The organism is Micromonospora sp. NPDC018662 (genome assembly GCF_044391475.1).
Lineage (GTDB): Bacteria > Actinomycetota > Actinomycetes > Mycobacteriales > Micromonosporaceae > Micromonospora.
Genome location: NZ_JBISAC010000001.1, coordinates 1017689 through 1074212 on the forward strand (window position 1 = coordinate 1017689; position 56524 = coordinate 1074212).

Below are 56524 nucleotides of genomic sequence, written 5' to 3' on the forward strand. Positions count from 1 at the left end.
GCGGTCAGCGCGCCGATCTGGATCTCACCGGAGTCGACCCGGGACGCGCCGAACCAGAGCACCGCGACGCTGGAGACGTTGAGCACCAGCATCACGATCGGGAAGATCAGCGCCTGGAGCCGGCCGATCCGCAGCGCGGTCGCGGTCAGTTCGGTGTTGGCCACCCGGAAGCGGTCGGTCTCGTACGGCTCGCGGACGAAGGCCCGAACCACCCGGATGCCGGTGATCTGCTCGCGCAGCACCCGGTTGACGGTGTCGATCCGGGTCTGCATGAGCCGGAAGCCGGGCACCATCCGACGGATGATCAGGCCCAGCGCGACGGCCAGCACCGGCACGCAGACCAGCATCAGCCAGGAGAGCCCGACGTCCTCGCGCAGCGCCATCACCACGCCGCCGATGCTCATGATCGGTGCGGCCACCAGCATGGTGCAGCTCAGCAGCACCAGCATCTGCACCTGCTGGACGTCGTTGGTGTTGCGGGTGATCAGCGACGGCGCGCCGAACCGGGCGACCTCGCGGGCGGAGAAGCGGTTGACGTGGCCGAAGATGGCGCCCCGGACGTCCCGCCCGAAGCCCATCGCGGTGCGGGCGCCGAGGTATACGGCGGCGATCGAGCAGGCGATCTGAAGCAGGCTGACCACCAGCATCCACCCGCCGGTACGCAGGATCTGGTCGGTGTCGCCGCGGGCGACGCCCCGGTCGATGATGTCGGCGTTCAGGCTGGGCAGGTAGAGCGAGGCCATCGTGCCGACGAACTGGAACGCCACCACGGCGGCCAGTAGTCGTCGGTAGGGGCGCAGGTGGGTTTGGAGCAGGCGGATCAGCACGGATGTCTCCCCGTTGGCGACTCGGTGTCGGACTCGCTGTCCCGGTTCAACCGACGGAGGTCCCCGTCGGACATGCCGGTGATGATTTCGGTCAGGAATTCGCGTATGATCGCGCGCTTGGCCGGGTCGGCGTCGACCGACGTCAGCGGGCGGTCGCTCTGGATCATGTCGATGATGGTGCGGGCGTGCTCGTGCCCCTTGTCGGTGAGCGTGAGCCGGACGGTGCGCCGGTCCTCGGGGCCGCGCCGCCGGCTGACGAAGCCGTCCCGCTCCAGCGTGTCCACGATGCCGGTGAGCGTCGCCGGTCGGACGAAGCACAGCTCGGCCATCTCCCGATGGGTGGCCTCGCCGGAGCGCAGCAGGATCATCAGCACGCGCATGCCGGCGGAGGTGAGGCCGTGGTGCTCGGCCAGGTAGCGCCCCCAGTGCTGCTCGACGACGTGGCCGGCGATGGAGACGAGCCGGCCGAGCGGCGCGTGCTGCAACGCGTCGGGGAAGCGGACGAGCGGTCCCATGTTCACGGCCGTCAGATTAGCGCCCGAATCATCAGGGCCCAAACTAATTACTGAGAATCACCTCAGCCGCGATCGGCGTCACCGCGCCGGGTCGTCGGCGGCTCGTCCGGCGCGGTGGCCACGTAGTCGCGCATCACGTCCGCGACCTCGCGCAGGAACGCGGCGGTGGCCTCGGCCTGCTCCGGGGTGAGCCGGGCGACCGCCCGGTCCACGCCGACCAGCATCGGGCGCAGCGCCTCCAGCACCTCGCCGACCGCGTGTTCGGTCACCTGGAGGCTCAGCCGTCGGCGGTCGTGCGGGTGCGGGGCGCGGGCGATGTGGCCGGCCCGCACCAGCCGGTCGACGAGCGTGGTGGCGGACGCGGACCGGATGCCGAGCCGGTTGCCCAGCTCGACCGGGCCCAGCGGCTCGGGGCTGGAGATCAGGTGGTCGATGGCGGCGGCGTCGGTCGCGCCGATGCCGAGGCGGCGGGCCAGCGCGGCCCGGGTGTCCCCGGCGACCCGCAGCATCTCGCGCAGGGCGCGGGCCGCTTCACTGCGCGGCGGCGGGCCGGTGGGCCCGGCCGGCCCGGTCTCCCCGGTTGACGGCACCCCCTCCATGGGTTAAAGGTAGCATCTCAGGTAGCTAGAAAATCTAGCTAAAAGGGGAGGGGTGTCATGCGCACCGACGGGCGCGGACGCTGGTTCGGACTGCTCGCCATCAGCCTCGGCGTGGCGATGATCATCGTGGACGCCACCATCGTGAACGTCGCGGTGCCGCAGATCATCCGGGACCTGGACATCACCTCCACCGACGCGCAGTGGGTCCAGGAGGCGTACACCCTGGTCTTCGCGTCGTTGCTGCTGGTCGCCGGCCGCTTCGCCGACCGGTCCGGACGGCGGCGGATGTTCGTCACCGGGGTGAGCGTCTTCGTGGTGGCCAGCGTGCTGGCCGCGTTCGCCGGCTCCGGCGAGGCGCTGATCGGCGCCCGGGTGCTCCAGGGCATCGGCGGCGCGATGATGCTGCCCACCTCGCTCTCCCTGCTCAACGCGAACTTCACCGGCCGGGAACGGGGCATCGCGTTCGCGGTCTGGGGCTCCACCATCGGTGGCGCGGCGGCGCTCGGGCCGCTGCTCGGCGGCTGGCTCACCACCACCTACTCCTGGCGGTGGGCGTTCGGCATCAACGTCCCGGTCAGTCTCGCCGTGATCGTGGGCACCCTGCTGCTGGTCGCCGAGTCCCGCGACGACCGCGCCGAACGCGGCGTCGACCTGCTCGGCGCACTGCTCTCCGTGGTCGGCATGACCGGTGTGGTGTTCGCGCTCATCGAGGGCCGCACCTACGGCTGGTGGGAGCGGGAACGGCCGTTCAGCCTGTTCGGCCTGGACTGGACCGCCTCGATCTCGCCGGTGCCGGTGGCGGCGCTGGCCGGACTGGCCGCGCTCGGCGTCTTCCTGGCCCAGCAGATCCGCCGCAACCGGGCCGGCCGGCCCGCGCTGCTCGACCTGTCGCTGTTCGGCATCGGCTCGTTCCGGAACGGCATCCTGGCCGCCGCGATCGTCAGCCTGGGCGAGTTCGGCCTGCTCTTCGCGCTGCCGCTGTGGTTCCAGAACGTGCTCGGCTACAGCGCCTTCCGCACCGGCCTGGCGTTGCTGCCGCTCGCCGTCGGCAGCTTCCTCGCCAGCGGCATCGGCGCGCCGCTCACCCAGCGCTGGGGCGCGGCCCGGGTGGTGCAGCTCGGCGTCGCCGCCGAACTGGTCGGCGTCGCCGGACTCGGCTTCGTGGTCGCGCCGGACACCCGCTGGTGGGCCCCGGTGGCGTTCCTGTTCGTCTACGGCGTCGGCGTCGGCCTGGCCACCGCGCAACTCACCGGCGTCTCGCTGGCCGAGGTGCCGGTCCGGCGCAGCGGGCAGGGTTCCGGCCTGCAGAGCACCGCCCGGCAGGTCGGCTCGGCGCTCGGCATCGCGGTGCTCGGCACCGTGCTCTTCGCCGGCCTCGGCGGGCTGCTCGGCGACCGGCTGGCCGACCAGCCCGGCCTCGACCCGGCCGGCCGGGACCAGGTGGTGACCGCCGTCAAGGAGAGCGCCGGCGCGGCGATCAGCGGGCTGGCGGCGGATCCGCGTACCGCGCCGGTCGCCGAGGAGGCGAAGGCGGCGTTCTCCGACGCCACCCGCTACGCGGCCTTCACCGCGGCCGGGTTCCTGCTGGTCGGCCTGCTCGCCTGCCTGCGCCTGCCGCGCGTACGAGCCGACGCGCCCCCCGCCGCCGCCGAACCCGCCCGGGTGTAAGGAGGGGCCCCCGCTTAACGCATTCCGCATAGGCGGGGGCCCCGCTTAACACCTGACGCTCACCAGCTCGTCGGCAGCGGCATGCCCTCGGTGTAGCCGGCGGTGCTCTGCACGCCGACCAACGCCCGCTCGTGGAACTCGTCCAGGCTGCGCGCGCCCGCGTAGGTGAACGCGCTGCGCACCCCGGAGACGATCTCGTCGATCAGGTCCTCCACGCCGGGTCGGGTCGGGTCGAGGTACATCCGGGCCGAGGAGATGCCCTCCTCGAAGATCGCCTTCCGGGCCCGGTCGAACGTGCTGTCCTCGGCGGTCCGGGCGCTCACCGCCCGGGACGAGGCCATGCCGAAGCTCTCCTTGTAGCGCCGGCCGTCGGCGTCGGTGTAGAGGTCGCCCGGGGACTCGTAGGTGCCGGCGAACCAGGAACCGATCATCACGTTCGAGGCCCCGGCGGCCAGCGCCAGCGCCACGTCCCGCGGGTGGCGGACGCCACCGTCGGCCCAGACGTGCCGGCCCAGCGAGCGGGCCGCCGCCGCGCAGTCGAGCACCGCGGAGAACTGGGGTCGGCCCACCCCGGTCATCATCCGGGTGGTGCACATCGCGCCCGGCCCGACGCCGACCTTCACGATGTCGGCGCCGGCCTCGACGAGGTCGCGTACCCCGTCGGCGGTGACCACGTTGCCGGCCGCGACCGGGACGCCCGGGTCGAGCTTGCGGACCGCCCGCAGCGCCTGCATCATCCGCTCCTGATGGCCGTGCGCGGTGTCCACGACCAGGGTGTCCACCCCGGCCTCCAGCAGCGCGGCGGCCTTGCCGGTGACGTCGCCGTTGATGCCCACCGCCGCCGCGACGCGCAGCTTGCCCCGGTCGTCGACCGCCGGCGTGTAGAGCGTCGCGCGCAGCGCGCCCGCGCGGGTCAGCACGCCGACCAGGCGGCCGTCGGCGTCCACCACCGGGGCGAGCCGCCGCCGGCCCGCGGAGAGCCGCTCGAATCCGGTACGCGGGTCCGCGTCCGCCGGCACGGTGTGCAGCTCGGTCGACATCACGTGCCGGAGCTGGGCGAAGCGGTCCACCCCCACGGTGTCCGCCTCGGTCACCACGCCGACCGGCCGGCCCTCGGTGTCGACCACGATCACCGCGCCGTGCGAGCGCTTCGGCAGCAGGTGGATGGCGTCGCCGACGGTGTCGGTCGGCCCGAGCGTGATCGCCGTGTCGTGCACCAGGTGCCGCTGCTTGACCCAGCCGACCACGTTGGCGACGACCTCGATCGGGATGTCCTGCGGAATCACCGCGACCGCGCCACGCCGGGCGACCGTCTCGGCCATCCGCCGGCCGGCGACCGCGGTCATGTTCGACACCACCAGCGGGACGGTGGTGCCGGTGCCGTCGCCGGAGGACAGGTCGACGTCGAGCCGGGAGCCCACCTCCGAACGGTTGGGCGCCATGAAGACGTCGTTGTAGGTCAGGTCGTGCGCGGGGACCGCGCCATGAAGGAACCGCACCCGGCCATCATTCCTGCTCCGGAGGTTCCCCGCCCCCGCCGGTGGCCGAGACCACCCGTCGCGCGAGGTGTTAACAAGGGGCCCCGCCTCTACCGGAGGCGTTAAGCGGGGGCCCCGCCTTACCCCTCGATGGTGCAGATGGGGGCGCCGGCGGTGATCACCGCGCCCACCTCGGCCGCCAAGCCGCTCACCGTGCCGGCCTTGTGCGCGTGCAGCGGCTGCTCCATCTTCATCGCCTCCAGCACCACGACCAGGTCACCCTCGGCGACCGTGTCGCCGTCGGCCACGGCGATCTTCACGATGGTGCCCTGCATCGGGGAGGCGAGCGTGTCCCCGCTGACCGCGGCGCCCGCCTTGCCCCCGCCACCCCGGCGGGCCGGCTTGCGGGCGGCGGGCGCGGCGGTCGGCGTACCCGCGCCGAGGCCGGCGGGGAGGACGACCTCCAGCCGCTTGCCGCCCACCTCGACCACGACGGTCTCGCGCTCGGCCGGGCCCTCGGCGGCGCCGGCGGTGGCCGTGAACGCCGGGACGGTGTTGTCCCAGCCGGTCTCGATCCACCGGGTGTGCACGGTGAACGGTTCGGCGGTGAACGCCGGGTCGCGGACCACCAGACGGTGGAACGGCAGCGCGGTGGCCATGCCGTCGACCACCATCTCGTCCAGCGCGCGGCGGGCCCGTTCCAGCGCCTCGGTACGCGTCTCGCCGACGATGATCACCTTGGCCAGCAGCGAGTCGAAGTTGCCGCCGATCACGTCGCCGGCCGAGATGCCGGTGTCCACCCGGACGCCGGGGCCGCTGGGCAGCCGCAGCGCGGTGACGGTGCCCGGCGCGGGCAGGAAGTTGCGGCCCGGGTCCTCGCCGTTGATGCGGAACTCGATGGCGTGCCCGCGCGGCGTCGGGTCCTCGGTGAGGCGCAGCTTCTCGCCGTCGGCGATGCGGAACTGCTCGCGCACCAGGTCGATGCCGGCGGTCTCCTCGGTCACCGGGTGCTCGACCTGGAGCCGGGTGTTGACCTCCAGGAAGGAGATGGTGCCGTCCGCGCCGACCAGGTATTCCACCGTGCCGGCACCGTGGTAGCCGGCCTCCCGGCAGATCGCCTTGGCGCTGTCGTGGATCTGGGCGCGCTGGGCGTCGGTGAGGAACGGCGCGGGCGCCTCCTCGACCAGCTTCTGGTGGCGGCGCTGGAGCGAGCAGTCGCGGGTGCCGACGACGATCACGTTGCCGTGCTGGTCGGCCAGCACCTGGGCCTCGACGTGGCGGGGCTGGTCCAGGTAGCGCTCGACGAAGCACTCGCCCCGGCCGAACGCGGCGACCGCCTCGCGGGTGGCCGACTCGAACAGGTGCGGGATCTCCTCCAGCGTGCGGGCCACCTTGAGGCCCCGGCCGCCGCCGCCGAACGCCGCCTTGATCGCGACCGGCAGCCCGTGCTCGGTGGCGAACGCGGTCACCTCGTCGGCGCCGGCCACCGGGTCGGGCGTGCCGGGCACCAGCGGCGCGCCGGCGCGCTGCGCGATGTGCCGGGCGGTCACCTTGTCGCCCAGGTCGCGGATCGCCTGCGGGGTGGGGCCGATCCAGGTCAACCCGGCGTCGATGACGGCCTGGGCGAAGTCGGCGTTCTCGGAGAGGAAGCCGTAGCCGGGGTGCACCGCGTCCGCGCCGGCCCGGGCGGCCACGTCGATCAGCTTGTCGATGCGCAGGTAGCTGTCGGCGGCGGTGTCGCCACCGAGGGCGTACGCCTCGTCGGCGAGCGTGGCGTGCAGGGCGTCCCGGTCGGAGTCCGCGTAGACGGCCACGCTGCCCAGCCCGGCGTCTCGGCAGGCGCGGATGACGCGGACGGCGATCTCGCCGCGGTTGGCGATGAGAACCTTGCGCACCTTGGGGGCTCCTCCCGGGAGGTCGATGCCGGGAGTGTATCGGCCGGGCTGCTGGCCCTAACGATCGCTCAGTGTGGGATGCCGCACTGTAGTCAAACTTGGTTATTACGCTTGTCGGGTGTCGGCGACGCGGATGATGATTCTGGGCCTGGTCAGGTGGATGCAGCCGGTGCACGGCTACGACGTGCGCCGCGAGTTGCTGAGTTGGAGTGCGGACAAATGGGCCAACGTGCAGCCCGGGTCGATCTACCATGCGCTGCGCAAGCTCACCGACGAAGGGCTGCTCCGGACCGTCTCGGTGGAGCAGGTGGGCGCCCGCCCGGCCCGCACCACGTACGAGGTGACGCCGAAGGGCGACGACGAGTTCGAGACGCTGCTGCGAGCCCAGTGGTGGCAGCTCCACGAGTCGCCGGACCCGTTCGCGGTGGCGTTCTCGTTCCTGCCGGCGATGCCGCGCGAGGAGGCGGCGGCGGCGCTGCGCAACCGGGCCAACCTGCTGCGCGCCGGCGTGGAGTCGATGCGCGCCTCGCTGGACTCCGACTGGGTACGGGCCCGCAAGCCGGTGCACGTCGGCTGGATGTTCGAGCTGTGGCTGGCCCGGACGGAGGCGGAGATGGCCTGGTGCGAGCGGATCGCGGAGCGGATCGAGTCCGGGGTGTCGTACCTGCCCGCCGGGATGGAACGGGCGGAGGGCTGGTCCGGCTGGACGGACGGCGAAACGAAATAATCAAAGTTGACCAAAGAAGTTATATCGCGTTAGCCTCGACGCGAACCGCTGACCGGTGGCCGGGCGCCCCCGGCCCGGACGACCAGGAGCAGAAATGATCGAGACCAGGGGGCTGCGGAAGTCGTTCCGCTCCCGCGCGGGTCGCGAGACGAAGACCGTGGACGCGGTCCGCGGCGTCAACCTCGACGTCGCCGAGGGGGAGATCTTCGGCTTCCTCGGGCCCAACGGCGCCGGTAAGACCACCACGCTGCGGATGCTCGCCACCCTCATCGAGCCGGACGGCGGCCAGGCCACCATCGCCGGCGCCGACCTGCGCAAGGACCCGGCCGGCGTGCGCCGCCGGATCGGCTACGTGCCGCAGGGCGGCAGCACCTGGGACGAGTCCAGCGCCCGCGAGGAGCTGGTGCTCCAGGCCCGCCTCTACGGCATCGGCAAGGCCGACGCGCACCGGCGGGCCGCCCGCGCGCTGGACGCGTTCCAGCTCAGCGACTACGCCGACCGCAAGTGCAAGACCTACTCCGGCGGCCAGCGCCGACGCGTCGAGATCGCGCTCGGCATCATCCACGAACCGAAGATCGTCTTCCTGGACGAGCCGACCACCGGCCTCGACCCGCAGAGCCGCGCCCACATGTGGGACGAGATCCGCCGGCTGCGCACCGAGGGAATGACCGTCTTCATCACCACGCACTACCTGGACGAGGCCGACGCGCTCTGCGACCGGATCGCGATCATGGACCACGGCGAGATCGTCGCGGAGGGCACCCCGGCCGAGCTGAAGCGCGAGATCTCCGGCGAGGTGGTGATCGTCGGCCTGGACGCCGCCACCACCCCGCACGCCGCCGAGCTGCTCGACACCGAGGCGTACGTGACCAAGCTGGAGACCGTCGACGAGGGCGGCCTGCGCCTCTACGTCGACGAGGGCGCCGTCGCCATCCCGCAGGTGCTGCGCCGCCTCGACCACGCCGGGCTGGAGCTGCGCTCGATCGAGCTGCACCGGCCCAGCCTCGACGACGTCTTCCTCACCAAGACCGGCCGCTCGCTGCGCGAGTCCTGAACCCCGGAGAAGCTGTCATGAAACTCGCCCGCGACACCTGGCTGATCTTCCAACGCCAGGCGCAGCTACTGCTGCGCAATCCCGTCTGGCTCTTCGTCGGCGTCTTCCAGCCGGTGATGTACCTGCTGCTCTTCGCCCCCCTGCTCAAGCCGGCCCTGAACGCGCCCACCCAGGCCGAGGCGTACAAGATCTTCGTGCCCGGTCTGCTGGTCCTGCTGGCCATCTTCGGCGGCCTGTTCCAGGGCTTCGGCCTGATCGCCGAACTGCGCGCCGGGGTGATCGAACGCTCCCGGGTCACCCCGGTCAGCCGGCTCGCCCTGCTGCTCGGCCGCTCCCTGCGCGACGTGGTCTCGCTGATCGCGCAGGCCGTCATCATCACCCTGCTGGCGGTCCTGTTCGACCTGCGGGTCTTCATCGGTTACCTGCTCCTGGCGTACCTGATGCTCGCCCTCATCGCGCTGATGACCTCGGCCGTCTCCTACGGCGTCGCCCTCAAGGTCAAGAGCGAGGACGCGCTCGCCCCGCTGATGAACACCGTCGCGCAGCCGGTGCTGCTGCTCTCCGGCATCCTGCTGCCGCTCACCTTCGCCCCCGGCTGGTTGCAGGGCGTGGCCAAGTGGAACCCGTTCTCCTGGGCGGTCGACGGCACCCGCGCGCTGTTCGGCGGCGACCTCGGCAACGACAAGGTCTGGCAGGGGCTCGGCATCATCGCGGTGCTCGCCGTCGCCGGCGTCGTCTGGGCCGCCCGGCAGTTCGCTCGCAGCGTGAGGTGAAAGGCGGGGCCCCCTTTTAACGCATTCGGTAGAGGAAGGGGCCCCGCTTAACACCCACGAGAGCTGCCTCTCATCGGGGGGCGGGGCACCGGCCCGCGGACGTACCGTCGGGCCGGTGCCCCGCCTCACCCGTGACCGGACGACCTGGCTGACCTACGCCCAGCTCGGCCTCTGGGGCTTCTTCCTCTACGGGTTCGGCCCCGTCGTACCGCTGCTCCGCGACGAACAGGGCACCAGCGCCGCGGTGGCCGGCCTGCACAGCACCGGCATCGCGGTCGGCGCGCTGGCCGGCGGCGCGCTCTTCGCCCCGGTCGCCCGCCGCTACGGTCGCGGCCCGGCCGTCTGGCTCGGCCTCGCCGGCGTGGCCGCCGGCGTCACCGCGCTCGGCGTGCTCCGCCCGCTGCCCGCCACCATCGCCGCCGTCGCGGTCGTCGCCACCTTCGGCATGATGGTGATCAGCGGCGTCAACGTGGTGCTCACCGCCCGGCACGGGCCCGCCGCGCCCGCCGCGCTCACCGAGGCCAACGCCGCCTGCGCCGGCATGGGCATCCTGGCGCCGCTGACCATCGGCGCCACCGTCGACGCGGGCCTGGGCTGGCGGCCGGTGATGGCCGTCGAGGTCGGGCTGATCACGCTGGTCGCGCTCGCCGCCCTGACCTTCCGGGTACGCACACCGCAGGCCGCCCCCGCTTCCGCGGCTACCGGGCCCCCCACCGAGGCCCCGCCACCCGGCCCCGGCTCCGGCAGGCGGGCGGCGTCGGGGCGGTTGCCGCGGGCGTACTGGATCGCCTGGGTGTTGATGTCGGTCACCGGCTCGATCGAGGTCTGCCTGTCCCTCTGGACTGCCGACGTGCTGCGGACCCACGCCGGGCTCAGCGCCGGTGGCGCGTCGGCGGCCGTCGCGGCGATCGTCTGCGGCATGTTCGCCGGCCGGCTCGCCGGGGGACGGGCGGCGCTGCGCTGGCCACCGGTGCCGCTGCTGCTCGGCGCGCTCACCGTGTCGCTCGCCGGGTTCACGCTGTTCTGGGCCAGCCCGGTCGGCTGGCTGGCGGTCACCGGCCTGGTCGTGCTCGGCCTGGGCAACGCCCTGCACTACCCGCTGGCGATCTCCATCGCGCTGGCGGTGGCCGGCACCGCCGCGGACCGGGCGGCGGGCTGGTCGTCGTACTCGATGGCGGTGGGTTTCGGGATCGCGCCGGTCGCGCTCGGGCGGGTGGCCGACGGCGTCGGACCGCACCCGGCCTTCCTGATGTTGCCCGGTTTCATCGCGGTGGCCGTGCTGCTGACCGTGCGCCTGGGCCGCGCCCTGCGCCCGGCCCTCCCCTGACCGACCCCACGTCGGCGAGGTGGCGGGGCCCGACGGTCCGGGACGCCGCCACCTCGGCGAGCTCTCAGCGCACCCGGGCGAGGGTGACCCCGTCGGCGATCGGCAGCATGACCGCCTCGACGCGGGCGTCGGCGACGACCTCGTCGTTGAAGGCGGCGATCGCCCGATCGTCCGCGTTGCGCGGGGCGAGCACCCGGCCGGCGCGGAGCGTGTTGTCGACCGCGATCACCGCGCCGGAACGCATCCGGGGCACCAACTCGTCCCAGTAGACCGGATAACCGACCTTGTCCGCGTCGATGAACGCGAAGTCGAGGTACCGCTCCCTGGGCAACTCCCGCAGCGTGTCCGCAGCCGGCCCGATGCGCAGGTCGATCCGGTCCTCGACGCCGGCCCGGGCCCAGTAACGGCGGGCCACCCCGGTGTACTCCGCGGAGATGTCGAAGCAGGTCAACCGGCCACCGTCGGCCAACCCGCGGGCGATCGCCAGCGAGGACAACCCGGTGAAGGTGCCCACCTCCACCGCCTGACGTACGCCCAGCAGCCGGGTCAGGAACGTCAGGAACGCCGCCTGCTCCGGCGCGACCTGCATGTCCGCCTCGGCCGGCAGGGCCGCCCGGGTCTCCTCGGCCAGCTCCCGGACGATGTCGTCGGGGGCGGACCCGTGGGCCACCAGGTACGCGTGCAGTTCCGGGGTCAGCGGCAACGGCTTCGTGGTCATGCCCGGACGTTAGCCGAGATGCTCGACCTCCTGGCCCCCCGGCGCGACCTTCGTCCACAGGTCGACGACGCTCAACCCCAGCTCGCCGAGGAGCCGGCGCAACAGCGGCAGGGACAACCCCACCACCGTGCCCGGGTCGCCCTCGATGCCGGTCAGGAACGCGCCGCCCAACCCGTCGATGGTGAACGCCCCGGCCACCGCCAACGGCTCACCCGTCGCCACGTACGCGGCGATCTCCTCGTCGCTGATGTCGGCGAAGTGCACCGTGGTCGAGGCGACCGCTTCCGCGCGCGCCTCCGGTGCCACGTCGATCACACAGTGCCCGGTGTGCAGCACGCCGCTGCGCCCGCGCATCCGCTGCCACCGCCGGGTCGCGTCGGCCGCGTCCGCCGGCTTGCCGAAGATCTCGCCGTCGAACGCGAGCACCGAATCGCAACCCAGCACCAGCGTGCGCTCGCCCGGGACGGAACGCAGCCGGCCGAGCACGGCCTGCGCCTTCAGGCGGGCCAGCTCGAGACACAGGTCCTCGGCCCGGTCGGTGACCACCTGCGACTCGTCGACACCGCTGACCAGCACGTCGGGCTCGATCCCGGCGGCCTGGAGCAGCTTGCGGCGGGCAGGACTCTGCGAGGCGAGTACGAGGCGCAACGGCACGGAGGTCGACACCCCGCCGACGCTACCGGCTCATCCTCGGCGGCGGGTCGTCGGCACGTCGGCGCCGCCGCCACACCAGATAGCCGCCGCCCACAGCCAGCAGCACACCGAGGGTCGCGAGGCCCCGAGCCGTGCTGCCGCCGTCGCCGGTGTCGGGTCCGGTCGCCGTCGAGGCCGGGGCGGTCACCCCGGTGGATTCGAAACCGAGTGGAGGGACGTCGGCGGTGAGCGCGGCGACCAGGTCGATGACCCCGTAGCCGTACTCGTCGTCCCGGCCGGGTGGTCCCTTGTCGATGGCGGTCGCGGTGAGCCGGTGTGCGACCTCCTGGGCGGGGAGGTGGGGATATTTCGAGCGGATCAGAGCAGCGGCCCCGGCAACGATCGCGGTGGCATCCGATGTGCCGGTGCCAACTCGGTAGCCCCCGTTCAGACCGGTGCTGTAGATGTCGACGGCGGGCGCAACCACGTCGATCTCCGGGCCCGTAACCGACACGGCAGCATGATTCCCTCGCTGGTCGGAGCCACCGACAGCGAGAACGCCTGGTTCGCTCGCTGGATAGCCAACGAGCGGAGACTTGCTTGCGTTGCCTGCTGCAGCCACAACAACGATATCAGCATTAATGGCAGATCTAATCGCTCGCTGCAATTGGGTGTCAGCTCCGCCGGCGGCCGAGATGCTGATCACCTGGGCGTGATGGGAGATCGCAAACTCGATGCCCTTCGCGAGAGCTTCCGAAGTTCCATCCTGATGAGTGGGGGACGCGTAGATTGGCAAGATCTTTGCCTTTGGTGCGATGCCGAGAGCCCCGCGCGCATGGTCCTTGCGGTCTGCGGCAATTAATCCAGCCATCCCAGTTCCATGCCCGTCTTGGTCGCTCAAGCCGTTGCCAGATCCTCCTGGGATGACGTCGGTGCCGGGAACGAGGTTGTCGGACAGGTCGGGGTGTGGAGCGACACCGCTGTCGGGAACGGCAACCAACACGCCTTCGCCCTGGCTTATGGCGTGGGCATTCGCTACTTTCAGGTAAGAAAGATGCCATTGGTGTTGGCTGGATATTGCATTCGCTACTGCAGTGCTTAGATCTTTACTGCCTGCCGATGTAAGAGCGATTGTCATTGTCAGTAGGCAGAACCATATCAACCTCACCGGGAGAATCCGATAGCAGGCCCTGGGTCGATTGGCCCCTCCTCGTCCGGAGCTTGCACTATAGGGTCAACGCCCTCATTAGTCTTCCAAGGATTATCGGGATCCCACGTGGTGGCTGACTCCTGGCTGCGGCGGTGAGCAAGCCGGCTCGATGGACCGAGAGCGTTGGGTCCTGCTGACGCCGGACTACCGCCGAGTGGATGAAGGCCCGAAAGGCTTCCCTGTTGAGGCTGACGGCCAGCGCCTGGCCGAGAACCTGCTCCTCCAGTCGGGGCAGTCCCGGCCGCCCCACCACCGATTACGCCGCCGACGGGATTTACCCGGCGAGGAGAACCGCCAGCAGGCTGCGTCAGACCCGAGTGAGGACTCCCACCGATGAGTCCTCCGAAAGGCGCTGGGCGTGGAGAACTGCCAGGGGAAATCGGGCTCCCGCTGACCCCCCCACGGAATGTCTCACCAGGCTGGATGGGCTGCATCTTTGAGGTAGGCCCGAACGGTCGCGAGGCCGGGGGAAGAATTGAGTTCGGGCTGACCGTTGGTGGCCCGCCTGAGACAGTCGTTGGGGTTGCCGGCATTGTGGGCGGCGGTGTTGGGTTAAGAGCGGTACCTGCACCGCCGAGGATTGGGCCAGCGCCGGGTGTTGGAGCGACTGGCACTGTTCGTGTCGCTGTTCGGGAACCTGTTGGCTTGCTGACAGGCGTGATCGAGACCGGGACGGGAATGATCGGCGGGATCGTTGGCACAGGGCCATCGACTCCTGTGGGTGCCTCGTCCATCTTTGGAACTGGCCTCGGCGGAGGCTGGCGCAGCATGACCTGGGCCTGTTGGAGTTCTCCGCTCAGCCCCGTCATCAACCCACGCGCCCGTACGTTCACCTGCTCCAGGTCGTCGTCAGTCACCGGGGGGCGTTCCGGCAGTCGGCTTCCGGCGACCGCCTTCGGATCGGCGATCGTCGCCTCGTACGCCTGCTTCTGCCGCAGCTTGTTCGCGTACTCGTCGTACAGCGGTTGCAGTTCGGTGCGGGCGCTGCCGATGGCGCGGGCGGCGGCGGCGAGCGCGTCGTAGTTCGCGGCGGCGGCGTCGTGGGTGTGCTGCACCCTATCGATGAGTTGGTCGAGTTCGCCGACGTACGCGCGGGCGGCGGCGTTGGTCTCGGGGGGCCACGCCTCGGCGAGCCCGCGCCGGTATTCCCGCAGCCGGCCGAGGTGGGCCAGCGCCAGGTCGCACACCTTGCGCCAGCCAGCGACCTGCTTCCACTGGCCGGTGGTGTCCTGGTCCTGGAGGCACGCCCACATGCTGAGCACGTCCATCAGTCGCCAGTCGGTGAGCCCGGAGGTGCGTCCGCCGCCCCGTTCGATCACGGCAGGACCACCCGCCCCTGGTCGGGTCCGGTGGGGTCGGCCAGTGGTGGGGTGGGGCGCGCGACGGCGGTGGTGGGGCCGGCGAGCGCCCGTTCGACGTCGCCGACCCGGGCGGAGGAGAAGGCGTCGGAGTCGTCGTAGCGGGCGGCGATCCGTCCGGCGGCCTCGGCGAGCCGGCCGGTGGCGGGTGCCAGGTCCCACACGGCGCTGACCGCTGCCTTCTGTGTCTCGTGGTGGGCCTGGAGGAACTGGACCAGCTCGATGAAGGCGTCGGCCGGGTTGGGCACCGGGGCCTTCATGTCGTCGGCGATGTACGACAGGTGGGGCGAGTAGTTGCGCGTGACCTCGTCCTGCAGCCGGTCGGCGAACTCTCGCATCTGTCGGATGTCGGCCTCGATGCCGCCGTAGTCGCGCAGCCAGCCGGCTGGCCGGTTGTCCTCCGGGATCATCGGACCTCCCTGCCCGTCACCGAACGGTCTCCCAGAGTGAGGTTAATGGCTCCACGCTGATCCCGGCAGCCCCGGTACGGCTCGCGTACGCGGGGAAGGTTTCAGCGGGGAAGGCCGGAGGCGCGCCACGCGCCGGGGCCGGCGACCGGCGTGGCGCCGGCCGGGCGGGCGCTGCGCGTCCAGTGCGACACGGGGGCCGGCGCGGCGGCCGGGACCGGGCGGGTGCGCACCACGATCGCGCCGACCAGGGCGGCCAGTTCCTCGGTGGTGGGCACGCCGCGGACGACCCGGAACATCGGCTCTTCGGCAGACATGACCCAAGGGTACGCGTCGCGAACTCGACCTTCGTCGTAGAGTGGCGTGCCGGCGGTGTGCGCGTCGGACCGGCCGGGTACCGTTTCTGCGATGTCGAACGCGCTTCCCCAACTCGTCGCTGACCGATACCGGCTCATCACGCCGCTCGGTCAGGGCGGCATGGGCCGCGTCTGGAAGGCGCGGGACGAGGTGCTGCACCGCGACGTCGCCATCAAGGAGCTGGTCCCGCCGCCCGGTCTCACCCCCGACGAGCGCCGCGAGATGCGGGAACGCTCGCTGCGCGAGGCGCGCGCGATCGCCCGGCTCAACAACGTCAACGTGGTCCGCATCTTCGACGTGCTGCGCACCGACGGCGACCCGTGGATCGTCATGGAGTACGTCGCGTCGAAGTCGTTGCAGGACACGATCGCCGAGGACGGCCCGGTCTCGGTGGCCAAGGCGGTCGAGATCGGTCTCGGCGTGCTGGGCGCGTTGAAGGCCGCGCACAAGGCCGGCATCATGCACCGCGACGTGAAGCCGGGCAACGTGCTGCTCGGCGAGGACGGGCGGGTGGTGCTCACCGACTTCGGCCTGGCCACGATTCCGGGCGACCCGAACGTGACCCGCACCGGCATGGTGCTGGGCTCACCGGCCTACATCTCCCCGGAGCGGGCGCGGGACGGCACCGCCGGGCCGGAGGCCGACCTGTGGTCGCTGGGCGCCACGCTCTACGCCGCCGTCGAGGGCAAGTCGCCGTACGCCCGCCCGTCGGCGATCGCCACGCTGGCCGCGCTCGCCACCGAGCCGATGCCGCCGCCGCGCAACGCCGGGCCGCTCAAGCCGGTGCTCCAGGGCCTGCTGCGCAAGGATCCGGACGAGCGGATCACCGCCGAGGTGGCGGAACGCATGCTGCGCAAGGTCGGCGGCCGGCGGGTCAAGGGCATCTCGCTGCTGGACGGCGTACGCCGGCCGGGGCCGAACGGTCCGCGGGCGCCGCGCCCGCCGCTGGTGCCCGCGCCGCGCCCGGCCGACGACCAGGTGGAACGCGCGTCCACCTCGGCGTCCGGGGTGGCCGCCGCCGCGAGCGGGGCGGTCGCCGATCCGACCGCGAAGGTGCCGGCGCCCACCTCCGACGCCGGCCCGACCGCGAAGGTGACCCTGCCGGTCGCCGATCCGACCACCAAGCTCGACGCCGATCCGCCGGTCGACGAGACGCGGGTGGACGACGCCGACCCGGCGCTCGACGAGACCCGGCTCGACGGCGAGCCGGTGGCCGCCGCTCCCGCCCCCGCCCCCGCGCCGCGCACGGCGCCGGTCAGTCCGGCTCCGGCCGACACCGCGCCGGTCAGTCCGGCGCCCGGCGGCGCGGTGTCGTCGACCGGCCGGGCGACCGTGCTGCCCGGCGTCAAGGCGGCGCCGAACCGACGCAACCTGCTGCTCGGCGCGCTGGTCCTGGTGCTGCTGGTCGGTCTGGCGGTGGCCGTGCCGCTGCTGAACAACGGCGACGACGACGGTGACGGCGGCGGCCCGACGGCTGGCTCCTCGGTGGCGTCGGCGGGCCCGCCCGCGCCGACGGCCAGCGTTTCGCCGAGTGCCAGCGCCTCGCCGAGCAGTGCGTCGGCCAGCCCGACGCCCTCGGCCAGCGCGTCGCCGTCGGCGTCGGCCTTCACGTTGCCGGCCGGTTGGAAGTACTACACCGGTTCCAACGGCTTCAAGGTGCCGATCCCGAACAACTTCGAGGCGAAGCCGAGCAACAACCAGGTCGTGCTCTACGAGGTCGGCGGCGCCCGCCGCGTCCTGTTCATGCAGTGGACGTCCCGCCCGCAGAAGGACGCGTACGCGGACTGGAAGGACCAGGAGCCGAACCGGCGCAACTACGTCAGCAACTACCAGTACCTCAGCATCACCCGGTGCGACTACTACCGGACCTGCGCCGACTGGGACTGGCTGGAGACGCGCAACGGTGGCACCCGCTTCCACGTGCGTAACCGGGGCGTGGCCACGGCCAGCAACCGGGGGTACGCGCTGCGCTGGGAGGTGCCGGCCAAGGACTGGCAGGCCAACCTGGCCGCGTTCGACGTCATCACCAAGGGTTTCGTGCCGGACCGGCAGAACTGACCAGGCGAATCCCGCGCCCGCGAAACTCGTTCGCATGACTTTCCGTAGTCGGGGGTATGAATACCCCCGACGACGAAGGAGGTGCGACATGGGTTACCGACGCAGGGATACCGGCCCCCGGCTGGCACTGTGGATGCTGGTCGCGCTCGGCGACGCCGTCCTGCTCCTGATCACCGCCGGGCTGTCCGCGCCGGTCGCGGTCCTCGGGGTGCTCACCCTGACCGTCGCCGGGGTGGCGGCGTGGCGCTGGGCCCGCCGGCCCGCCGCGGTGCCCGTGCCGGTCGCCGCGCGCCGCCGGGCCTGAGCTTCGATCAGACGGTACGACGGCAGCGGGACCGCCCCGGTTCGAGGCGATCCCGCTGCTGGACGCGTCCGTCAGGTGTTGTTGGCCAGCGCGATCAGGCGGGTCCGGTCGCCGTTCCAGTAGTTGCGGTCGACGTTGCCGCTGATCCCCGAGACGCTGCCGGTGGCGGTGTACTGCCAGAAGCTCCAGACCGGTGCGCCGGCCGGCAGCGTGCCGGCCGAGCTGGCCCAGCGGGCGAGCCACAGCGGGTGGTTGGCCCACGGGCCGGTCCAGCTTCCGGTGCACTGGTTCCACCAGCTCGTGGTGGTGTAGATGACCGCGTACCGGCCGGTGCGGGAGCGGTAGGTGTTGAGGAAGTCCTGGATCCAGTTGCGCATGCCGGTGGTGCTCAGGCCGTAGCAGTAGCCGCCGCTGTACGGGTTGGCCTCGATGTCCAGCGCGGCGGGCAGCGTCCGGCTGTCGGCGGACCAGGCGCCGCCGTTGCTGGCGAGGTAGCCGGCCTGGGTCGAGCCGGCGGAGAGGTTCGGCCGGGCGAAGTGGTACGCGCCCCGGATCACGCCGGCGTTGTAGGCGTTCACGTAGTTCGTGTTGAAGTTCGGGTCCTTGTAGCTGGTGCCCTCGGTGGCCTTGATGAAGGCGAACTGGATGCCCGCGTTGCGGACGCTGGTCCAGTTGATGGTGCCCTGGTAGCGGGAGACGTCGATGCCGGGCGTGGTCGCGGCGGCGGCCGGTCCGGCGGTCGCCACGAGGGCCGCGGCCGCGGTGGCGGCGACGGCCAGGCCGGCGGCGAGGAGCCGGCGTACGGAGAGTCTGGTACGGGCCATGGTGTGCCTCCAGAGGACGTCAACTGATTGACGACCATCTTTGGAGGTAAGTGCCCTAGATCGCAATAGGACGCAAGGAAATTTTCATCGCGGTCACCGGAGTGCGGCCGGATCCATGGCCCAGCGGAACGGCTCGGTCACCGTCAGTGTCTCACCGGCCTTCGCCACCGCGTCCTCGACGTAGTGCTCACCGTCGAGCCGGTGCAGCCGCAGCGAGTGGCTGTCGCCGTCCTGCTCGACCAGCAGATACCACGGGATCCGGGCGATCGCATAGAGCTGCATCTTGACCACCCGGTCGGCGGCGGCGTTACCGGGGGAGACGACTTCACACACCAGCCTGACCTCACCGGCCTCGATCACGGTGCCTTCGTCGTCCGTGTCGGCGACGACCACGTCGGGGATGACCATGCGATTGACGCCGAGCCGTACGTTCACCGCCTCGAACACCAACAATCCGAGCGGACGGGCAGCCCGGCGCAGGCTGTCCACCAGGTTCCAGGACACCAACTGGTGCCTCTTGCTCGGGGCAGGGGTCACGATCAGGCTCCCGTCGAGCAGTTCGATGCGGTCGAGGCCGTGGTCCAACGCGAGGTAGTCGGTCTCGGTCCACAGACCGATGTGTGACCTCGGCGGCTCCCACGGAGCTGCGCTCACGAACCTCACCTCCGCTCCGGTGCCTCGTCCGATCAGTCTCACACTCTATGAGACCCGGCCGATCGAACGACACGACTCCGGCCGGTAGGCTCCCCGCCCATGCCCCTGATCGACACGCTGCTGAGCGCCCAGCCGGACCCGCCGCCGCTGCTGGTGGTGCTCACCGCACTGGTCGCGCTCGCGGTGGTCGCCACCCGGCTGCCGTGGCGGATCGCCCGCAACGCGGTGACCATCGCCCACGAGGGCGGCCACGCGCTGGTGGCGCTGCTCACCGGTCGGCGGCTGCACGGCATCCGGCTGCACTCGGACACGTCCGGGCTGACGCTCTCCGCCGGCCGTCCCTCCGGGCCGGGCATGATCCTCACGTTGCTCGCCGGCTACGTCGCTCCGTCGCTGCTCGGCCTGGCCGGCGCCTGGCTGCTGGCCGGGAACCGGATCACGCTGCTGCTCTGGGTGGCGGTGGCGCTGCTGCTGGCCATGCTGGTGCTGATCCGCAACCTGTTCGGCGCGCTGTCGCTGCTTGTCACCGGTGGCCTGGTGCTCGCCGTCTCCTGGTACACCTCGCCCCAGGTCCAGGCCGCGTTCGCCTGGACGTCGGTCTGGTTCCTGCTGTTCGGCGGCGTACGCCCGGTGTTCGAACTGCGACGCCAGCGCAGCCGGGGCCGGATGCCGGAGTCGGACGCCGACCAGCTCGCCCGGCTCACACCGTTCCCGCCGCTGTTCTGGGTGGGCCTGTTCCTGCTGGTCAGCGTCGGTGCGCTGGTCGCCGGCGCGCTGCTGCTGGCCGGCCCGATCCTCGCCGACGCCGGCCTCACCGGCTGACCCGTCCCGCGTCCGGGCATCCGCCGCCCCGGCATGCCGCGCCGCGCCGCGCATCGCCGGCCGGGACGCGCCACGGCACGCGTCGTCCCGCCGGGACACGCGGCGGTCCCGGGCGGGACCCGGTCCGACGAGGCAGAATCGGACCGGTGCGATACGTGATCATCGGAGCCGGCGCGGTCGGCGGCACCATCGGCGTACTCCTGGCCGACGCCGGCCGCGACGTGACGTTGGTGGCCCGCGGCGCCCACCTGGACGCGCTGCGTGAGCGGGGGTTGACGCTGCGCACGCCGCGCGGCACGGTGACCGGCCGGCTGCCGGCGGTGGCCGGGCCTGAGGGCCCGCCGTTGCCGGCCGACACGGTGCTGGTCCTCACCGTGAAGTCGCAGGACACCGTCGCCGCGCTGGCCGCCTGGGTGGACGCGCCGGTGGAGGGCGGCGGGACGGCGGGCGAGCGGCTGCCGGTCGTGTTGGCCCAGAACGGGGTCGCCAACGAGCCGGCCGCGCTACGACTGTTCGCCCGCGTGCACCCGGTCTGCGTGTGGCTGCCCGCCACCCACCTGGAGCCGGGCGTGGTGGTCGCCAACGGGCACCCGCATCCGGGCATGCTGCACCTCGGGCGCTACCCGACCGGCGCCGACGACACCGACCGGGCGGTCGCCGCCGACCTGACCGCCGCCGGTTTCGTCGCCCCGGTCCGCGACGACGTGATGCGCTGGAAGTGCGGCAAGCTGCTGGCCAACCTCGGCAACGGCCTCCAGGCGCTGCTCGGCCGCGACGTGCCCGAGGCGCTGTCGACCCGGGTCCGGGCCGAGGGCGAGGCCGTGCTGGCCGCCGCCGGCATCCCGCACACGACCCGCGAGGAGGAGGCCGCCGAACGCGGGGACCGGGTGGCGCACCGGCCGGTCGACGGCGAGACCCGGTCCGGCGGTTCCACCTGGCAGAGTCTGGCCCGGGGTGCCGGCTCCGCCGAGGCCGACCACCTCAACGGCGAGATCGTGCTGCTCGGCCGCCTGCACGGGGTGCCGACCCCGGCCAACGCGGCGGTCCAGGTCGCCGTCCGGCGGGCGGTCCGCGAACGGATCCCGGCCGGCGAGTACCCGCCGGGCGAACTGGCGAAATTGATCGGCTGACCGGGCAACCCGAGCCGCGTCGCCAGGCGTGTCCCTGGCGAACACGGGGAGGTGGCAGTGCCCGACAGCGACGGCTTCGACGAGTTCTACCGCGGCAGCCGGCAACGGCTGCTCGGCTTCGTCTACGTGCTGACCGGTGACCTGGCCGAGGCGCAGGACGCTGTGCAGGAGGCGTACATCCGGGCCTGGCAGCGGTGGCCGACGGTGCGCGGGTACGACGACCCGGAGTCCTGGGTGCGGGTGGTGGCCAGCCGGATCGCGGTCAGCCGGTGGCGCAGCCTGCGCAGCCGGGCCCGCGCCTACCTCCGGCACGGGGCTGGCGACCACGTGCCGGCGCCGAGCACCGAGACGATGGACGTGGTGGCCGCGCTGCGCCGGCTGCCCGAGGCGCAGCGCACCGCCATCGCGATGCACTACCTGCTCGGCATGCCGGTCGCCGAGGTGGCCCGGGAGACCGAGGCGCCGGTCGGCACCGTCAAGGCCCGGCTGTCGAGGGGGCGGACGGCGCTCGCCGGGCTGCTCGCCGTCGTGGATCTGGAAGAGGAGGCGGCAGATGCCTGACGACGTCACGTTGGTGGAGTCACTGCACCGGGACCTTCGCGACGTCCAGTGGCTGGAGCCGGAGACGATCCGCGCCACGGCCCGGCGGCGCAGCCGGCGGACCGCGGCGTTGGCCGCCGTGTCGGTGGTGGTGGTCGCCGCGCTCGCCGCGACAGTGGTGGACCGCACCGGTGCCCCGCAGCCGCCCGCGGCCGGCGCCCTCGGCGGGTACGCGGAGATCCCGGTGGAGGCGATGCTGACCCCGGAGGACGTGCCGGTCCCGACCGGTGAGCAGCTCCGCGAGACCGCCCTCGACGAGCCGGTCCGGGTCGACGACGTCCTCCAGGTCTGCGCCCGCGCGCAAGGGCTGCCGGCGGAGGAGCCACGGTCGCGCTACTCCCGGGGGCAGACCACACTGGGGATGCCCCCGTCGCCTTCGTCGCAGAGCGGGGCGGTCCTCACCCAGGACGTCTACCGGATGGAGGCCGGCGCGGCACGCCGGTTCTTCGGCGACCTGGAGCGCACGGTGAAGGCCTGCGGCGCATGGCCGACAAGGGGCCGGATCTACACCGAGCGAGGCACGGTCGAGGCCGACGTGGTGCGCAGTTGGCGGATCACCGCGAGCGGCTTCGCCGGCGACCAGGCGGTGCTGCTCCGGCACACCGTCACGGAGCGGCTGGACCGGGCAACCGTCGAACCGCCCGGCCATTTCTCGTACTTCCGGCTGGTCGTGCGGGTGGGTGACCTGGTGACGGTCCTGGTGCCGACGCCATCGTTGAGCATCGAGGTACCGGGCACCGGGCTCTCCGAGGCGCAGTTGCTGGCAATGGCCCGGGTCGCGGCCGAGCGGATGTGCGTCGCCGCCAACCCCGGCTGCTGAACCAGGCCGGGTGTTAAGAAGGGGCCCCTGCTCTACGCGAGGCGTTAACAGGGGCCCCTTCCTTACACCTACAGCGGGATGTTGCCGTGCTTCTTCGGCGGCAGAGTCTCGCGCTTGGTCCGCAGCACCCGCAGCGCCCGCACGATCTGGGTCCGCGTCTCGTGCGGCGGGATCACCCCGTCGACGTACCCGCGCTCGGCGGCGATGTACGGGTTGGCGAGCGTGTCCTCGTACTCGGCGATCTTCTCGGCGCGGACGGCGGCCGGGTCCTCGGCGTTCGCCAGCTCGGCCCGGTAGAGGATGTTCACCGCGCCCTGCGCGCCCATCACCGCGATCTGCGCGGTCGGCCAGGCGAAGTTCAGGTCCGCGCCGAGGTGCTTGGAGCCCATCACGTCGTACGCGCCGCCGTACGCCTTGCGGGTGATCACGGTGACCTTGGGGACGGTGGCCTCGGCGTACGCGTAGATGAGCTTCGCGCCGCGTCGGATGATGCCGTCCCACTCCTGCCCGGTGCCGGGGAGGAAGCCGGGCACGTCCACGAACGTCAGCACCGGCACGTTGAACGCGTCGCAGGTACGCACGAAGCGGGCCGCCTTCTCCGACGCGGCGATGTCCAGCGTGCCGGCGAACTGCATCGGCTGGTTCGCCACCACGCCCACCGGGCGGCCCTCGACCCGGCCGAAGCCGACCACCATGTTCTGCGCGTACAGCGGCTGCACCTCCAGGAACTCGCCGTCGTCGAGGACGTGCTCGATGACCCGGTGCATGTCGTACGGCTGGTTGGCCGAGTCCGGGATCAGCGTGTCCAGCTCCCGGTCCTCGTCGGTGATGTCGAGGTCGGCCGGGGCGTCGAACACCACCGGCTCGTCCAGGTTGTTCGACGGCAGGTACGACAGCAGCGCCTTGACGTAGTCGATCGCATCGGACTCGTCGGCGCCGAGGTAGTGCGCGTTGCCGCTGCGGGCGTTGTGGGTGCGGGCGCCGCCCAGCTCCTCCATGCCGACGTCCTCGCCGGTCACCGTCTTGATCACGTCGGGGCCGGTGATGAACATGTGCGAGGTCTGGTCGACCATCACGGTGAAGTCGGTGACCGCCGGGGAGTAGACCGCCCCACCCGCGCACGGGCCCATGATCAGGGAGATCTGCGGGATGACGCCGCTGGCCCGCACGTTGCGGAAGAAGATCTCGCCGTAGAGGCCGAGCGAGGCGACGCCCTCCTGGATCCGCGCGCCGCCGGAGTCGTTGATGCCGACCACCGGGCAGCCGATCTTCATGGCCAGGTCCATCAGCTTCACGATCTTCTCGCCGAAGACCTCGCCGAGGGAGCCGCCGAAGACGGTGAAGTCCTGCGCGAACACGCAGACCTGCCGGCCGTCCACGGTGCCGTAGCCGGTCACCACGCCGTCGCCGTACGGGCGGGTCCGCTCCAGCCCGAAGTTCGTGGAGCGGTGCCGGGCGAACTCGTCCAGCTCGACGAACGAACCCTCGTCGAGGAGCATCCCGATCCGCTCCCGGGCGGTCTTCTTGCCTCGCGCGTGCTGCTTCTCGACCGCGCGCGCCGACCCGGCGTGCACCGCCTCGTCGAGCCGTCGCTCCAGGTCCGCCAGCTTGCCGGCGGTCGTGTGGATGGTGGTCCCGGTCTCGGTAGTCACCCGTGGAATATAACGATGGTTCAGGCGGGTGAGGCTGTGCAGTGCGCCTCATCCGGGCCGTAGGCTGGCGGGATGCCCGGCTCGCCGTACACCGATCTGGACCGCCCGCCGCTGTCGGCGGCCCGGCTGCGGCGCGCGCTGGTCGCGCCGCACGGGCCCTGGCGCCGGTTGGAGCTGCTGGCGGAGACCGGTTCGACGAACGCCGACGTGGTGGGCGCGGCGCGCGCCGGTGAGCCGGAGGGCCTGGTGGTGGTCGCCGAGCGGCAGACCGCCGGCCGGGGCCGGCGCGGCCGGGTCTGGCAGTCGCCGCCGCGCGCCGGCATCGCGGCCAGCGTCCTGCTGCGGCCCGGCGAGGCGGTCACCGAGCGCGGCTGGTCGCCGGTGCCGCCCACCGGGTACGGCTGGCTGCCGCTGCTGGCCGGCGTCGCGGTGGCCGAGGCGGTACGCCTGCTGGCCGAGCTGGACGCCCGGCTGAAGTGGCCCAACGACCTGTTGGTGGACGGCGCGAAGTGCGCCGGTGTGCTGGCCGAGGCGGTGCCCGGCGACGGTGCCGCGCCGCCCGCGATAGTGGTCGGCGTCGGCCTGAACGTGACGCTGCGCGCCGCCGAGCTGCCGGAGAACCCGACCGGGCTGCCGGCCACCTCGCTCCAGCTCGCCGGCGCCACCGCCACCGACCGGGACCCGCTGCTGCGTTCGCTGCTGCGTTCGCTCGCCGACTGGTACGCGCGCTGGCGCGACGCCGGGGGTGACGCGGTGGCCAGCGGGCTGCGCGACGCGTACCTGGCCGGGTGCGCCACGGTCGGCCGCCGGGTGCGGGTGCTGCTGCCGGACGGGCGCGAGGTGCACGGCACCGCGACCGGCGTCGACCCGGACGGCCAGCTCCTGGTCGACGCCGCCGGCGAGACGCTCCGCCTGGCCGCCGGCGACGTGCTGCACCTCCGGTGAAAGGCGGGGCCCCTGGTTAACGCCTCCGGTATAGGCGGGGGCCCCGCTTAACACCTCCCACCTCCCACCTCCGGCTCCCGCCCGCGCGGCCGATGCCGCCGGGGCGCACCGACCGGTTACGGTCAGCGCGTCCGGTTCTGCGAGGAGGTTGGAAGTGGCGTTCCCCGAAGACGTGCTCACCGAGGACGAGCACGTCGTGCTGCACCTGCACCCGCACTGGAAGGCCCTGATCCGGCCGATCCTGGTGCTGGCGCTCACCGTCGCGGCGGTGGTCGCCGGTTGGCTCCTGCTGCCCGACGGCGACGGCGGCACCATCGCGCTCTACGTGCTCGCCGGGCTCGGTCTGGTGCTGGTGCTCTCGTTCGGCCTGTGGCCGTTCCTGGTCTGGCGCACCACGCACTACCTCTTCACCAACGAGCGGGTGCTGCTCCAGGAGGGCGTGCTCTCCCGCAACCGGCGGGACCTGCCGCTGACCCGGATCAACGACCACGCCATGCACCAGCGTTTCGTGGAGCGGATGCTCGGCTGCGGCACGTTGACCATCGAGTCGGCCGGCGAGCGGGGCCAGTCGGTGCTGCGCGACGTGCCGCACGTGGACCGGGTGCAGACGAAGCTCTACGAGCTGGTCGAGGCCCACCACGACAAGCACAGCCTGGGTGACGGCGAGATGCGGGAGATGCTGGCCGACATGGCCGAGGGGAAGCCGCTCCGCGACCCCTCCTGACGGGTGCCGCCGTGGCGGGCGCGTCCGGTCAGCGGCGGGCGCGCCGGGACGGGAACTCGGCGGCCAGTTCGGCGTCCAGGCTGGCGCCGAGGGCCCCGCCCAGCGCGGCGTCGGCCGGGGCGGTACGCCCCTGGGGTGGGGTGTAGTCGCTCCTCGGGCGGCTCGCGCCGGGGGGCGGCTCCTCCTCTTCCAGCTCGCTGACCGATTCGGCCAGCTCGGCGACCGGGTCCATCTCGGCGACGTTGTCCCACTCGTCGCGCGGCACGTCGTGCCAGGTCTCCTCGGCGTGCTTCGGCACCGGCTGGAACACGAACGTGCGGTAGGACCAGAAGCGGAACAGGGTGGCCAGCAGGACGCCTACCGTCTTCGCCACGTTCAGGGCCAGCAGGCCGTGCACGCCGAGGCCGTACTTCGCCAGTGCCAGGACGCCGAGTTCGATGACCAGGCCGGCGCCGTTGAACAGGAAGAACAGGACGTATTCGCGCCTCAGCGCGGATTTCGGTCGATCCCGGTACGTCCAGTGCCGATTCATCAGATACGACGTGATCGTGGCGACGATGGTCGCGATCACGGTCGCCTTGAGTTGACCGTCCCGGAAGACCGTGAGTGCCAGCGCATTGAACACCGCGTAATTGATGACGGTGTTGATGCCGCCGACGATGCCGAACTTGGCCGCCTCGCGGATGAACTTCTGCCAGCGCTCGGGCAGCAGACGGACTCCAGGCATGCGGAACACCTTAGGGCAGTGGGCAGGGCCGGCTGGGCCCGGCGGGTATGGATGGGCGGCGCGTCACGCCCCGGACTCTCGATCTCGGCTCGGTGCCGGAACGGGGGGAGTTCCCGCCTCGACGAAGACGAATCGTCGGTACGACCAGAATCGGAACAGCGTCCCCAGGCCGGTGCCGACGATGAAGCTGGCGATGTTGTCGGCCAGCGGCGTCTGGAACACCGACGGCCAGATCGCGCCCAGGCCGTAGCGGCTGATCGCCAGGCAGGCCACCGCGATGCCGAGGCCCACGCCGTTGAAGAAGAAGAACAGCGCGTACTCACGGGCGGGGTTGGAGCGCTGGCGGTGCCGCCAGGTCCAGAACCGGTTGCCGAGGAAGGCGACCGTCGCGGCGATCACGGTGGAGATGGTCTTCGCCGCCAGCGGCGGCATGCCGCGACCGCTCGACAGGTAGTTGAAGAGCGCGAAGTCGACGAGGAAGGCGAAGCCGCCGACGGTGGCGAACTTGCTCAGCTCGTGGACGAGGTGACCGAAACGGTCGAGCAGCGCTCCGATCGGACCCCGACGGGTCGGCGGAGCCCCCGGTTGGTCCCCGGTCATCGTCGCGGCCACCCGCCGAGCGTACCGGTTGCACGGAAGGGGGACCGGCCGCAACGGCGAGTCGCCCGCGACAACTTCCACGCCGGTCGCCGCGGCCGGCCGCCGGGTCGGCGGCCCGGTCGCCCGTTTCGAATGCCGTGAGCAGAGCGTAACCGACCGTGCGAATGCGGGGAGCGCATCACGAAATCACGCGTCCGTGGACCGGGCCCGACGAAGGTTCACCGAAGGATTTGCGTGAAACTGCGCGCGAAAGCGGGTATCAGATCGTGTTGCCGCAGCGTGACCGTACCCTGTGCAGTTCTTCACAACCAGTACCACTGACTGGGAAGGCAGCCCGGTTTACGCTGAGCCCAATCCCAGGTTTCCACGACGGCGGCGCCTCGCCCGCCAGAACTCGTGCATCCCATAGATCGGTCAGCGTCGACCACAAGGAGATGTGACATGGTTGCTCCGGCTGTTGTTCGGGGTATCGATCAGGCCCCGACATCCCACCCCAAACTGCTCGCCTGGGTTCGTGAGGTCGCGGAACTGACCACCCCGGAACGGGTGGTCTGGGTGGACGGGTCCGACGAGGAGTGGCGTCGCCTCACCGACGAGCTCGTCTCCAACGGCACCCTGATCCGGCTGAACCCCGAGAAGAAGCCCAACTCGTTCTACGCGCGGACGGACCCGACGGACGTCGCCCGGGTCGAGGAACGCACCTTCATCTGCTCCGTCGACGAGGCGGACGCCGGCCCCACCAACAACTGGATGGCGCCGGCCGAGATGAAGCGGACGATGACGGAGCTCTACCGCGGCAGCATGCGCGGTCGCACCATGTACGTCATCCCGTTCTGCATGGGCCCGGTCGAGGCCGAGAACCCCATGTTCGGCGTCGAGATCACCGACAGCCCGTACGTGGTCGCCTCGATGCGGATCATGACCCGGATGGGGTCGTCGATCCTCGAGGCGATGGGCGAGGACGCCGACTTCGTGCACGCGCTGCACTCGATCGGCGCGCCGCTGGCGCCCGGCCAGCAGGACGTGGCCTGGCCGTGCAACGAGACCAAGTACATCTCGCACTTCCCGGAGACCCGGGAGATCTGGTCCTACGGCTCCGGCTACGGCGGCAACTCGCTGCTCGGCAAGAAGTGCTACTCGCTGCGGATCGCCAGCGTGATGGGGCGCGACGAGGGCTGGCTCGCCGAGCACATGCTGATCCTCAAGATCACCTCGCCGGAGGGCAAGGTCTACCACATCGCCGGCGCCTTCCCGTCGGCCTGCGGCAAGACCAACCTGGCCATGCTGGAGCCGACCATCCCGGGCTGGAAGGTCGAGACCATCGGCGACGACATCGCCTGGATGCGCTTCGGCCCGGACGGCCGCCTCTACGCCATCAACCCGGAGTACGGCCTGTTCGGCGTCGCGCCCGGCACCGACTGGAAGACCAACGCCAACGCGATGCGGACGCTGGACCGCGGCAACTCCGTCTTCACCAACGTCGCGCTCACCGACGACGGCGACATCTGGTGGGAGGGCATGGGTGAGCCGCCGGCGCACCTGATCGACTGGAAGGGCAACGACTGGACGCCGGAGAGCGAGCAGCTCTCCTCACACGCGAACAGCCGGTTCTGCACCCCGATCACGCAGTGCCCGATCCTGGCCGACGACTACTACGACCCGAACGGCGTGCCGATCGACGCGATCCTGTTCGGCGGCCGGCGGCGGGACACCATCCCGCTGGTCACCGAGGCGCGGGACTGGGTGCACGGCGTCTACCTGGGCGCGACGCTCTCCTCGGAGACCACCGCCGCCGCGTCCGGCGCGGTCGGCGTGGTGCGCCGCGACCCGATGGCCATGCTGCCGTTCATCGGCTACCACGCCGGTGACTACTTCCGGCACTGGATCGAGATGGGCAAGGGCACGGACGGCGACGCGGCCAAGCTGCCCAAGATCTACTACGTCAACTGGTTCCGCAAGGACGCCGAGGGCAGCTTCCTCTGGCCGGGCTTCGGCGAGAACTCCCGCGTCCTGAAGTGGGTCATCGAGCGGCTGGAGGGTCGCGCCGACGCGGTGGAGACCCCGATCGGCATGGTCCCGGCGCAGGACGCGCTGGACATCGACGGCCTCGACATGACCCCGGAGGACGTCCGGATCGCGCTGAAGGTCGACCCGGAGGAGTGGCGCAAGGAGCTGCCGCTGGTCACCGAGTGGTTCGAGAAGTTCGGCGACAAGCTCCCCGGCGTGCTCTGGGCCGAGCTGGACGCGCTGCGCGCCCGGCTGGACGTGGAGCCCCAGAAGTAACAGGTGTGCCGGTTGCCCGCGCCGGGCAACAACGGATGCCATGAGGACGGCCGCCGAACCTGTCGAGGTCCGGCGGCCGTCCGCCGTCCGGGCGCTGACCACGCTGCTCGCCGTCACGGCGGCCGCCACCGTCGTGGTCGAGCTGCTCAATTACTGGTACGCCCCGGAGCAGGAGTTCGGCCTCGCGGTCCGCACCGGCTGGGCGATGCTGCGCTCGCTGGGTTTCCTGATCCTGATCGGGCACGTGAACCGGGGTCGGGTCGCGGCCCGCCCGTTCGGCTTGATCCTGGCCGTGACCACCGTCTTCGCGGTGGGCCGCCTGATCGTGCCCAGGGCCGGGGTGCCGGCGTTGCCCGGCCTGGTGGGCTTCGCGGCGCTCACCGCGCTCTGCGTCGCCGTGGTGGTGCTGCTCTACCGCTCCGAGGCGGTCCGGGCGCACCTGGTCCGGCACCGCAAGGGCCTCGTCGTCGAGGGCGGCACGATCTCCTGGCGGGAGATGACGCCGAAGCGCCCGCAGGCGAACGGGTGGCTGCTCACCGCCCGGGTCGCCGCGTTCACCTACAGCCCGCTGATGCTGGTGCCGGCGCTGGTGGCGACCGGATCGCTGCTGGACGGCGGGATCGTCGCCGTGCCCGCGGTGCTGTTCTGGTTCGCCGCCGGCATCGCGGCCAGCTATGCGGTGCTGTTCTGCACCGCATTCCTGATGCGCGGCCGACAGTGGGCCCGCCGGGCGCTGGTCGTGGTGACGCTGGGCGTGCTCGCCGTCGACCTCCCGCTCTGCTGGTGGCTGCTCGGCTCCGACGGCCTGATCCGCGACGGCGCCCCCCTGCTGACCGCCGCCGCCCTCACCCTCTACTCCCTCCACCGCACCACCCCCTAACCCCACCCTGTCCCGCGTTGATCAAGAAGTTTGCGTCAACTTCGAGCCGCTCTCCGACGCAAACTCCTTGATCACCGCCGCTCATGGGGGTGGCGGCGGGTGGGGAGATCGAAACACCGACCCCATGGGGGTGGGCGCGGTGCGCGAGCCGGGAGGGGTGGGCGGGGGGAGGATGTGGGGTGGGGGTGGTGCGGTGGGTGGTGGTGCGGTGTGGGACGTCGTGGTGGTGGGGGCGGGGCCGGCGGGAGCGGCGGCGGCGCTCGCGGCGCGGCGGGCCGGGGCGGCGCGGGTGCTGCTGCTCGACCGGCACGACTTCCCGCGTGACAAGGCGTGCGGGGACGGGATCGCCGCGCATGCGCTGGACGTGCTCGCCGAGCTGGGCGTGACCGGGGCGGTCGAGGGATACCGGCCGCTGCCGGCACTGCGCCTGGTCGCGCCCGGCGGCGGCACGGTGGCCCGGGCGCTGCCCCGGCCCGCGTACACGGTGCCCCGGCGGGTGTTCGACGCGCGTCTGGTCGCGGCGGCGGTCGCGGCGGGGGCGGAGTTGCGGCGGCACACCGTACGCCGGGTGGAGGTGGGCGCCGACCGGGTGGTGCTCGACGGGGAGCTGGCCGCCCGGGCGGTCGTCGGGGCGGACGGCGCCGGCTCGGTGCTGCGGCGGGCGCTCGGGCACCCGGTGAACCCGGACCGGCACCTCGCGCTCGCCATCCGTGGCTACGCGCCCACGCCACCCGGGCCACCCGAGCAGCTCATCGTCACCTCGGCGGCGCGCTGGCCCGCGTACGCGTGGGCGTTTCCGATCGGCGACGGGCGGGCGAACGTCGGGTACGGGGAGGTGCTGCGCGGCGAGCCGCTGACCCGCGCGCACCTGCTGGAGCGGATGGCGGCGCTGCTGCCCGGCACCGACCCGGCCACGGTGACCGACCTGCGGGCGCACCACCTGCCGCTCTCCACGCACCGGCCGGCGCCGGGCCGGGGCCGGGTGGTGCTGGCCGGCGACGCGTTGTCGTTGATCAACCCGTTCACCGGCGAGGGCATCTTCTACGCGTTGCGCTCCGGCGCGCTGGCCGGGGCGGCGGCGGCCGACGCGCCCGCCGAGGCGGCCCGGCGGTACGCGGCGGCGCTGCGCGCCCGGCTCGGCACCCACCTGCGGCACAGCTCGACGGCTGCCTGGTTGGCCCGGCGGCGCTGGGTGGTGGACGCGGTGGTGGGCGCGGCCGGCCGGGACGAGCGCGTCTACCGGACGGTGGTGGAGCTGGGGCTCGGCGACGGCCGTCTGGACGCCCGCACGCTGGGCGCGATCGCCGCCGCGGTGCCGCGTCCGCGTCGGGTCGGGAGCGACGCGCCGTCCCGCGATGCGCCACCGCGGCACTGATCTTTTCCGCGGGTCGCTACCCTGCAAGTGATGACTCTGCGGAAACTTCTCTACTCCGTGTACGAGCGCCGGCTGACCGCGAAGCTCGCGGGCAAGCCCGTGCCCGCGCACGTCGGCGTGATGTGCGACGGCAACCGCAGGTGGGCCCGGGAGATGGGCTTCGTCGATCCGAACGACGGCCACCGGATGGGCGCCGAGCGGATCAAGGAGTTGCTTCGCTGGTGCGACGCGGCGGGCGTCGGGCACGTCACGCTCTGGCTGCTCTCCACCGACAACCTGTCCCGGCCGGCCACCGAGCTGGACCCGCTGCTCCAGATCATCGAGGATCTCACCACCGAGCTGGCCGAGGAGGGCAACCCCTGGCGGCTGCGCATGGTGGGCGCGCTCGACGTGCTGCCGGCGCAGCACGCGGCCGCGTTGAAGGCCGCCGAGGAGCGCACCCGCGACCGGGACGGCGGCGCGCAGGTCAACATCGCCGTGGGGTACGGCGGCCGGCGCGAGATCGCCGACGCGGTCCGCTCGTTGCTGCTGGAGCACGCGGCGCGCGGCGGCACGATCGAGGAACTGGCCACCACGCTCGACGTCGACCACATTTCCGAGCACCTCTACACCAAGGGCCTGCCGGACCCGGATCTGATCATCCGGACCAGTGGCGAGCAGCGGCTCTCCGGTTTCATGCTCTGGCAGAGCGCGCACTCGGAGTTCTACTTCTGCGAGCTGAACTGGCCCGACTTCCGCAAGGTCGACTTCCTCCGCGCCCTGCGTTCCTACGCCACCCGCCAGCGCCGCTACGGCGTCTGACGCCGCCCCTCGCCGCTGATCTTGCACTTTCGGCCCCTCGAGCGGGGCTTTTGCCCCCTTTGTTGGGGCAGCAAGTGCAAGATCGACGAGGCGGGTGGGGCGCAGGGGGTCAGGCGTCGAGGTGGGGGAGGGCGGCGGTGAGGAAGGCGCCCAGGGCGGCGGGGGAGTCCAGCGTCAGGTCGGCGGCGTCGGCGACCTCGTGACCGGTCTCCGGGTTGGCGACCGCCACGCACACGCCGAGGAAGTCGGGGTCGGTGGCGGCGCGGGCGCGCAGCGCGGCGAACGCCTTGATGTCGGAGACGTCGTCGCCGAAATACCACGCGCCGCCGGCGTCCCGGACCGCCTCACCGATGACCATGCCCTTGTCCCGGTCGACCGGGGGCTTGAGCTCCAGCACCATGCGGCCGGCCTGGCAGCGCAGTCCCAGCCGCTCGGCCCGGGCGCGGCCCCACTCCTGCACCAGGTCGCCGAGCTGCGGGGCGGTGCGCCAGTGCAGCGCGACGGAGAGGCGCTTGAACTCGACCAGCGCGCCGGGCGGCAACTCGGCCTGGGCCTGCTCGGCCAGCTCGGCCATGGTCGGCACCCAGGGCAGCGCGGCCGGCTCGGTGACCGTCTCGCCGCCGGAGTGGCTGTGCTCCAGGCCGTAGAGCCCGTACAGGTCGACGTCGGCGAGGCTGCCGAGATGGTCACGCAGGAACTCCACCGGGCGCGCGGAGACGATGGCGATCCGGCGTACGCGCGGGGCCAGTGCCGCCAACGCGGCGAGCACCTTCGGCGCGGGCCGGACCGCGGCGGGATCGTCGTCGACCGGCGCCAAGGTGCCGTCGAAGTCGAAGAAGAGCACCACGTCACCTGCCCGCGCGGCGGTGGCCCGCCACGCGTGCTCGGCGTTCAACGGAGTCTTCGGCTGCTGGTTGCCCAGATTCAACGGCGGCACGCGCGACAGCGTACCCCGCGCCGGGCGGCGTATTCGTGGCCGAGATGTGACGTCGGGACGACGTGGGGAGGTCAGCGTTCGGCGGCTCCTCGTCCCCGGCGCCCGAACGGCACCACGGCCGCTTCCTGCCCGTGGCTGAGCAGGTAGCCCTCCACGAAACCGGTGTTCCGGTCGCCGGTGTGCGCCTCGATCTCGTTGAGTCGCGCCACCAGGAACTCGGTGAGCGCGCTGACCCGGTCGTTGAGCCGGTCGTGCAACTCGGCCACGACGGCGAGGATCACCGCCGTGCCGGTCGTGGTGAGCGCGAGGAGATTGACGACCACGGGAAGCTGCCCGCCGTCCAGCACGCCGACCACCACGTTGCCGGTCACGCACGATGTCACCGACACCACCGCGACCACGACTGCCAACCATTTCAGGGTCATGGACAGACCCCTCCTTCTGTCCCGCAGGGCTGGGTTCGGCTGTGTCCCGTCCCCCCGCCGATGACGAGCCCCTAGCAGTACAAACGTGGACGCTAGCCGGTCCGATCCGGCCCCGAGGCGAAACGATCGGGACTGCCTTTCCGTTCTTTCGCCATCTGAGAACTAGCCGGCCTGTTTGCCCCTATTTCGGACATTTGCCGGCAGTGTTGGGCGATATGCGAGGTAGCGAATGGTTTCTCGAATGTGGAACTTCTCCGCGTCGGAGACGTTCGGGTCGACCAGTCGACGTAGCAGCGCCTCGACGTCCGGGTCCATCGGCGGCGGGGTGGGGGCGGTGCGGGAGCCGGTCGTCCGATCCCAGCCGAGTGCGGTGAACGCGGCGGCCGGATCGAGCCCGAGCCCCTCGCAGAACGCGACCACCCGCTCGGCCTCGGGGTCGCTCGCCCAGTCGCCGCGGACCCAGCGGTTGATGGTCTGACGGGAGACGCCGGTGCGCCGGGAGACCTCGGTGCCGCTCCAGGCCCGCATGGCACGCGCGTCGTCCAGGGCGCGGCGGACGAAGGTGGCAAAGGCGATTTTCCGTGCATTGGCCGTCTCGGTCACCCCGTGACGGTACGACCAGTCGCTCCCGCCGGGGTTGCTCGGCGCGCTGGTGTCACGCCTACGTGACGTCGACCCGGGCGTCCCGATCAACGATCCAGAACTGCTCCTGAGGGGTGTCACCCGGGCAGAATAGAGAGACACGAGGACGGCGGCAAGCCGACGAAAAGCTGATACTGTCACGCCCATGAGACAACTTACGGTGTGTCACGTGCTTGAGACGACGAGTGCTCACATGCGTCACTCCGCGGTTGCGGAGGGGGTGTCGTGACCGAACTCGCGACCCGCACCCAGGCCTTCGGGCTGATTGCGGACGGCGTCTCCGCCGGGCTGAGCGCGCCCTGGCGCCTCTACCTCGCCCGGGGTTGCCGATACCTCTCGCTCAGCGTCGGCGACCGGGAGGAGTGGGACGCCTGGCGGACCCACCTCGGCTGCCCCGAACTGAGCGTGCGGGTCTACGACTCCGGCGGCGAGATCCGCCGGGCCTCGGTGGCCGAGATCATCCTCGACGGGTGCCGGATCAGTGTCGAACTGGTCGAGGAGGTCAGCACCGCCGACCTGGAGCGGTTGCTGGTGGTCGACCCGCTCACCGGGCCGGACGAGCGATGAGCCGGGTGGCGGAGGTGGCCCGGTGAGCCCATTTCTCGCCGTCGTCCTCGTCCTGGTGCTCGGCTCCACCTGCTATGCCGCCGGCCGCCTGCACGGCCAGCTCAGCTACCGGATCGGCTACCGGTTCGGCTACCGGCAGGGCTACTTCGACGGCGATCGGGGCGCCTGGAACCGTCGGCGCCGGGACGCGCGGGCCGTCATCGCCTCGGCGCTGGCCGGTCCCGCCCCGACGGTGGTGACCTCGGTCGGGCGCGCGGGCCCGCCGTTCGCCGGCACCGCCGCGCCCGCCGCGGTCACCGCCCGCCCCGCCGCGCCGGCCGCACGGCCCGGGTCGCCGGCCGTACGGGTCACCGCGACCGCGCCGCTCGGCGGGGCCGCCCGCACCGGCACCACGTACACAGGGTCCTCGTTCGGCGCGACCGTCGCCGGCCCGAGGGCCGCGACCCTGGTCCGGCGCCAGGGCTGAGGCCCGCCCGGTACGCGCCGTGCACGCCCGCCGTCGTGGCGGACCGTCGCGGCGGCTCCGGCCCGGCCGGGATGCGCGCAGGGGGCATGCATCCCGGCCGGTTCCGGCGTGTTCACCGGTGATCCACCCGGGGCTCTAGCCGAGCGGGCCCCCGGGGATTAGCGTCTAGGCATGGCGCGGGGTTTTCCCGGGCCAGCCGGACAGCCCGGACCTGCGACCTCGCGCACGGGGCCCGCATCCGACCCCGTGTCCGCCGGGCACCGGAAGAGGCGGAACTCGGGTGGCCGGGTGCCCATCCGCGGAGCAGGCCTGTGACCACTCGCCGTACCCCCGCCGGAGCCGAGCCGACCCCGGCCGCGACCGCCCCGACCCGCCGGACCACGCGCAGCCGGCGGAGCGCCGCTGCCGCCACCGCCGGCACCGAGGAGCCCCGACCATCCGGTCCGGCCTTCGTCCTGGACACCTCGGTCCTCCTCTCCGACCCCGCGGCGTTCCACCGCTTCGCCGAGCACGAGGTGGTGCTGCCGCTGGTGGTCATCACGGAGCTGGAGGGCAAGCGGCACCACCCCGAGCTGGGCTGGTTCGCCCGCCAGTCGCTGCGCATGCTGGACGAGTTGCGGGTGCGGCACGGCCGGCTCGACCGTCCGGTGCCCGCCAACGACCAGGGCGGCACGCTGCGGGTGGAGCTGAACCACACCGACGACGGCGTGCTGCCGCCCGGCTTCCGCAACGAGTCGAACGACGCCCGGATCCTCTCGGTGGCGCTCAACCTCGCCGCCGAGGGGCGTGCGGTGACCCTGGTCAGCAAGGACATGCCGCTGCGGGTGAAGGCGGCCTCGGTCGGCCTGCGCGCGGACGAGTACCGGCACGGCCAGGCCAGCGACCCGACCTGGACCGGGATGGCCGAGCTGGAGCTGGGTGACGACGCGATCGGCCGGCTGTACGCGGGCGAGGCGCTGGACGTCGACGCCGCCGCGGGCCTGCCCTGCCACACCGGCCTGGTGCTGCACTCGTCGCGGGGCTCGGCGCTGGGGCGGGTGCTGCCCGACAAGACGGTGCGGCTGGTCCGCGGCGACCGGGAGGCGTTCGGCCTGCACGGGCGTTCGGCGGAGCAGCGGATCGCGCTCGACCTGCTGCTGGACGAGTCGATCGGCATCGTGTCGATGGGCGGCCGGGCCGGCACCGGCAAGTCGGCGCTGGCGCTCTGTGCCGGCCTGGAGGCGGTGATGGAGCGCCGCCGGCACAAGAAGGTGATCGTCTTCCGCCCGCTGTACGCGGTCGGCGGCCAGGAGTTGGGCTACCTGCCCGGCTCGGAGTCGGAGAAGATGTCGCCCTGGGCGCAGGCCGTGTTCGACACGCTGGGCGCGGTGGTGCACGAGAACGTGCTGGAGGAGGTCACCTCGCGCGGCCTGTTGGAGGTGCTGCCGCTCACCCACATCCGGGGCCGGAGCCTGCACGACGCGTTCGTCATCGTCGACGAGGCGCAGTCGCTGGAGCGGGGCGTCCTGCTCACCGTGCTGTCCCGGATCGGCCAGGGGTCGCGGGTGGTGCTGACCCACGACGTGGCGCAGCGCGACAACCTCCGGGTCGGGCGGCACGACGGCGTCACGGCGGTGATCGAGGCGCTGAAGGGCCATCCCCTCTTCGCGCACGTCACCCTCAGCCGGTCGGAGCGTTCCCCGATCGCGGCGATGGTGACCGACCTGCTGGAGGACATCCCGGGCTGACCGAGCCTTTTGCCCCACTTCGTCCCTATTTTCGATGTGGCGCAGATCACTTTTGCCGCCTGCGGTTTCCCACTCGCCTCACCGTGCGCGATGGTGTCCATCGAGCGTCACCGACAACTCCAGCACCTGGAGTTCCATTCGCCCCGGCAACTCGTCGAGCATTCTCCGCCACGACGGCGGGAGCCACGAGGGTCGGTGCGCCGGCGGAGACCGGTGGGTCGGGGCGCTCGCGGCACCCGGGCGCGGCCGTTCGGCCACGCGTGGTGCCGTGTCCCTGCCTCCGACGAAGGGAAACTTCGTGAGTCGGCTCTGGAGCCGGTTCGGCGCCCGTACGGCCGCTGTCGCGCTGCTCTCCGTGGGCGTCGCCGGTGGTTTCTACCTGGGCGAAGATCGTCAGACCCAGCAGCAGGGCCTGACCGCGCAGGTCGGCCGCGAGGTCGACCGGACCGAATACATCTACCAGCGCGAACGGCAGGCCGACCACCGCCTGCAGTCGTCCCGGCAGCGCGCCGCCGAATACCAGGCCAAGCTGCGGGCCAAGGAGGCGGCGAAGGAGGCTGCCGAGCGGGCCAAGGCCGCCGAGCGTGCCGCCGCGAACCGCAAGAAGGAGCGCGCCGAGGCGGAGGCCAAGGCCAAGGCCAAGGCGGAAGCCGAGGCCAAGAGCAAGCCGTACGACGGTCCGATCCCGGCGTCCTGCGCGGAGTACAGCGGCAACCGGAAGGTCGGCTGCGCGGTGATGCTGGACAAGGGCTTCGGCATCGACCAGTTCCCCTGTCTGGACAAGCTCTGGACGAAGGAGAGCGGCTGGAACCCGAAGGCCTCCAACAGCAGCTCCGGCGCGTACGGGATCCCGCAGGCGGTGCCCGGCAGCAAGATGAGCTCGGTGGCCGACGACTGGCGGACCAACCCGGCCACCCAGATCACCTGGGGCCTCGGCTACATCAAGGGCCGGTACGACACCCCGTGCGGCGCCTGGCAGCAGTCGCAGAGCGAGGGCTGGTACTGATCGCGGCGAACGGCGGCGGGAGGCGCGGGGATCCGCGTGTCCCGCCGCCGTCGTCTTCCCGCCCGAGTGGCGGTCCGCCGCATTTACTGATAGCTGTTGGTAGGTGACCTGGCAGGACAGCCCTCGCGGCGGAGACCCCCACCGGTTCGGCACCGACGCGTTCTACGCGTCGCTCGGCCGGGCGTTCGTCGCCATGTGCGCGGTCGTGCCGGTGCTGTTCCTCATCGAGGCGCTCGACGTCGGGTTGCGGCTCAACCTCGACGTCACCGCCGGCATCATCCCGCACCGGATCCAGGGCCTGGACGGCGTCTTCTTCTCGCCGTTCCTGCACGCCGGCTGGAACCACCTCTACAGCAACAGCATCCCGCTGATCCTGCTCGGCACGTTCGTGCTGGCCGCCGGCACCCGCCGGTTCCTCTGGTCCACCGCGGTGATCATCCTGGTCAGCGGGCTGGGCGTGTGGTTCACCGGCTCGCCCAGCTCGGTCGTGGTCGGCGCGAGCGGAGTGATCTTCGGTTATCTCGGCATCCTGCTCACCCGGGGTGTGGTGGAGCGGAGCTGGTGGAACTTCGCGGTGGTGCTGCTGGTCGGCCTGCTCTACGGCTGGCAGTTGCTGGGCATCCTTCCCACCGACGAGCTGATCTCCTGGCAGGGCCACCTGTTCGGGCTGCTCGGCGGCGTGGTCGCCGCGATCCTGTTCCGTCGCCGCGCCGACACCCGCATGTCGGACCCACTCGGGTCACCGCCGGTCACGCTGCCCTGACGACGCGTTGATCGATCGGCGGGACGTGCTTGATCCCGGCCGCCCGCCCGCCTACCGTCGGCAGCACGGGTTGATCCTGGCCGAAAGTGACGGTACGCCATGCGCGAGGTCGATGTCGCCGTGATCGGGGCCGGCCCGGCCGGGCTCTTCGCCGCCTACTACGCCGGGTTCCGCGGGCTCTCCGTGGCCGTGATCGACGCGCTGCCCGAGCCGGGTGGGCAGGTCACCGCGATGTACCCGGAGAAGCTGATCCTCGACGTCGCCGGCTTCCCCGCCGTCAAGGGCCGCGAGCTGGTCGCGAACCTGGTCGCCCAGGCCGCGCCCTACCACCCCGACTACCGCCTCGGCGTACGCGCGGAGAAGCTGTCCTACCTCGACGGCCGGCCGGTGCTCGGGCTGGCCGGCGGTGAGCAGCTCCGCTGCGGCGCGGTGGTGGTGACCGGTGGGCTGGGCAGCTTCACGCCCCGGCCGCTGCCGGTCGCGGAGAGCTTCACCGGCGGCGGGATCGTCTACTTCGTGCCCCAGCCGGTCAAGCTGACCGACCGGCACGTGCTCATCGTGGGCGGCGGCGACTCGGCGTTCGACTGGGCGGTCACGCTCGCGCCGCTGGCCCGGTCGGTGACGCTTGCGCACCGACGCGACCGCTTCCGCGCGCACGCCGCCACCGTCGAGCGGGTCCGGGCGCTGCCGGTGCGGGTGGTGGTCAACGCCGAGGTGAGCCGCCTGTACGGCGAGGAGCGCGTCACCGGCGCCGAGCTGACCGTTCGCGGTGGCGCGGTGGAGACGCTCCCGGTGGACACCGTGGTCGCCGCGCTCGGCTTCACCGCCGACCTGGGCCCACTCACCGAGTGGGGGCTGGCGCTGGACCGGCGGCACATCCTGGTCGACAGCGCCATGGCCACCAACCTGCCCCGGGTGTACGCGGCCGGCGACATCACCGAATATCCGGGCAAGGTCCGGCTGATCGCCACCGGCTTCGGCGAGGCGGCGACCGCCGTCAACAACGCGGCGGTCGCCATCGACCCGACCGCGCATCTCTTCCCCGGCCACTCCTCCGACGGCACCTGAGGTCAGTCGCCGGGCAGGCCGACCAGGTCGGCCATCAGGGCGACCTGGTGGTCGAAGTACTCGCCGCGGTGCGGCAACGCCCGGTTGATCCGGCCGAACAGCTCGAAGCTGATCAGCCCGAAGAGTTGCGTCCAGCCGGCCATCCCGCGCGCCATCAGCGCGGGCGACAGTGGCACCCCGGTCAGCGCGGTCAGCTCGGCCACGTCGCCGCGCAGCGGCTCGGGCAGTTCCTCGTCCGCCCGGTCGAGCCGGCCGGCGGCCACCCCGTCGCGCAGGATGCCGAGCAGCGTCATCGGGGGCCGTTGGGCCGGCGCGACCGTGTCGTCCGGGGCCGCGTAGCCGGGCACCGGGCTGCCGTAGAGCAGCGCGTACTCGGCGGGGTGGGCGAGCGCCCAGGCGCGCGCCGCGCGGCAGGCGGCGAGCCAGCGTCCGCGCAGGTCGTCCTGGTCGGCGGCGGCGTCGGCCGTCTCCACCGCGTCGCCGAGCGCGTCGTACGCCTCCAGGATCAGCGCGGTGAGCAGGTCGTCGCGGCTGGGGAAGTAGCGGTAGATCGCGGAGGAGACCATGCCGAGGTCCCGGGCGACGGCCCGCAGTGAGAGGTCCGCGCCGTCGGTGGCCAGGTGGCGACGGGCGACCGCCTTGATCTCTTCGATCATCCCGGCGCGGACCCGGGCGCGGAGCGAGGGAGCGACCATGCGCCCACTGTGCCACGGATGAGAGCGGCAATCAAAAGAGAGAGCACTGCTCTTGACTTTCCGTCGCTCCCCGAGTCATGCTCTTCTTCGAGAGCGGTGCTCTCCATTCGGACTACTGCTTCAGAAAAGGTGGACCTGACATGGCCCTGCACGTGATCGTCGGCGCCGGACCCGTCGGCACCGCCACCGCCCGACTTCTCGCCGAGCGCGGCGAGCGGGTGCGCGTGGTGACCCGGCGCGGCACCGGCCCGGAGCACCCGGCGGTCGAGCGGATCGCCGCCGACGCCGGCGACACCGACCGGCTCACCGCGCTGACCGAGGGCGCGGTCGCGCTGCACAACTGCGCCAACCCGGCGTACCACAGGTGGGCGACGGACTGGCCGCCGCTGGCCGCCGCGCTCCTCACCGCCGCCGAGCGCAGCGGCGCCGTGCTCGCCACCGTCGGCAACCTCTACGGCTACGGCCCGGTCGACGCGCCGATGACCGAGGCGACCCCGCTCGCCGCCACCGGCACCAAGGGCCGGATCCGCAACCGGATGTGGGCCGACGCCCTGGCCGCCCATCGCGCCGGTCGGGCCCGGGTCACCGAGGTACGCGGCTCCGACTACGTCGGCGTCGGCGGCACCTCGCTGGCCATGATGACGCTGCCCGCCGTGCTCGCCGGGCGGCGGGTGTTCCTGCCGGTCGAATGGGACGCGCCGCACACCTGGACGTACGTCCAGGACGTCGCCCGTACCCTGGTCGCCGCCGCCACCGACGCGCGGGCCTGGGGACGGGCCTGGCACGTGCCCAGCCCGCCGGCGGTCTCGATGCGGGAGCTGGCCGAGCGGTCGGCGACCCGGGCCGGCGCGCCGGCACCGAGGCTGATCCGGATGCCCTACCCGCTGCTCTGGGCGGCCGGCGTGGCCAACCCGTTCGCCCGGGAGCTGCGGGAGACCGCGCACCAGTTCGCCGGCCCGTTCGTGCTGGACTCGACCGCCGCCACCGCCACGCTCGGCATCGAGCCGACCCCGCTGGACCGGATCGTCGACGAGATGGTCACCGGCCTGCGCGCCCCGGCTCTGCGTTAGCCGGGCCCCCTGCTGACGCGTTGGTTAAGCGGGGGCCCCGCCTCTACCGGAGGCGTTAACCGGGGGCCCCGCCTTACCCCCGGCGGCGATGAGGACGGCCACCAGCGTCAGCGCGGCGCCGAGCAGGGTGTTGACGCCGGGGTGCGAGGCGGCGGTCGGCAGCACCACGTCCAGCAGCACCGCGCCGACGATCTGGCCGGCGATGGTGGCCAGGCCGAGCAGCAGCACCCCGGTGAACCGGACCAGCGCGGCGGCCAGCGCGATGAACACGATCCCGATCGGGCCACCGACATAGAGCCACGGCTCGTTCGGGAAGCCGCCGGCCGGCCGGCCGCGCACCGCCACCTCCACCGCGAACGTGGCGAGCAGCGCCACCGTGCCGACCGCGAAGTTGACGAGCGTGGCGGTCAACGCGCTGTCCGCCGCGGCCCGGACCTGGCCGTTCACCGCCTGCTGCCAGGCGATGCCCACCCCGGCGGCCAGCGGCAGCAGGGCCAGCGCCAGCGCGCCCGGGTCGCCGAGCCGGTCGCCCACCGCCAACAGCACGGCCAGCACGGTGAGCACCGCGCCGATCAGCCGGTTCGGGGTGACCGGCTGCCGTCCGGTCGGGCCGATGCCGGCGCGGTCGACCAGCAGGCTGCTGCCGGACTGCCCGGCCACCACCGCGACGGTGAAGACGGCCACGCCGAGCGCGCCGATGGTCAGCCCCTGCGTCGCCACCAGGAACGCGCCGCACACGCCGCCCAGGCACTGCCACGGCCGCAGCGTGCCGGTGCGCAGCGCGTCGCGCAGGGCGGCCAGCCCACGCCGGCCACCGGCGGTGGCCGGGACCAGCACCAGCAGGATCACCAGGCCGAGGCCGAACGAGACCACCGCGGCGGCGATCCCGTCGGCCAGCCGTACGCCCAACTCGCCGTTGATCCGGGACTGGAGCGCCACCAGGACGCCGGCGGCGGTGGCCAGCCCGACGCCGGCGATCCGCCGGCCGATCGACAGCGTCGGCCCCGCCGTCGGAGTCGCGGTCACTCCTGCTCGGCCAGCGGGCGCCCGTCGAAGTCGACCGACGAGTAGAGGGCGAGCTTCTCCAGCCGGTGGTACGAGTCGATCACCCGGATCGTGCCGCTCTTCGAGCGCATCACGATCGACTGGGTGTACGCCCCACCGGCCCGGTAGCGCACGCCGCGCAGCAGGTCGCCGGAGGTGACGCCGGTCGCCACGAAGAAGCAGTTGTCGCCGGTGACCAGGTCGTCGGTGAAGAGCACCCGGTCCAGGTCGTGCCCGGCGGCCAGTGCCTTCTCCCGTTCCTGGTCGTCCTTCGGCCAGAGCTTGGCCTGCATCATGCCGCCCATGCACTTCAGCGCGCAGGCCGCGGTGATGCCCTCGGGGGTGCCGCCGATGCCCATCAGCACGTCGATGTCGGACTCGCCACGGGCGGCCGCGATGGCGCCGGCGATGTCCCCGTCGGAGATGAGCCGAATGCCGGCGCCGGTGCGCCGGATCTGCTTCACCAGGTCGTCGTGGCGCGACCGGTCCAGCACGCAGACCGTCACCTCGGCGGTGTCGGTGCCCTTGACCTCGGCGATCCGCCGGATGTTCTCGGCCACCCCGGCGTTGATGTCGACCACGTCGGCGTACATCGGGCCGACCGCCAGCTTCTCCATGTAGAAGACCGCGCTCGGGTCGAACATCGCGCCGCGCTCGGCCACCGCCAGCACCGCGAGCGCGTTCGGCATGCCCTTGCTCATCAGCGTGGTGCCGTCGATCGGGTCGACCGCCACGTCCACCTCGGGACCGGTCCCGTCGCCGACCTCCTCGCCGTTGAAGAGCATCGGGGCGTTGTCCTTCTCGCCCTCGCCGATCACCACGACGCCGCGCATCGGGATCGAGTTGATCAGCTTGCGCATGGCGTCGACGGCGGCACCGTCGCCGCCCTCCTTGTCGCCCCGGCCGACCCAGCGGCCGGCGGCCATGGCCGCGGCCTCGGTGACCCGGACCAGATCGAGGGCGAGATTGCGGTCGAGATCCTGGGGCGTCCGCGTACCGGTGGTTGTCATGGCGGCCTCCTCCTCGCGACGTTGCGGGGTGGACCGGCGGGGATGCCGCCGGTTTTGTCGCTGATCCTCACACGATCTCAGGTTCGCCGCCCCGGCGGGGCGGAGGAGGCCAGGATCACCTCCCCCGTCGGGCTGCGACAATGGCCGGGTGGAACCCGCACAGCCTGCCGACCGCGTACCGTCCGACGCCACGCCGCCCGACGGCCAGCCGCCGGTGCGGCCCGGCGCCACCCCGCCGGACGGGCTGCCCGTGGGCCGGGAGAAGGCCCGCTCCGAGCGGTCCCCGAAGGACATGGTGCTGTCGCTGCTGATCCTGCTGGTCCCGATCGCCCTGCTGATCGCGTTCTACCGGGGCTTCCTGGGCGGCGACTCGCCGGTCACCGTCGACCCGGCGCCGGCGCTGGAGCAGGCCCGCGCGGCCAACGCCTTCCCGGTCGCCGCGCCCTCCGGGCTGGGCGACGACTGGCGTACGGTCAACGCCCGCTTCCGGACCGAGACGGACGGCGCCACGCTGCGGATCGGGTACGTGACCCCGGAAGGCCGGGGCGCGCAGCTCGTGGAGAGCAACGTGCCGGCGGAGAAGCTGCTGCCGGCCGAGCTGAGCGACGGCCAGCCGCAGGGTCCGGCCGACCTGCCGGACGGGCTGAGCTGGCAGCGGTACACCGCCCGCGGCAACGAGCAGGCGCTCGTCCTGCTGGAGCCGAACCGCACGGTGATCGTGGTCGGCGACGCCGGGGAGGCGGAGCTGCGTCGGCTCGCCACCTCGCTGCGCTGACGGCCCCCGGTCGGGGGAGCGGGATTGCGGAACGCCGCTTCAGGGAACAGAAGGGACACGATCCCGGACGACCACCTGGAGAGGTTGACGTGAAGATACGACGCTTCAGCGCCACCGCGTTCGCCGCGGCGCTGCTCATTCCCGGCCTGGCGGCCTGCAACGGCAACGGCACGTCCGACGCCTCCGCGACCCCGAGCGCCGGCGCCTCCGGCAGCGTCGCCCCCAGCGCCACGGCGTCCGGCAGCGCGGCCAAGCAGGCGCTGCTCGACTCCACGAACGCGATCCGGGAGGGCAACTTCCGGTTCGCCATGACGGGTGCCGGCTCCACCGCCGAGGGGCAGGTGCACGAGCCCAGCCAGAGCGCCGAGATGCGGATGACGATCGGCGACCCGTCGTCGGACCTGATGATGAAGCTGGACCTCGTCCACGCCAAGCCGGACAGCTGGGTCAAGCTGGAGCTGGGCGGCACCGCCGCCAACCAGATCCCCGGCGTGAAGAACCTCAACACCGGCAAGTACCAGCACCTCGACCAGAGCCGGATCAAGGGCAACCGGGCGCTGGGCTTCGACTTCGAGAAGGTCGACCCGGCCGGCAGTGCGGTGCTCACCCAGGGCGTCACCGACGTCCGGCAGACCGGTGATGGCGCGTACGAGGGCACCGTGGACGTGTCGAAGGCCGCCGAGGCGGGCTCGCTCGACCCGGCCGTGATCACCGCGCTCGGGGCGCAGGCCCAGTCGGTGCCGTTCACCGCCAAGGTCGACCCGCAGGGCCGGCTCAGCGAGCTGGTGCTCAAGATCCCGGCCGCCGGCCAGAGCGCCGCGCAGGACGTGAAGATCACCTACACCGACTACGGCAACGCCGCGGCGGCCCAGAAGCCCCCGGCCGACCAGGTCGTCGAGGCGCCGCCGGAGCTCTACAACCTGTTCAACTGACCGGAGGTCGTCCGGAGCACCTAGCACTTTTTCGCGGTATACCTCAGAGGCATAAATATGCCTCTGAGGTATACCGCGTTCCGGTGACATGGTTCCGGCCCCAGCCATGCTCAGCCGGCCCGGCCCGGCCCGGCCCGGCCCGCAGCCGTCCGGCCCTCGGCCGGACACGCCCCCTCGGCCGGACCCGCGCGGACGCTGATCGCGGTTGGTTACTCCTCGGCGCGCTGCCGGGCGGCGTCGATGCGGTCCCGGGCGCCGTCCAGCCAGCGCTGGCAGATGCCGGCGAGCTGCTCGCCCCGCTCCCACAGGGCCAGCGACTCCTCCAGCGAGGTGCCGCCCGCCTCCAGCCGTTCCACCACCGAGGCCAGCTCGGCGCGCGCCTGCTCGTAGCTGAGCTGCTCGTCCTTGGTCTTCTCAGTCATCGGTCCCATTCCATCAGCCGTCGACGGTGGCGGTCAGCTCGCCCTCGGCGAGGCGTACCCGCAGTGGATCGCCCTTGGCCACCTCGGACGCCGCGCGGACCACGTGGCCGTCGGCGCGCTGGACGATGGCGTAGCCACGGTCGAGCGTGGCCGCCGGGGAGAGCGCACGCAGCCGGGCCAGCGTGTGCCGCAGGTCGTCGTCGGCGGCGCCCAGCCGGTGCTCCAGGCACCGGCCGGCGCGGTCGCGCAGCGCGGTGACCTCGACGGCGCGCTGGTCGACCATCACCCGCGGCCGGGCCAGCACCGGGCGGGAGCGGAGCAGGTCGACCCGGTGCTGCTCGCGATCCACGAGATGGCGCACGGCCCGCTCCAGCCGGGACCGGGCCTGCCCGATCAGGCGGACCTCCTCCGACAGGTCGGGCACGATCCGCTTCGCCGCGTCGGTGGGCGTGGAGGCGCGGACGTCGGCCACGTAGTCGAGCAGCGGCGCGTCGGTCTCGTGGCCGATCGCGCTGACCACCGGCGTGCGGCAGGCGAAGACCGCCCGGCACAGCGCCTCGTCGGAGAAGGGCAGCAGATCCTCGATGCCGCCACCGCCGCGGGCGATGACGATCACGTCGACCGTCGGGTCGGCGTCGAGCACCTTGAGCGCGCCGACGATGTCGGGCACCGCGCCGGACCCCTGCACCGCCACGTTGACGGTGCGGAAGTCGACCGCCGGCCAGCGGCGGCGGGCATTGGTCAGCACGTCGCGCTCGGCCGCCGAGGCCCGCCCGGTGATCAGGCCGACCCGGCCCGGCAGGAACGGGAGCCGCCGCTTGCGGGACCTGTCGAACAGCCCCTCGGCGGCCAGCAGCTTCTTGAGCTTCTCCAGCCGGGCCAGCAGCTCGCCGAGACCGACCTGGCGGATCTCGTCGGCGCGCAGGCTCAGCGTGCCCCGCGCGGCATAGAACTCGGGCTTGGCGTGCAGCACCACCCGGGCGCCCTCGCGCAGCTCCGGCGCGCCCGCGTCGAGCACGTCACGGTTGGTGGTGACGGTCAGGCTGAGATCGGCCGACGGGTCACGCAGGGTGAGGAACACGGTGGCCGCGCCGGGCCGTCGGCTGATCTGCGCCACCTGGCCGTCGACCCACACCCAGCCGAGCCGGGCGATCCAGGCGCCGACCTTCTGGCTGACCACCCGCACCGGCCACGGCTCCTCGGGCGTGCTCCGGTCCTGGGGCGTGCTCCGGCCCACCTCACCCGTGCTCACCCCGCCCACCCTACGGCCCGGGCCCGACAGGCCAGGCGACGGCGCTGCCGGCGCACGTACGATGGTCGGGTGACTGACGCTGAGACGACTCCCCGGACCGGCAAGCGCGTGCTCCTGGCCAAGCCCCGCGGCTACTGCGCCGGGGTGGACCGGGCGGTGCAGACCGTCGAGGAGGCGCTGAAGCTCTACGGCGCGCCGATCTACGTCCGCAAGCAGATCGTGCACAACAAGCACGTGGTGCGCACGCTGGAGGCGAAGGGCGCGATCTTCGTGGAGGAGAACGAGGAGGTGCCGGAGGGCGCCACCGTCATCTTCTCCGCCCACGGCGTCGCCCCCGAGGTCTACGAGCAGGCCAAGGAGCGCTCGCTGAAGGCGATCGACGCCACCTGCCCGCTGGTCACCAAGGTGCACCACGAGGCCCGGCGGTTCGCCCAGCAGGACTACGACATCCTGCTCATCGGGCACGAGGGGCACGAGGAGGTCATCGGCACCGCCGGCGAGGCCCCCGCCCACATCCAGCTCGTCGACGGCCCGGACAGCGTCGACCAGGTCACCGTGCGTGACCCGGAGAAGGTGGTGTGGCTCTCCCAGACCACGCTCTCGGTCGACGAGACGCTGGAGACCGTGGCCCGGCTCAAGCAGCGTCTGCCGCTGCTCCAGTCGCCGCCCAGCGACGACATCTGCTACGCCACCTCCAACCGCCAGCACGTGGTCAAGGAGATCGCCCCCGAGTGCGACGTGGTGATCGTGGTCGGCTCGCGCAACTCCTCGAACTCGGTCCGCCTGGTCGAGGTGGCGCTGGACGCCGGCGCCCGCGCCGGCCACCTGGTCGACTTCGCCCACGAGATCGACGACGCCTGGCTGGCCGGCGCACGCACCGTGGGGCTGACCTCCGGCGCGAGCGTGCCGGACGACCTGGTCCAGGACGTGCTCGCGCACCTGGCCGAGCGCGGCTTCGTCGACGTGGAGGAGATCACCACCGCCGACGAGCGGCTGACGTTCTCACTGCCGCAGGAGCTCAAGCGCGACATGAAGGCCGCGGCGGCGCGCGGCTGACCGGGAACGGATCCGGCGTCCCACGCGTCCAACCGACCATGAAGACTCCTCGGACGGCGCTCGTCGCCCTGCTCACCGGTGTCGCGCTGACCGCCTGCGCCGGCCCGGGTGACGAGCCCGTCGGCCCCAGCCCGAGCCCGACGGGAGCCGCCCCGGTGACCAGCCAGCCCGACCCCGTACCCAGCACCGGCCCGAGCCGCCCCAACCCGACCTGGAAGGGCGGCCCGTCGACGCCGCCCGGCGTCGGTGGCACCACGCTCAGCGGCACCATCCGCGCCGGCGTCGAGCCGAACTGCCTGCTGCTCGACGACCACCTGCTGGTCGGCGGCCCGCGCGACCTGCTCAAGGCCGGCGCCAAGGTGGAGGTCACCGGTCGTCCCGAGCCGGGCATGATGACCACCTGCCAGCAGGGCACCCCGTTCGTGGTCGAGTCGGCCCGCCCCGCCTGACCCGCGTACGGCAGGAGCCCCGCCCCCCGGGAAGGGGGACGGGGCTCCCGTCGTGACAGCGGCTAGTTGACCGCGTGGATCTCCACCGAACCGCGGCCGACGACCGCGCCCTCGGTGGTGGTGACGGCCATGTCACCGAAGAGCTCCCGGCCGGCGGCCGGGGTGGAGAGGGCGGTCACCGCACCGGTGAGGGTGGCGGTGGCGCCGTTGGCCAGGGACAGCGGCGTGGCCGGCGCGGAGAGCGAACCCAGCGCCGGGGACGCGAACGAGTCACGGTAGTCGTACGCCGTGCCGCCCGCGGCGACCGCGTAGCCCTCGATGACCACCCGATAGGTGGCGGCCACCGGGTTGGCCAGCGTGACGGCCTCCTCCGAGTCGCCGTCGGCCGAGCGGCCCACCTCGGTGGTGCCCCGGAAGATGTACAGGTCCAGGTCGGCACCGAGGTCGGCGGTGTTGCCGATCCGGGCGGAGAACGAGGTGGTCCCGGCTGGGATGTCCACCGTGTACTCCTGGGTGGCGCCCTCGGTGATGGTCGGCCGCTCGGCGCGCACGCTGGACAGCGGGCCGCCGACGCCGGTCACCTGGACCGGGCCGAACGTGTTGGTCAGGTTCCAGCTCACCGGGGCCGGCGTGCCGGCGGTCACCGACGGCAGCTCGACCACGGCCGGCTCCACCTGCACGCCCTGCACGCGGGCCTGAATGGTGAACGGGTTGTCCAGCGCCGGCGAGGTGCGTCGCGCCTCCACCTCGATCTCCCAGACGCCCGGGATCGGGTTCTGGTAGTCGCGCTCCTGCGGCTTGCAGGCGGCGGCGTCGGAGAAGTTGGTGTAGCAGGCGGTGCTGGCGGTGCTCTCGACCGGCACGCCGTACGGGTTGATGGCGATGAACCGGGTCTGCGAGCCGGTGGCGATGCCGGACAGGTTGACCTGGAGCGCGCCCGCGCCCTGCGGAACCGTCACGAAGTACGACGTGAAGCCGTTCCGCTCGACCGAGCCGTTGGCCGAGTACGAGTACGCCGGGCCGGTCACCGCGTTCGAGGCGACCACGACGGTGGCGACCTCGAAGTCGACCACCGAGGTGGCCGGGTCGTCGACGGTCATGATCGCGCCGTGCGCGCCGACGGTCATCGGCTTGGCCTTCACCTTGACGGTGACGGTCGAGTTGAGCGGCAGCCAGACCTCCTTGGGGGCGGTCCAGGTGCCGTCGTTGCCGCGGAAGTCGACCAGGTGCTTGACGCCCTTGTTCGGGCCGCTGGTGCGGGTCAGCTTGACCTCGTAGTAGCGGCCCTCCTTGGCCTTCTGCCCACCCCGGTCGGCGGCGCAGCGGTTGTAGACGCCGGTGCCCACGTTCGGGTTCGGCACGAACGTGCCGGAGGCCCGGTCGTAGCGGGTCAGGTTCGGCGACAGCTCGGTGCAGACCGCGGCCTCGGAGGTGTAGGTGCGGGTCTGCACGCCGGCGGCGAGCAGGCTCCACGCGTCGGGCACGTTGACCATGCCGTAGCCCTGGGCGTACGTCGGGACGTCCGCGATCGGCTTGGCCGAGGTGTAGACGGCCCGGCGCAGCGCGGCCGGGGTGACGCCGGTGCCGGTCGCCTTCGCGGCGGACAGCAGCAGCGCGGCGGCGCCGGTGGCCTGCGGCGAGGCCATCGAGGTGCCGTTCAGCATCTGGTAGCCCGGGGGCAGCGGGTAGCCCGCCTCCGGCACCGGACCGCCGGCCTGCCAGGTCGGCGCGGTGGAGATGGCCGAGCCGGGGGCGGTGATGTTCGGCTTGAAGCCGCCGTCCTCACGCGGGCCGCGGGAGGAGAAGTTGAACAGCCAGTTGTCCTTGCGGACCACCGAGCCGTAGTTGGCCAGCCAGGTGTCCTTGCTGACGTTCGCGGCGACGCTGACCACGTCGGTGGCGACCGACGGGTCGCCGACGGTGTTCAGGCCCGGGCCGGAGTTGCCGGCCGAGATGAACAGCTGCACACCGTAGGTGTTGATCAGGTCGTTGTAGAGCACGGCGCGCGCGTTCGCGCCGTCGTTCAGCGCCGGCAGGCCGCCGATCGACATGTTCACCACGTCGACCTTGCGGTTGATCACCAGGTCGACCATGCCGGTGGTGAGCGCCGCGGCGGTGCAGCCGCCGCCCCACGAGCAGGCCCGGGCGGAGACCAGCTTGGCGCCCGGGGCGGCGCCGTCGAAGGCGCTGTTGCCCAGCATGTCGTTGGCGGCGGTGATGCCGGCGACGTGCGTGCCGTGGGTGCTCTCGACGATGCCGATGTTGACGTAGTCGACCAGGCCGGGACCGCCGACCGGGGTGGTGTCGACGTTGCGCCGGTACTCGACCACGAACGGGATCTGCTCCCGTACGGCGGTGGCCGCGTTGTCGGTGCCGAACTGGCCGACCTGGAACTTCTCCTTGTACGGCCGCATCACCACGTCGTCGGTGAAGTCGTTGTTCTGGTTCACGTCGACGCGGATGTCGCCGTTGGCCGGGTTGTAGAGGATGCCCCAGGCGTCGGTGGTGTCCCCGTCCCGGTTGACGTCGCCCCGCGCGTCGCTGCCGGCGGTGATGTTCTCGCGGAACACGTTGAACCTGTAGGTGCCGGCCGGCGCCGTCCAGGTGCCCAGCGAGTTGCTGAACGACGGGCCGGTGACCTCGGTGGTCATCGGACGCCAGGAGGCGTCCTCGAGCGGGTCGGTCGCGGTGACCCAGTCGACGATCTTGCGCTCGCCGGTGGTGGTCTGCTGGAGGGCCGGCTGGTTCAGGTCCACACCGGAGTCCATGATGCCGATGGTGACGCCGCGGCCGTCCCACTCCGGGTGGGCGGCCTTGAACGCCTCCGCGCCGGTCTCGTTGGTCGGCATGTACGGGTTGACCGCGCCGGTGTCCGCACCGGGGCCGGCCAGCGTCTCACCCTGCTCGGCGGCCTTGGCGCCGTTCGGGGCGGCTTCCGGGGCCGGGTCGGGGAGCGTGATGGTCTCGTCGAGGTCGACGGCGGCGACGCCGGGCAGCGTGGCGGCCTTGAGCGCCTTGGCGGTGGGCACCTTGGCCAGCACGTAGCCGACCTGGTCGTACCGCTGGCTGACGGTGGCGCCGAGGCCGGTCAGGCCGTCGACGACCTTCTTGGCCGAGCCCTTCCTCGCCGCGATGATCATCGTGACGGTCGGCGCGTGCTTCGCCTCGGCCGCGTCGAGCAGCTTGGCGTCGTGGGCGCCCAGGGCCTTCGCGGCGGTCGGCTGCGAGGGTTGGGGGGCGGCAGGGGCCGCGCTCGCGGTTGCGGCGCCACCCCCGACGGTCATGGCCCCGGCCGCGAGGACCGAGGCGAAGAGCGCGGCGGAGGGACGCCGGCTCCGATTGCGGGGTTGACTCACGTTCTCTTCCTCCAGAGAACAGGGCCCTTCGAGGGACAGGGCGCGTGTGACGCAGATCCTTCGTGTCGCGTCGAGTCGTGTCACTACCGGGAATGGGTTTGTGACCACTCCGTGACAAGGATCGGCCGTCATCGTCACGCCGACCGTGTTAGACGTCGATGCCTGCCGGCCGTTCGGCCGATGTGGACGGGCCGTTCAACAGCTCCGGCGCCTGCGGCTGCCGGGGTGCCAGCTCGACCTGGGCCGGGGTGGCCAGCTCGTCGCCGGAGACGCCCAGCTCGGCCAGCTTGCGCGCGCTGACCAGCACCCGGGCCTCCAGCGAGCCGACCGCCCGGTTGTATGCCGTCACCGCCCCGCTCAGCGAACTGCCCAGCTTGCCGACGTGGTCGCCCAGCGTGGACAGCCGCCCGTACAGCTCGCGGGCCAACGAGTGGACGGTGGCCGCGTTGCGCGCCAGCACCTCCTGCCGCCAGGAGTAGGCGACCGTGCGCAGCAACGCCACCAGCGTGGCCGGGGTGGCCAGCACCACGTTGCGGGCGAACGCGTGCTCAAGCAGCGAGGGGTCGCGTTGCAACGCCACGTCGAGGAACGGGTCGGCCGGCACGAACAGCACCACGAACTCGGGCGTCTGGTCGAAGGCGGTCCAGTAGGACTTGGCGGCCAGGCTGTCCACGTGGGCGCGTAGGTGCCGGGCGTGCGCGTCGAGCTGGGTGTCGCGCCCGCGCTCGTCGCGCGCCTCCATCGCGGTCAGGTAGGCGTCGAACGGCGCCTTGGCGTCGACCACCACCGTGCGCCCGCCGTGCAGCCGCACCACCAGGTCGGGGCGGACCCCCTGGTGGTCGGTGGCGGCGGTGACCTGCTCGCTGAAGTCGCAGTGCTCCAGCATGCCGGCCGCCTCGACGATCCGCCGGAGCTGGTGCTCGCCCCAGCGACCCCGCACCTGCGGCGCGCGCAGCGCGGCGACCAACTGCTTGGTCTCGGTGCGCAGCTCACCGGAGACCGTGCTCATCGCGCGCACCTGCTCACGCAGCTCGGCGTAGGCGTCGACCCGGTCGTGCTCCAGCTCGGCGACGCGTTGCTCGTAGCGGCGCAGCGAGTCGTGCAGCGGCGCGACCGCGCGCGCCACCGCCTCCTGGGACTGCGCGGTCGCCTCGTAGCTGAGCGCCCGCATGGACTGCTCCAGCCGCCCCTCGCCCTCCCGGGTGGCCGCCAGCGTCGCCTCCAGCCGGGCCACCTCGGCCGCCGACCGGCCCCGCGCCGCCAGCCAGCCCACCGCGCCGCCGGCGGCGAGGCAGAGCACCACCACGGCCAGCGTCGAGAAGCTCATGCCGAAGAGCTTGCCAAACGGGTACGACGTGCGCGCGCTGGGTACGTTCGAGGTCATGGAAGGTGCCCTGTGGCTGTTCCTGATCCTGATGCTCGGAGGTGCGTTCGTGTTCTGGCGGTGGGGGAGCAGGTCCCGACGGGCGAACGAGCTGGCGGACGCGCGCGCCGAGGCGCAGCGCTGGTACGAGCGGCTCGGTGGCCAGTTGATGAACCTGCACGGTGACCTGCCGGCGGTGCGCCAGGCGCTGGCCGACGCGGGTGAGCGCTACAACGCCGCCGGTTCGCAGCTCGAGCAGGCGCGCACCCCGCACCAGTTCGCGCTGGCACGGGAGACCGCGCTGGAAGGGCTGGCGTACATCCGGGCGGCGCGGACGGCGATGGGCATCGACCCGGGCCCGGAGCTGCCGCCGCTGGCCGCCGCGCGCGGGGTCGGGCAGCTCACCAGGGAACGCGAGGTGAACGTGCAGGGCCAGACGTTCCGGGCCGGCCCGCAGCCGGGCAACCACACGCCCTACTACTATCCCGGCGGCCACATGCAGGGCCGGCCGGTGCCGGCCGGCTGGTACTCGACGCCGTGGTGGAAGACCGCGTTGGGCGCGGGCGCCGGTGTGCTCGGCGGCATGCTGATCGCGGACGCGCTCTTCTCGCCCGCGTTCGCCGACCCGGGCTACGGCTACGAGTCCGGCTACCAGGAGGGCTTCCAGGACGGGTTCGGCGACGGCCAGGACTACGGCGACCCGGGCGGCGGCGACGTCGGCGGCCAGGGCGACTACGCCGGCGGCCAGGGCGATTTCGGTGGCGGCGACTTCGGTGGCGGCGACTTCGGCGGGGACTTCGGTGGCGGCGATTTCGGTGGCGGCGACTGGTAGCCCGCGCCGCTGGTGTTAAAAGGGGCCCCCGCCTATGCAGAATGCGTTAAGCGGGGGCCCCTCCTTACCGCTCAGCCGGTGTTGCGCATGCCGGCGGCGATGCCGTTGACGGTGGTCAGCAGCGCGCGCTCCAGCGCCGTACCGTCGTTCGGGGCGCGCCGGCCGCCCGGCGCGGTCGCCACCGCCCGCCCGGCGGCGCCGGACTCGCGATACTGCCGCAGCAACGCCACCTGAAGGTGGTGCAGCGGCTCCAGGTAGGTGTCCCGCACCGCGAGCGTGCGCTGGAGGACGGGCGAGTTCTCCAGCAGGGCCGGCGAGGCGGTGACCGCCAGCACCTCCCGCTTGGTCAGCTCGTACTCCTCCTCGATCTTGGCGAAGATCGGGTGCAGCGGCTTCGGGACCAGCGTCTCCACGTAGCGGCGGGCGATGCTGAGATCGGTCTTGGTCAGCATCATCTCGACGTTCGACAGGAACGTGCGGAAGAAGTGCCAGTTCCGGTTCATCTCGGCGAGCACGTCCGCCAGCCCGGCCTCCCGCGCGGCGGCCAGCCCGGAACCGACGCCGAACCAGCCCGGCACGATCTGCCGGGTCTGCGTCCAGCCGAACACCCACGGAATGGCGCGCAGGCCGGACAGGCCGGCGCCGGTGTTCGGCCGCTTCGCCGGCCGGGAGCCGATGTTCAACGCGCCGAGCAGCTCGGTCGGCGTGGACGCCCAGAAGTAGGCCGGCAGGTCCGGGTCCTCGACCAGCGACCGGTAGGACCGGAAGGCGGAGGAGGACACCACGTCCATCGCCGCGTCCCAGCGCTCCAGCATCTCGGCCGGCTGCCGGGGCGCGGTGTGCAGCAGCGTGGCCTGGAGCACGGCGGCCACGGTCAGCTCCAGGTTCTCCCGGGCCAGCGCCGGCAGCGTGTACTTGTCGGAGATGACCTCGCCCTGCTCGGTCACCTTGATCGCGCCGTCCAGCGTGCCGTACGGCTGGGCCAGGATCGCCTCGTGCGTGGGGCCGCCGCCCCGACCGACCGTCCCGCCCCGGCCGTGGAACAGCCGCAGGTGTACGCCGTGCCGGGCGGCCACGTCACGCAGCGCGCGCTGGGCCCGGTGGATCGACCACTGGCTGGTGGTGATGCCGGCCTCCTTGTTCGAGTCGGAGTAGCCCAGCATCACCTCCTGCACGTCGCCCCGCGCCGCGACCAGCGCCCGGTAGGCCGGCAGCGACAGCAGCTCGTCGAGCAGCTCACCGCCGGCGTTCAGCTCGGCCGGAGTCTCCAGCAGCGGCACGATGCCGACCCGGGCCCGCCCGCTCTGCACGTCGACCAGGCCGGCCTCGCGGGCCAGCACCACCGCGGCGAGCACGTCGTCCACGCCCAGCGTCATCGAGATGATGTACGACTCGATGACCTCGGGACCGAACCGGTCCTGCGCCTCGCGGATCGCGGAGAACACGTCGAACGTCTTGCGGGCCGACTCGGTGAGCGGGCTGTCCTGGGTGGAGAGCGGCCGGCGGCCGGTCAGCTCGTCGGCGAGCAGCTTGGTGCGCTCCAGCCGGGTCAGCGACGGGTAGTCGGAGACCTCGCCGACCGTCTCGTAGAGCTGCGCCAGCACCTCGTGGTGCTTCTCGGCGTGCTCCCGGATGTCCATGGTGGCCAGGTGCAGCCCGAACGCGGAGACCGTACGGATGGTGGAGGCCAGCCGCCCCACGGCGGTGAGCTGCCCGGAGTTGCGGGCCAGCGAGGCGCGCAGCAGCTCCAGGTCGGCGATCAGCTCGGTCGAACCCCGGTAGTCGCGGCCCGGCACGTGCGGCGTGCCGGCGCGCAGCCGCTCCCGGGTGTTGGCCAGCTTCGCCTTCACGCACCGGGCCTTGAGGCGGTAGGGCTCCTCGGCGTTGACCCGGCGGAACCGGGGCGCCACCTCGGGCAGCGC

The 56524-nt window shown here is 72.3% G+C and carries 55 protein-coding genes (2 of these 55 cut by a window edge); 29 read left to right on the plus strand and 26 right to left on the minus strand.

The genetic code is table 11. The features are described 5' to 3' along the window. The 3 genes from ACH495_RS05020 to ACH495_RS05030 form a co-directional block, all read right to left on the minus strand. Positions 1–827: the 5' end (the start) of an ABC transporter ATP-binding protein gene (locus ACH495_RS05020; protein WP_396856416.1), read on the minus strand. Its footprint begins 907 nt before the window's first position; the window shows 827 of its 1734 coding nt (coding positions 1–827); its start codon is at positions 825–827; the stop codon falls past the left edge of the window. Beyond that, positions 821–1342 (minus strand): MarR family winged helix-turn-helix transcriptional regulator, encoded by a 522-nt coding sequence (locus ACH495_RS05025; protein ID WP_396856532.1) that lies wholly within the window; start codon positions 1340–1342, stop codon positions 821–823. Before ACH495_RS05025 ends, ACH495_RS05020 begins: the two co-directional genes overlap by 7 nt. 62 nt (positions 1343–1404) lie before the next feature. Continuing rightward, complete coding sequence (locus tag ACH495_RS05030) at positions 1405–1941, minus strand: MarR family winged helix-turn-helix transcriptional regulator (RefSeq protein ID WP_396856417.1); 537 nt, start codon at positions 1939–1941, stop codon at positions 1405–1407. 57 nt (positions 1942–1998) lie between these two features. On the opposite strand from ACH495_RS05030, the gene ACH495_RS05035 reads away from it, so the two are divergent. Continuing rightward, on the plus strand, positions 1999–3609 hold the full coding sequence (locus tag ACH495_RS05035; RefSeq protein ID WP_396856418.1) for an MFS transporter: 1611 nt from the start codon (positions 1999–2001) through the stop codon (positions 3607–3609). Between the two features lie 59 nt (positions 3610–3668). Here ACH495_RS05035 and ACH495_RS05040 read toward each other — a convergent pair whose 3' ends face one another. After that, entirely contained in the window at positions 3669–5108 is a 1440-nt protein-coding gene (locus tag ACH495_RS05040; RefSeq protein WP_396856419.1) for a GuaB1 family IMP dehydrogenase-related protein, read from the minus strand. Positions 5109–5227: 119 nt separating this feature from the next. Then, positions 5228–6982, minus strand: coding sequence for an acetyl/propionyl/methylcrotonyl-CoA carboxylase subunit alpha (locus ACH495_RS05045; protein WP_396856420.1), 1755 nt, complete (start codon positions 6980–6982; stop codon positions 5228–5230). Positions 6983–7115: 133 nt separating this feature from the next. Here ACH495_RS05045 and ACH495_RS05050 point away from each other — a divergent pair, with 133 nt between their 5' ends. The 4 genes from ACH495_RS05050 to ACH495_RS05065 all read left to right on the plus strand — a co-directional run bounded on the left by ACH495_RS05050 (position 7116) and on the right by ACH495_RS05065 (position 10863). Continuing rightward, on the plus strand, positions 7116–7709 hold the full coding sequence (locus ACH495_RS05050) for a PadR family transcriptional regulator (RefSeq protein WP_396856533.1): 594 nt from the start codon (positions 7116–7118) through the stop codon (positions 7707–7709). 94 nt (positions 7710–7803) lie between these two features. After that, complete coding sequence (locus ACH495_RS05055) at positions 7804–8763, plus strand: ATP-binding cassette domain-containing protein (RefSeq protein WP_396856421.1); 960 nt, start codon at positions 7804–7806, stop codon at positions 8761–8763. Between the two features lie 17 nt (positions 8764–8780). Further along, positions 8781–9536, plus strand: a complete 756-nt coding sequence (locus ACH495_RS05060) for an ABC transporter permease (protein ID WP_396856422.1) — start codon at positions 8781–8783, stop codon at positions 9534–9536. A gap of 115 nt (positions 9537–9651) precedes the next feature. Further along, a complete protein-coding gene (locus tag ACH495_RS05065; protein ID WP_396856423.1) occupies positions 9652–10863 on the plus strand; it encodes an MFS transporter in 1212 nt (403 codons plus the stop codon). Between the two features lie 64 nt (positions 10864–10927). On the opposite strand, the gene ACH495_RS05070 is transcribed toward ACH495_RS05065, so the two are convergent. The 5 genes from ACH495_RS05070 to ACH495_RS05090 all read right to left on the minus strand — a co-directional run bounded on the left by ACH495_RS05070 (position 10928) and on the right by ACH495_RS05090 (position 15506). Continuing rightward, positions 10928–11581, minus strand: a complete 654-nt coding sequence (locus ACH495_RS05070; protein WP_396856424.1) for an O-methyltransferase — start codon at positions 11579–11581, stop codon at positions 10928–10930. Positions 11582–11590: 9 nt separating this feature from the next. Continuing rightward, complete coding sequence (locus ACH495_RS05075) at positions 11591–12247, minus strand: Maf family protein (RefSeq protein ID WP_396856425.1); 657 nt, start codon at positions 12245–12247, stop codon at positions 11591–11593. Positions 12248–12257: 10 nt separating this feature from the next. Beyond that, a complete protein-coding gene (locus tag ACH495_RS05080; RefSeq protein ID WP_396856426.1) occupies positions 12258–13352 on the minus strand; it encodes a S8 family serine peptidase in 1095 nt (364 codons plus the stop codon). A 1387-nt stretch (positions 13353–14739) separates the two neighbouring features. After that, entirely contained in the window at positions 14740–15192 is a 453-nt protein-coding gene (locus ACH495_RS05085; RefSeq protein WP_396856427.1) for a hypothetical protein, read from the minus strand. Positions 15193–15293: 101 nt separating this feature from the next. Beyond that, positions 15294–15506 carry an acyl-CoA carboxylase subunit epsilon gene (locus ACH495_RS05090; protein ID WP_396856428.1) on the minus strand — a complete coding sequence of 71 codons (213 nt, stop codon included), beginning with the start codon at positions 15504–15506 and terminating at the stop codon, positions 15294–15296. A gap of 91 nt (positions 15507–15597) precedes the next feature. Between ACH495_RS05090 and ACH495_RS05095 the strand changes: the two genes are divergently transcribed. Next, complete coding sequence (locus tag ACH495_RS05095; RefSeq protein ID WP_396856429.1) at positions 15598–17604, plus strand: protein kinase; 2007 nt, start codon at positions 15598–15600, stop codon at positions 17602–17604. An 88-nt stretch (positions 17605–17692) separates the two neighbouring features. After that, a complete protein-coding gene (locus tag ACH495_RS05100) occupies positions 17693–17908 on the plus strand; it encodes a hypothetical protein (RefSeq protein ID WP_396856430.1) in 216 nt (71 codons plus the stop codon). 71 nt (positions 17909–17979) lie between these two features. On the opposite strand, the gene ACH495_RS05105 is transcribed toward ACH495_RS05100, so the two are convergent. Together ACH495_RS05105 and ACH495_RS05110 are read right to left on the minus strand one after the other, a co-directional pair. After that, the gene (locus ACH495_RS05105; protein ID WP_396856431.1) at positions 17980–18732 is read right to left on the minus strand and encodes a GH25 family lysozyme; all 753 of its coding nucleotides are present in this window, start codon (positions 18730–18732) and stop codon (positions 17980–17982) included. A 93-nt stretch (positions 18733–18825) separates the two neighbouring features. Further along, positions 18826–19386: a Uma2 family endonuclease gene (locus ACH495_RS05110; RefSeq protein WP_396856432.1), complete on the minus strand. Its 561-nt coding sequence runs from the start codon at positions 19384–19386 to the stop codon at positions 18826–18828. A 99-nt stretch (positions 19387–19485) separates the two neighbouring features. On the opposite strand from ACH495_RS05110, the gene ACH495_RS05115 reads away from it, so the two are divergent. The 4 genes from ACH495_RS05115 to ACH495_RS05130 all read left to right on the plus strand — a co-directional run bounded on the left by ACH495_RS05115 (position 19486) and on the right by ACH495_RS05130 (position 22758). Then, the gene (locus ACH495_RS05115; RefSeq protein WP_396856433.1) at positions 19486–20208 is read left to right on the plus strand and encodes a M50 family metallopeptidase; all 723 of its coding nucleotides are present in this window, start codon (positions 19486–19488) and stop codon (positions 20206–20208) included. Between the two features lie 146 nt (positions 20209–20354). Next, a complete protein-coding gene (locus tag ACH495_RS05120) occupies positions 20355–21338 on the plus strand; it encodes a ketopantoate reductase family protein (protein ID WP_396856434.1) in 984 nt (327 codons plus the stop codon). A 57-nt stretch (positions 21339–21395) separates the two neighbouring features. Continuing rightward, positions 21396–21899 carry an RNA polymerase sigma factor gene (locus tag ACH495_RS05125; protein ID WP_396856435.1) on the plus strand — a complete coding sequence of 168 codons (504 nt, stop codon included), beginning with the start codon at positions 21396–21398 and terminating at the stop codon, positions 21897–21899. Next, on the plus strand, positions 21892–22758 hold the full coding sequence (locus tag ACH495_RS05130; protein WP_396856436.1) for a hypothetical protein: 867 nt from the start codon (positions 21892–21894) through the stop codon (positions 22756–22758). The genes ACH495_RS05125 and ACH495_RS05130 overlap by 8 nt, the downstream gene beginning before the upstream one ends. Before the next feature lie 68 nt (positions 22759–22826). Here the strand turns inward: ACH495_RS05130 and ACH495_RS05135 are convergent, their stop codons facing one another. Then, positions 22827–24410 (minus strand): acyl-CoA carboxylase subunit beta, encoded by a 1584-nt coding sequence (locus ACH495_RS05135; RefSeq protein ID WP_396856437.1) that lies wholly within the window; start codon positions 24408–24410, stop codon positions 22827–22829. 72 nt (positions 24411–24482) lie between these two features. On the opposite strand from ACH495_RS05135, the gene ACH495_RS05140 reads away from it, so the two are divergent. Next, positions 24483–25355 (plus strand): biotin--[acetyl-CoA-carboxylase] ligase, encoded by an 873-nt coding sequence (locus tag ACH495_RS05140; protein WP_396856438.1) that lies wholly within the window; start codon positions 24483–24485, stop codon positions 25353–25355. Positions 25356–25509: 154 nt separating this feature from the next. Next, positions 25510–26079, plus strand: a complete 570-nt coding sequence (locus ACH495_RS05145) for a PH domain-containing protein (protein ID WP_396856439.1) — start codon at positions 25510–25512, stop codon at positions 26077–26079. Between the two features lie 28 nt (positions 26080–26107). Here ACH495_RS05145 and ACH495_RS05150 read toward each other — a convergent pair whose 3' ends face one another. Further along, complete coding sequence (locus ACH495_RS05150) at positions 26108–26806, minus strand: GtrA family protein (protein WP_396856440.1); 699 nt, start codon at positions 26804–26806, stop codon at positions 26108–26110. Between the two features lie 63 nt (positions 26807–26869). Next, on the minus strand, positions 26870–27406 hold the full coding sequence (locus ACH495_RS05155) for a GtrA family protein (protein ID WP_396856534.1): 537 nt from the start codon (positions 27404–27406) through the stop codon (positions 26870–26872). A 441-nt stretch (positions 27407–27847) separates the two neighbouring features. Here ACH495_RS05155 and ACH495_RS05160 point away from each other — a divergent pair, with 441 nt between their 5' ends. The 4 genes from ACH495_RS05160 to ACH495_RS05175 all read left to right on the plus strand — a co-directional run bounded on the left by ACH495_RS05160 (position 27848) and on the right by ACH495_RS05175 (position 32745). Continuing rightward, a complete protein-coding gene (locus ACH495_RS05160; RefSeq protein ID WP_396856441.1) occupies positions 27848–29689 on the plus strand; it encodes a phosphoenolpyruvate carboxykinase (GTP) in 1842 nt (613 codons plus the stop codon). Between the two features lie 40 nt (positions 29690–29729). Then, the gene (locus ACH495_RS05165) at positions 29730–30569 is read left to right on the plus strand and encodes a hypothetical protein (RefSeq protein ID WP_396856442.1); all 840 of its coding nucleotides are present in this window, start codon (positions 29730–29732) and stop codon (positions 30567–30569) included. A gap of 172 nt (positions 30570–30741) precedes the next feature. Further along, the gene (locus ACH495_RS05170; protein WP_396856535.1) at positions 30742–31944 is read left to right on the plus strand and encodes a geranylgeranyl reductase family protein; all 1203 of its coding nucleotides are present in this window, start codon (positions 30742–30744) and stop codon (positions 31942–31944) included. 30 nt (positions 31945–31974) lie between these two features. Continuing rightward, positions 31975–32745, plus strand: coding sequence for an isoprenyl transferase (locus ACH495_RS05175; RefSeq protein ID WP_396856443.1), 771 nt, complete (start codon positions 31975–31977; stop codon positions 32743–32745). A 109-nt stretch (positions 32746–32854) separates the two neighbouring features. Here ACH495_RS05175 and otsB read toward each other — a convergent pair whose 3' ends face one another. The 3 genes from otsB to ACH495_RS05190 form a co-directional block, all read right to left on the minus strand. Beyond that, on the minus strand, positions 32855–33682 hold the full coding sequence (otsB, locus tag ACH495_RS05180; protein ID WP_396856444.1) for a trehalose-phosphatase: 828 nt from the start codon (positions 33680–33682) through the stop codon (positions 32855–32857). A 71-nt stretch (positions 33683–33753) separates the two neighbouring features. Further along, a complete protein-coding gene (locus ACH495_RS05185; RefSeq protein ID WP_396856445.1) occupies positions 33754–34107 on the minus strand; it encodes a hypothetical protein in 354 nt (117 codons plus the stop codon). Positions 34108–34269: 162 nt separating this feature from the next. After that, complete coding sequence (locus tag ACH495_RS05190; RefSeq protein WP_396856446.1) at positions 34270–34710, minus strand: XRE family transcriptional regulator; 441 nt, start codon at positions 34708–34710, stop codon at positions 34270–34272. A gap of 264 nt (positions 34711–34974) precedes the next feature. Here ACH495_RS05190 and ACH495_RS05195 point away from each other — a divergent pair, with 264 nt between their 5' ends. The 6 genes from ACH495_RS05195 to ACH495_RS05220 all read left to right on the plus strand — a co-directional run bounded on the left by ACH495_RS05195 (position 34975) and on the right by ACH495_RS05220 (position 40346). After that, positions 34975–35316 carry a hypothetical protein gene (locus ACH495_RS05195; protein ID WP_396856447.1) on the plus strand — a complete coding sequence of 114 codons (342 nt, stop codon included), beginning with the start codon at positions 34975–34977 and terminating at the stop codon, positions 35314–35316. A 22-nt stretch (positions 35317–35338) separates the two neighbouring features. Beyond that, positions 35339–35782 (plus strand): hypothetical protein, encoded by a 444-nt coding sequence (locus ACH495_RS05200; protein WP_396856448.1) that lies wholly within the window; start codon positions 35339–35341, stop codon positions 35780–35782. A gap of 311 nt (positions 35783–36093) precedes the next feature. Continuing rightward, positions 36094–37509, plus strand: a complete 1416-nt coding sequence (locus ACH495_RS05205) for a PhoH family protein (protein WP_396856449.1) — start codon at positions 36094–36096, stop codon at positions 37507–37509. A 298-nt stretch (positions 37510–37807) separates the two neighbouring features. After that, a complete protein-coding gene (locus tag ACH495_RS05210) occupies positions 37808–38515 on the plus strand; it encodes a transglycosylase SLT domain-containing protein (RefSeq protein WP_396856450.1) in 708 nt (235 codons plus the stop codon). 103 nt (positions 38516–38618) lie between these two features. Continuing rightward, positions 38619–39278 (plus strand): rhomboid family intramembrane serine protease, encoded by a 660-nt coding sequence (locus ACH495_RS05215; RefSeq protein ID WP_396856451.1) that lies wholly within the window; start codon positions 38619–38621, stop codon positions 39276–39278. Between the two features lie 99 nt (positions 39279–39377). Continuing rightward, positions 39378–40346 (plus strand): NAD(P)/FAD-dependent oxidoreductase, encoded by a 969-nt coding sequence (locus ACH495_RS05220; protein WP_396856452.1) that lies wholly within the window; start codon positions 39378–39380, stop codon positions 40344–40346. Between the two features lie 2 nt (positions 40347–40348). Here ACH495_RS05220 and ACH495_RS05225 read toward each other — a convergent pair whose 3' ends face one another. After that, positions 40349–41041 carry a TetR/AcrR family transcriptional regulator gene (locus tag ACH495_RS05225; protein ID WP_396856453.1) on the minus strand — a complete coding sequence of 231 codons (693 nt, stop codon included), beginning with the start codon at positions 41039–41041 and terminating at the stop codon, positions 40349–40351. A 140-nt stretch (positions 41042–41181) separates the two neighbouring features. On the opposite strand from ACH495_RS05225, the gene ACH495_RS05230 reads away from it, so the two are divergent. Continuing rightward, positions 41182–42111 carry an NAD-dependent epimerase/dehydratase family protein gene (locus ACH495_RS05230; RefSeq protein ID WP_396856454.1) on the plus strand — a complete coding sequence of 310 codons (930 nt, stop codon included), beginning with the start codon at positions 41182–41184 and terminating at the stop codon, positions 42109–42111. Positions 42112–42135: 24 nt separating this feature from the next. On the opposite strand, the gene ACH495_RS05235 is transcribed toward ACH495_RS05230, so the two are convergent. Then, positions 42136–43137 (minus strand): DMT family transporter, encoded by a 1002-nt coding sequence (locus tag ACH495_RS05235; protein WP_396856455.1) that lies wholly within the window; start codon positions 43135–43137, stop codon positions 42136–42138. Further along, complete coding sequence (gene glpX / locus ACH495_RS05240) at positions 43134–44165, minus strand: class II fructose-bisphosphatase (protein ID WP_396856456.1); 1032 nt, start codon at positions 44163–44165, stop codon at positions 43134–43136. Before glpX ends, ACH495_RS05235 begins: the two co-directional genes overlap by 4 nt. Positions 44166–44313: 148 nt before the next feature. Between glpX and ACH495_RS05245 the strand changes: the two genes are divergently transcribed. Then, positions 44314–44940 (plus strand): DUF4245 domain-containing protein, encoded by a 627-nt coding sequence (locus ACH495_RS05245; RefSeq protein ID WP_396856457.1) that lies wholly within the window; start codon positions 44314–44316, stop codon positions 44938–44940. Positions 44941–45029: 89 nt separating this feature from the next. Beyond that, on the plus strand, positions 45030–45872 hold the full coding sequence (locus ACH495_RS05250) for a hypothetical protein (protein WP_396856458.1): 843 nt from the start codon (positions 45030–45032) through the stop codon (positions 45870–45872). 209 nt (positions 45873–46081) lie between these two features. On the opposite strand, the gene ACH495_RS05255 is transcribed toward ACH495_RS05250, so the two are convergent. Continuing rightward, positions 46082–46294, minus strand: coding sequence for an exodeoxyribonuclease VII small subunit (locus tag ACH495_RS05255; protein ID WP_396856459.1), 213 nt, complete (start codon positions 46292–46294; stop codon positions 46082–46084). A 13-nt stretch (positions 46295–46307) separates the two neighbouring features. Then, on the minus strand, positions 46308–47546 hold the full coding sequence (gene xseA, locus ACH495_RS05260) for an exodeoxyribonuclease VII large subunit (protein ID WP_396856460.1): 1239 nt from the start codon (positions 47544–47546) through the stop codon (positions 46308–46310). A gap of 69 nt (positions 47547–47615) precedes the next feature. Between xseA and ACH495_RS05265 the strand changes: the two genes are divergently transcribed. Both ACH495_RS05265 and ACH495_RS05270 read left to right on the plus strand, forming a co-directional pair. Further along, the gene (locus ACH495_RS05265; RefSeq protein WP_396856461.1) at positions 47616–48602 is read left to right on the plus strand and encodes a 4-hydroxy-3-methylbut-2-enyl diphosphate reductase; all 987 of its coding nucleotides are present in this window, start codon (positions 47616–47618) and stop codon (positions 48600–48602) included. A 38-nt stretch (positions 48603–48640) separates the two neighbouring features. Next, complete coding sequence (locus tag ACH495_RS05270; protein WP_396856462.1) at positions 48641–49051, plus strand: hypothetical protein; 411 nt, start codon at positions 48641–48643, stop codon at positions 49049–49051. A 62-nt stretch (positions 49052–49113) separates the two neighbouring features. Here the strand turns inward: ACH495_RS05270 and ACH495_RS05275 are convergent, their stop codons facing one another. Together ACH495_RS05275 and ACH495_RS05280 are read right to left on the minus strand one after the other, a co-directional pair. Continuing rightward, positions 49114–52407, minus strand: coding sequence for a S8 family serine peptidase (locus ACH495_RS05275; RefSeq protein ID WP_396856463.1), 3294 nt, complete (start codon positions 52405–52407; stop codon positions 49114–49116). Positions 52408–52555: 148 nt separating this feature from the next. Beyond that, entirely contained in the window at positions 52556–53734 is a 1179-nt protein-coding gene (locus ACH495_RS05280; RefSeq protein ID WP_396856464.1) for a DNA recombination protein RmuC, read from the minus strand. A gap of 55 nt (positions 53735–53789) precedes the next feature. On the opposite strand from ACH495_RS05280, the gene ACH495_RS05285 reads away from it, so the two are divergent. Then, entirely contained in the window at positions 53790–54602 is an 813-nt protein-coding gene (locus ACH495_RS05285; RefSeq protein WP_396856465.1) for a hypothetical protein, read from the plus strand. 71 nt (positions 54603–54673) lie between these two features. On the opposite strand, the gene ppc is transcribed toward ACH495_RS05285, so the two are convergent. Beyond that, a protein-coding gene (ppc, locus tag ACH495_RS05290; RefSeq protein ID WP_396856466.1) for a phosphoenolpyruvate carboxylase crosses the window boundary here: on the minus strand, positions 54674–56524 show its 3' portion. 936 nt of this gene lie beyond the right edge of the window; only the last 1851 of its 2787 coding nucleotides appear in the window; its start codon lies beyond the right edge, outside the window — the gene reads right to left on this strand; it ends in the stop codon at positions 54674–54676.

What these genes read in the sequence shown, in the direction of transcription:
- ACH495_RS05025 (WP_396856532.1), bottom strand. Translation starts at nt 1,342, where the DNA reads ATGGGACCGCTCGTCCGCTTCCCCGACGCGTTGCAGCACGCGCCGCTC.
- ACH495_RS05030 (WP_396856417.1), bottom strand. Translation starts at nt 1,941, where the DNA reads ATGGAGGGGGTGCCGTCAACCGGGGAGACCGGGCCGGCCGGGCCCACC.
- ACH495_RS05035 (WP_396856418.1), top strand. Translation starts at nt 1,999, where the DNA reads ATGCGCACCGACGGGCGCGGACGCTGGTTCGGACTGCTCGCCATCAGC.
- ACH495_RS05050 (WP_396856533.1), top strand. Translation starts at nt 7,116, where the DNA reads ATGATGATTCTGGGCCTGGTCAGGTGGATGCAGCCGGTGCACGGCTAC.
- ACH495_RS05055 (WP_396856421.1), top strand. Translation starts at nt 7,804, where the DNA reads ATGATCGAGACCAGGGGGCTGCGGAAGTCGTTCCGCTCCCGCGCGGGT.
- ACH495_RS05060 (WP_396856422.1), top strand. Translation starts at nt 8,781, where the DNA reads ATGAAACTCGCCCGCGACACCTGGCTGATCTTCCAACGCCAGGCGCAG.
- ACH495_RS05070 (WP_396856424.1), bottom strand. Translation starts at nt 11,581, where the DNA reads ATGACCACGAAGCCGTTGCCGCTGACCCCGGAACTGCACGCGTACCTG.
- ACH495_RS05080 (WP_396856426.1), bottom strand. Translation starts at nt 13,352, where the DNA reads ATGACAATCGCTCTTACATCGGCAGGCAGTAAAGATCTAAGCACTGCA.
- ACH495_RS05085 (WP_396856427.1), bottom strand. Translation starts at nt 15,192, where the DNA reads ATGATCCCGGAGGACAACCGGCCAGCCGGCTGGCTGCGCGACTACGGC.
- ACH495_RS05090 (WP_396856428.1), bottom strand. Translation starts at nt 15,506, where the DNA reads ATGTCTGCCGAAGAGCCGATGTTCCGGGTCGTCCGCGGCGTGCCCACC.
- ACH495_RS05095 (WP_396856429.1), top strand. Translation starts at nt 15,598, where the DNA reads ATGTCGAACGCGCTTCCCCAACTCGTCGCTGACCGATACCGGCTCATC.
- ACH495_RS05100 (WP_396856430.1), top strand. Translation starts at nt 17,693, where the DNA reads ATGGGTTACCGACGCAGGGATACCGGCCCCCGGCTGGCACTGTGGATG.
- ACH495_RS05105 (WP_396856431.1), bottom strand. Translation starts at nt 18,732, where the DNA reads ATGGCCCGTACCAGACTCTCCGTACGCCGGCTCCTCGCCGCCGGCCTG.
- ACH495_RS05115 (WP_396856433.1), top strand. Translation starts at nt 19,486, where the DNA reads ATGCCCCTGATCGACACGCTGCTGAGCGCCCAGCCGGACCCGCCGCCG.
- ACH495_RS05130 (WP_396856436.1), top strand. Translation starts at nt 21,892, where the DNA reads ATGCCTGACGACGTCACGTTGGTGGAGTCACTGCACCGGGACCTTCGC.
- ACH495_RS05140 (WP_396856438.1), top strand. Translation starts at nt 24,483, where the DNA reads ATGCCCGGCTCGCCGTACACCGATCTGGACCGCCCGCCGCTGTCGGCG.
- ACH495_RS05150 (WP_396856440.1), bottom strand. Translation starts at nt 26,806, where the DNA reads ATGCCTGGAGTCCGTCTGCTGCCCGAGCGCTGGCAGAAGTTCATCCGC.
- ACH495_RS05155 (WP_396856534.1), bottom strand. Translation starts at nt 27,406, where the DNA reads ATGACCGGGGACCAACCGGGGGCTCCGCCGACCCGTCGGGGTCCGATC.
- ACH495_RS05160 (WP_396856441.1), top strand. Translation starts at nt 27,848, where the DNA reads ATGGTTGCTCCGGCTGTTGTTCGGGGTATCGATCAGGCCCCGACATCC.
- ACH495_RS05165 (WP_396856442.1), top strand. Translation starts at nt 29,730, where the DNA reads ATGAGGACGGCCGCCGAACCTGTCGAGGTCCGGCGGCCGTCCGCCGTC.
- ACH495_RS05170 (WP_396856535.1), top strand. Translation starts at nt 30,742, where the DNA reads ATGTGGGGTGGGGGTGGTGCGGTGGGTGGTGGTGCGGTGTGGGACGTC.
- ACH495_RS05175 (WP_396856443.1), top strand. Translation starts at nt 31,975, where the DNA reads ATGACTCTGCGGAAACTTCTCTACTCCGTGTACGAGCGCCGGCTGACC.
- ACH495_RS05185 (WP_396856445.1), bottom strand. Translation starts at nt 34,107, where the DNA reads ATGACCCTGAAATGGTTGGCAGTCGTGGTCGCGGTGGTGTCGGTGACA.
- ACH495_RS05220 (WP_396856452.1), top strand. Translation starts at nt 39,378, where the DNA reads ATGCGCGAGGTCGATGTCGCCGTGATCGGGGCCGGCCCGGCCGGGCTC.
- ACH495_RS05225 (WP_396856453.1), bottom strand. Translation starts at nt 41,041, where the DNA reads ATGGTCGCTCCCTCGCTCCGCGCCCGGGTCCGCGCCGGGATGATCGAA.
- ACH495_RS05230 (WP_396856454.1), top strand. Translation starts at nt 41,182, where the DNA reads ATGGCCCTGCACGTGATCGTCGGCGCCGGACCCGTCGGCACCGCCACC.
- glpX (WP_396856456.1), bottom strand. Translation starts at nt 44,165, where the DNA reads ATGACAACCACCGGTACGCGGACGCCCCAGGATCTCGACCGCAATCTC.
- ACH495_RS05255 (WP_396856459.1), bottom strand. Translation starts at nt 46,294, where the DNA reads ATGACTGAGAAGACCAAGGACGAGCAGCTCAGCTACGAGCAGGCGCGC.
- ACH495_RS05270 (WP_396856462.1), top strand. Translation starts at nt 48,641, where the DNA reads ATGAAGACTCCTCGGACGGCGCTCGTCGCCCTGCTCACCGGTGTCGCG.
- ACH495_RS05280 (WP_396856464.1), bottom strand. Translation starts at nt 53,734, where the DNA reads ATGAGCTTCTCGACGCTGGCCGTGGTGGTGCTCTGCCTCGCCGCCGGC.
- ACH495_RS05285 (WP_396856465.1), top strand. Translation starts at nt 53,790, where the DNA reads ATGGAAGGTGCCCTGTGGCTGTTCCTGATCCTGATGCTCGGAGGTGCG.